A 57,115-nucleotide genomic window follows, 5' to 3' on the forward strand; every position below is an offset into this window, starting at 1 on the left:
CCCAGCGCCGATGGTACTGCAGGGGAGACCCTGTGGGAGAGTAGGACACCGCCGGACACCCATTACACGGAATGGCCACCCAACGCAGGGTGGCCATTCCGCGTTAACACACCGATTGCCCGTCGGTAGACTCGGGGAATGCCCTCGCTGGATCTCACCGTCCCCGCTGTCGAATTGACTCGCACCATCTGCGACATCCCCAGCGTCTCGGATGATGAGACCGTTCTTGCGGATTCCATCCACGAGGCGATCGCCCCCCTCGAGCATCTCGAGGTCTATCGTGACGGTGACACCCTCGTCGCGCGCACCGACCTCGGCCGACCGCAACGCGTCGTCATCGCGGGGCACATCGATACCGTGCCGATCAACGGCAACGTGCCCACGCGCGACATCTTGGTCGACGGCCAGCCGTTCCTCTGGGGACGCGGCACGGTAGACATGAAGGCCGGCGTCGCCGTTCAGCTCAAGCTCGCGGCCGAGCTCGTCGCCCCCCGCGTCGACATCACGTGGATGTGGTACGACCATGAGGAGGTCGACGCCGACCTGAACGGGCTCACCCGTCTGGCCCGCACCCGCCCCGATCTGTTCGCCGCCGACTTCGCCATCCTCGGTGAGCCTTCCAACGGAGAGGTCGAAGGCGGCTGCAACGGCAATCTGCGCGCGATCGCCCGCACCGCGGGCGTGCGCGCCCACAGCGCACGTGCATGGGTGGGGGAGAACGCCATCCACAAGGCCGCGCCGATTCTGCAGCGCCTCGCCGAGTACCGACCGCGCGAGGTCGCCGTCGAGGGACTGGTGTACCGCGAAGGTCTCAACGCCGTGCGCATCCGCGGCGGCATCGCCGGCAACGTCATCCCGGATCTGTGTGAGGTCGAGGTCAACTACCGGTTCGCTCCGAGCCGGAGCCTCGACGAGGCCGAGGCCCACGTTCGCGACGTGCTCGCGGGCTTCGACGTGGAAGTCGTCGACGGCGCGGCAGGCGCGCGTCCGGGCCTGGACGCACCGTTGGCTCAGGAGTTCCTCGCCGCGGTCCGCGCAGAGCCACGTCCGAAGTACGGATGGACCGACGTCGCGCGGTTCAGCGCGCTCGGTGTGCCGGCGGTCAACTACGGTCCCGGTGACCCGCACCTGGCGCACCACGACGAAGAGCGCGTCTTGGTGGCGCAGATCGAGGCCGTCGAGCGGGGCCTGCGCGCGTGGCTGACGGGCAGTTGACCGCAGCAGGTCCGCCGACCACATCGGCGGCGCGCGTCGCCCTGCGGATCGGCCTGATCTATCTGGCGGCACGAGCCCTCACCACGACGCTGCTGCTGATCGCGGCACAGCTGTCGGGCGCCGGCTCGCGCATGGGCGAGGGCGCCGATCTCGGCGACGTCGTCGTCGCGTGGGACGGCCAGTGGTACTGGTATCTCGCTGAGACCGGCTATCCCACGGAGCTGCCCCGCACCGAATCCGGCCAGGTGGGCGAGAACGCCTGGGCCTTCATGCCGCTCTTCGCGTACCTGGCCAAGTTCGTCGGCATGCCCTTCGGCCACTGGGCGGTCGGGGCGTTTCTGGTGTCATTCCTCGCCGGGTACGCGGCATCCGTCGTTCTCTATCACCTGCTGCGCCTGAGGCTCGACGACACCGCCGCGACCTGGGCGGTCGTATTCTTCGCGTCCGCCCCGCTCGCGGCCCTCTTCCAGGTGGGCTACGCCGAGTCGCTCAATCTGCTGTGGCTCTTCCTCGCACTCTGGTGCGTCATGCGCCGACGCTATGCGTGGCTGTACGCGCTCGTCCCGTTGATGGCCTTCACCCGGCCCGGTGTACTCGCGTTCTCGCTGTTCCTCGCGTTGTTCGGACTCTGGCGCTGGTTCCGGCGCGATCACGAGCCTCTGCCTGCACGCGAGATCGTCCACATCGTGGCGCTCGGATTGCTGGCCGCTGTTGCGGGATTCGCATGGCAGGTGCTGGCGGGCTGGGTCACCGGCGAGCAGGGAGCCTACCTGGCCACGGAGCTGGCCTGGCGGCGCAACTGGCTGCCCGGCGATGCGGCGTTCTTCCCGTTCGAGGGCTTCGTCTCGGCCGCCGCTTTCTGGTTCGGCACGATGTGGCACCTGCCACCTGTGCTCGGCTACGTCGTGCTCGCTGCGGCCGTGCTCGCGGTGGCGGCCGCCCTGCTCTTCGTCCCGCAGGTGAAGCGCCTCGGCGTCGAGGTGCGGCTATGGAGCGCGAGCTACCTGGTCTATCTGCTGCTGGTGTTCTTCCCGCAGTCGAGCATCTTCCGCCTGCTGGTGCCCCTCTCGCCACTGTGGGGCGCGGTTGCCGCGCCGCGCTCCCTCGCGTGGCGGATCGGCGTCCTGATGGCATGCGTCGCAGGGCAATGGTGGTGGATCTACAACATGTACGCGATGGGCGACACCGCATGGCGCGTGCCCTGACGATGCCGTCGGATGCCGCTTTCCCCAGGCGTGACCCCGCTGAGAGCGCCCTCACGATAAACTCGATACGCAGACCATCGATGAAAAGGAGCCGCAATGGCAGCCATGAAGCCGAGAACCGGAGACGGGCCGATGGAGGCCGTGAAGGAGGGTCGCCTCATCATCGTGCGCGTGCCGCTCGAAGGTGGGGGCCGCCTTGTCGTCTCCGTGAACGACGCTGAGGCCAAGGAGCTCTACGACGTTCTGGGTGGCGTCGTCAACGCCGCTTAAGTTCTGACGTTCGTGGAACGGCCGGTCTTCGGACCGGCCGTTTCGCTTTCAGTCGGTGGCGACCGTCGTCAGCTGCAGCAGGCCCTCGCCGGTGATCGACAGGGCGCCGAGGACGGCGGAAGAAGCCTGGGTCTCCTGAATCAGCGAGCGATACGAGGTGGTCACGGCATCGCGTCGCACCGGATCGGCGACGGCGCCCCCGGCGAGAACCCGCGGTACGAGAACCATCCCGCCCGGGCGGACGAGGCGCAGGCCGTGCTCGACATACTCGATGACGCCCTCGGGGTCGGCGTCCACCAGCACGATGTCGTACGAGGCCTCGTTCATCCGCGGCAGCACCTCCGACGCGCGCCCGGTGATGAAGCGGGCGCGTGCGGCGGGGATCCGGGCATCGGCGAAAGCCTGGCGGGCCGCGCCGAGGTGCTCGGGCTCCTTGTCGATGGTCGTCAGCGTGGCGCGTGGTGATCCCCGCAGCAGCCAGAGCCCCGAAACGCCCGCACCGGTGCCGATCTCGACGATGTTGAGCGACTTCGACACGGCTGCGAGGACGGCGCATTGCGCTCCGATCGCCGGGCTGACCGGCGCGGCGCCGAGCTCGAGGGCGTGGGCGCGAGCACGGGCGATGTGGTCGGGCTCCACCGTCGCCTCGTCGACGAACCTCTGGTTCGCACCCTGTTCACCCATCGGCATCCTCCGCACGCCAGCCTACGCGGCACGAGGGTGCCCCTCGCACAGGCGCGGCGGGTAATCTGATGTCATGATCTTCGGGCTCACGATCGAGAAGCTGCTGCTGATCGGTGTGATCGCTGCGCTCATCATCGGCCCGGAGCGACTGCCCAGGGCGGCCGAGTCCCTGGCGGGCCTCACTCGCCGCGCCAAGGAATGGGTCACCACCGCGAAGACGCGCGTACGCGACGAGATGGGCGACGACTTCGACGACGTCGACTGGCGCACGCTGGACCCTCGTCAGTACGATCCGAGACGCATCATCCGCGAGGCACTCCTCGACGACGCTCCCGTGCCGACCGTTCGGGCAGCTCAAGCCGCCGGCGCGGTGACCGCGGCCGGCGCGACTGCGTCACCGTCGGCGAACTCCCCGTTCCGAGGCCCGTCGGATCAGCCGACGCCGTTCGACACCGAAGCGACCTGAGTCGCCGGCATCACCGCGGCCGGAACGGCAGCGCGCGGCCCGAAAGGCCTCGTGGCTCGCCGGCCAGCATCGTCGCGACGGCCTCGATGGCGCGCGCGGCGGGGTCGTCGGGGTGCGCGAGCACGGCGGGCAGACCGGCATCTGCATCCTGCCGCAGGATCGGACTCAGCGGCACAGAGGCCAGCAGCCGCACGAGCGATTCCGGCTCGCTGAGCGCCTCGGCCACCGCGTGGCCGCCCCCGCTGCCGAACAGCTCGAGAGTCGAGCCGTCGGGAAGGGTCATCGCCGACATGTTCTCGATGACCCCGATGACCCGCTGCCCGGTCTGACGTGCGACCAGCCCGCTGCGCACGGCGACATCGGACGCGGCCGTCTGCGGCGTCGTCACGACGAGCACGTCGGCGTTGGGCAGGAGCTGCCCGACCGAGATCGCGACGTCGCCGGTACCCGGGGGCATGTCCAGCAGCAGCACGTCGAGGTCGCCGAAGTACACGTCGGTCAGGAACTGCTGCACGGTGCGGTGCAGCATCGGGCCGCGCCATGCCACAGCCCCGAGCGGCTCCTGGCCGGCGCTGCGTCGCAGGAACATGCCGATCGAGATGACCTTCACACCGTGCGCGACCGGGGGGAGCATGAGGTCGTCGATGCGCGTCGGCTGCGGAACGGACCCGTCGGCGTCGACGAGTCCGAGTTGGCCCGGAATCGAGAAGCCGTGCACGTCGGCGTCGATCAGCCCGACCGCCAGCCCGCGAGCGGCCAGGGCGACCGCGAGGTTCGCGGTGACGGTGGACTTTCCCACTCCGCCCTTGCCGCTGGTGACCGCGATCACGCGGGTGAGGGAGCCCGGGCCGAACGGCATCTCGCGCGACCTGCCTCCGCGCAGCCGCTCGGTGAGCGCCTGCCGCTCGTGGGGCGACATCACCCCGACCTCGAGGACCACGTCGGTGACACCGGGAACGGATGCCGCGGCCGAGCGCACGTCCGACGAGATCCGGTCCGCGGCTGGGCAGCCGACGATCGTCAGCGCGATGGCGACACGGGCGACCCCGTCAGAGACCGAGATCTCGCGCACCATGTCGAGCTCGCCGATGGGGCGCCGCAACTCCGGGTCGGAGACAGCGCCGACCGCGCGACGGACCTCGTCCGCGTCGGGGAGCGTCATCGAGACGCGCCGCCCTCGTCCGCATCGCGCTCGTCGAGCTTGTCGAGCAGAGCGCGCAACTCGGTGCGCAGAACATCGCGGGTGACGACCTCCGACGTGAAGTCGGTCACCGCCATGCGCAGCGCCACGACCTCCCGTGCGAGGTACTCGGTGTCGGCCAGGTTGCGCTCGGCCCGCTGCCGGTCTTGCTCGATCTGCACCCGGTCGCGGTCGTCCTGGCGGTTCTGCGCGAGCAGGATCAGCGGTGCGGCATACGACGCCTGCAGCGACAGGATGAGCGTCAGCAGCGTGTAGTTGAACTCGCGCGGATCGAACTGCCATTCGCGCGGCGCGAACGTGTTCCACGCCAGCCACACGACGACGAAGATCGTCATGCCGATGAGGAACCCGGACGTGCCCATCGCGCGCGCGAAGGCCTCGGAGAACCGTCCGAAGCGGTCGCTCGACGGTTGCGACGAGCGCTGCAGCATTCCCGACCGTCCCCGGGGCGCGTCGAGCGCCGGCCGGCGGTCCGGCCTGGCCATCAGCGCTTCCTCCGGGTGCTTCGGGCGCTGACTCTGGGCAGCGCCGCTGTCGTCGGCGAGATCGCCGGGGACACCGGATGCTCGGCGTCGTGCGATCTCCAGTCCTCGGGAAGCAGGTAGTCCAGCACGTCGTCGACGCTCACGGCCCCCACGAGCCGGTGAGCCGGGTCGACGACAGGCAGCGAAACGAGGTTGTAGGACGCGAGCAGGCGCGCGACCTCGGCGGCCGACGCCGTCGCGGGGATCGGGTCGAGAGTGTCGTCGATGAGCGCGCCCAGACGCTCGTGCGGCGGGTAGCGCAGCATCCGCTGGAAATGGACGGTGCCCAGGAGTCTGCCGGTGGGCGTCTCGTATGGCGGCAGCGTCACGAAGACGGCGGCCGCGAGAGCCGGGTGCAGTTCATGCCGCCGGATCAGGGCGAGGGCCTCGGCGATCGTGGCGTCGGCGGAGAGCACGATGGGCTCGCTGGTCATGAGGCCGCCCGCAGTGTCGGGGCCGTACTTCAGCAGCGCGCGCACGTCCTCGGCTTCTTCGGGCTCCATCAGCTCGAGAAGCTCCTCGCGCTGATCCTCTGGCAGCTGCCCCAGGACGTCGGCCGCGTCGTCGGGCTCCATCGCGTCCAGGATGTCGGCGGCGCGCTCGTCGTCGAGGGCTTCGAGAATGTGCACCTGATCGTCCTCGGGCATCTCCTCGAGTGCGTCGGCGAGGCGGTCGTCGGGAAGCTCCTCGACGACTTCGAGCAGGCGCTCCTCCGGCAGATCGAGCAGCGTGTTGGCGAGGTCGGCGGGGCGCAGCTCGGAGTAGGTCGCGACGAGCTGCTCGGCGGACTGGGCCTCACCCGGCACCTGGCTCTCACGGACGTCCTCCCACGCGGCGAAGGTCGTGGGCCCCTTCGCGAACGGCGAGGCGCTCGTCTTCGGCTTGCGCAGGAACAGCTGCCCGACATCCCACTCGCCGAGGCGGTTGCGTTCGATCGCGACGTCCTCGATGACGGCGGTGCCGGACCCGTCGGCGAAGAACACCTTGCGCCCGAGCAGTTCTGCCATCACACGCACCTCGCCGCCGCGCTGCTGGAACCGGCGGACGTTGATGAGACCGGTCGTGATGACCTGACCGGTCGCGATCGAAGTGACGCGGCCGATCGAGACGAAGACGTGCCGGCGCCCGGGGATCTCGACCACGAGACCGATGACGCGAGGGGGATCGTCTTTGCGATAGATCACGACGACATCCCGGACCTTGCCCAGGCGGTCACCCGCAGGGTCGAAGACGGAACACCCCGACAGGCGCGCGACGAAAACCCTCTGCGTGCTCACGTTCCCAGCGTAGTCGGCGGGCCGTGGGAGGATGGGGAGATGACCATGATGGGCGGACGGTTCCCGCGGGGTACCGACGAGGTCGGCCAGACCGTCGCGAGCTTCCCGACGTACGAGGCCGCACAGAAGTCCGTGTCGTCGCTGATCGCGGCGGATGTGCCCGCCCGCGACATCGCCATCGTCGGCCAGGGACTGCGCTCGATCGAGCGCGTCACCGGCCGGCTCGGGTACGCCGCGGCCGCCCGCTCCGGCGCGGTCAACGGGCTGCTGCTGGGACTGCTGTTCTCTGCGATCCTCGTGATCGGCTCACCCTCGGTGCCGATCCAGGCGTTCGTCGGCGTCCTGTTCGTCGGTATCGCGATCGGCATGCTGCTGAGCATCGTCACGTACTCGTTCGTCCGCCGTCGCCGCGATTACGCGTCGGTGATGCAGGTCGTCGCAGACCACTACGAGGTGACCGTCGCGTCGGCCAGCCTGCAGCGGGCGCGTCAGGTGCTCGGCCCGCAGTCGGCAGCGGTGCCGACGACTGAACCGGCGCAGCCTGCGCCGGCGCAGGCCGCGGCCGACCCGGCCGACGAGCCGCCCAAGTACGGTGAGCGGGTCAACCCGAAACAGACCGAGGTCGACGACGGCGTCGATGCGGTGGCGGAGCCGGCGGCAGACGCCGAGCCGCCCGCCGCGGACGGCGACGGCGATCGCGCGTGACGGACGGCGCTCGGGGACACGCCGCGATCGAGGTCGCCGCGCTGCGCCGCGAGTACCGTCTGCGCCGCGCGAAGGCGCCGGTGGTCGCGTTGGACGGGCTGTCGCTCACTGTGCAGGCCGGCACGGTGCACGGCCTCCTCGGGCCGAACGGGGCCGGCAAGACCACGCTCTGCAAGATCCTCGCGACGGTGCTCGTCCCCACCTCGGGTACCGCGCGCGTCGGCGGGTGGGACGTCGTCCGCGACGCCGGTGAGGTGCGCCGCCGCATCGGGCTCGTACTCGGCGGCGATCGCGGCCTGTACTCCAAGCTCACCGTGCGCGAGAACCTGGAGTTCTGGGCGGCGATGTACGGGATGCCTCGAGCCGAGGCATCCCTCCGCATCCCATCGGTGATCGCTCGCGTGGGACTTGCCGACGTGGATCTTCACGTCGAGCGGTTCAGCCGCGGCATGAAGCAGCGCCTGCATCTCGCGCGCGGGCTGCTGCCCCAGCCCGAGGTGCTGATCCTCGACGAGCCGACCACGGGCATGGACCCGGTGTCGGCGCGCGCCTTCAGGGACCTCGTGCGCGAGGTCGTGGCCGACGGCGCGACCGTCCTGCTCACCACGCACGACATGGCCGAGGCCGAGGAACTGTGCGACGAGGTCTCGATGATCGACGGCGGGCGACTGCTGGCGACGAGCTCGCCGCGTGCGCTCGGGGAGCTCATGACGACGTTCGAGCGGATCGACGTGCGGACGGGCGATCCATCGGCCGCCGCGCGGCTGGGGGACGAACTGGCACGCCGGGGCGACGTCGTGTCGGCGGTGGTGCGGGACGAGTCCGTGGTCCGTGTCGAGACGCTGGGTCGCGACGCGGTCGCCGACGTGCTGGGCGCCGTCATCGCCGCGGGCTTCACACAGGTGTCGGTGACCGCCCCGAGCCTGGACGAGGTGTACGTGCACGTGATCGGCGACCGCGGGATGGATGTGAAGTGAGGCGGGTCGGCGCCGTCGCCGTCGTTGCGGCTGCGGCGCGGCTGGAATGGCGGATGCTCCGGCGCGAGCCGTCGACGATGTTCGCCGTGTGGCTCGTTCCGGTGCAGACGCTCGGCTATCTCGCCATCTTCCGGTTCGGCGGCCGCGCCGATCTGGACCTGTACGCGGTGATCGCCCCCGCGGTCATCGCGCTGTGGGCGCTCGCCCTCATGCTGTCGGGGGAGGTGATCGCGAACGAACGCGACAATCAGTCGCTCGAGGCCATCGCCGCAGCCCCTGCGCGGCTGGAGCTGGTGATGGTGGGCCGTGTCGTCGTGATCACCCTCGCATCGTGGCTCGCGCTGCCCTTGTCGATGCTGACGGGATGGGTGTTCTTCGGTGTGCCGCCGCTGCTGGCCGAGCCGGGGGTGTTCGTCCTCACGTACGTCGCGATGTCGGCCGCGACGATCGCGACGGCGCTGCTTTTCGCGGTCTTCTTCGTCAACTCCCGCTCGCCGCGCATCTTCCAGAATAGCCTGAGCTATCCCTTCTACGTGCTGGGCGGCGTGCTGGTGCCCGTGGCGCTGTACCCGGAATGGGTGCAGGTGCTCGCCCGCGGCGTCTACCTGTCGTGGTCGGCGGACCTGCTGCGCGCGTCTGCGACGGGGAACGGGCTGGCCGGCTGGCCATGGCGTATCGGCGTGATCCTCGCTCTGGGCCTGATGACGTACCTCGTCGCGCGCGGGCTGCTGGCGCTCACGCTGCGCAACGCCCGGAAGGAGGGCAAGCTTGGTCTCACGTGATGCACTGCGGCGGGAGCGCCCTTCGAGCCTGCGCATCTTCGCGTTCGCCGCTCGCACCGGACTCGGCGACCTCCGCACCAATTACACGTGGTGGTCCTGGGCGTCGGGATGGCTGCTGCGGTGTCTCATGGAGGTGGCGTTCTTCGGGCTCATCGGCCTGCTGCTGCAGAGCCGCGAGGCGATCTTCTTCCTGCTGATCGGCAGGGGGCTGTTCGTCGGCGTCGCCGAGGTGATGTGGGTCATCCAGTCGACCGCGTGGGAGCGCGCGTCGGGCACGCTGCCGCTGCTGGTCACGGCACCCGGGCGGGTGTGGCCGGTATTCGCCGGGCGCAGCACGCAGTGGCTGCCCAGTGCGACGGCGACGTCGCTCGTCTGCCTGCTGGTCGTGCCGGCGGCGTTCGGCTTCGCCCTCACTCCGGTGGAGCTGGCGGCCTTCGTCCTGGTGGTACCGGTCACGATCGTCGCGAGCTACGGCTTCGCGCTGCCGATCGCGGCGCTCGTGCTGCGACGCCCGTCCTGGCGCAACGCCGCGTCGAACGTGACCCACAACGTCATGGGCCTGGTGAGCGGGGTGCTCGTGCCGGTGGCGTTCTGGCCGCTCCCGGTGCAGTGGTTCGCCCAGATCTTCCCTGTGACCCATTCGCTGGGCGGACTGCGGACGGTGCTCGAGGGCGGCGATGCCTCGTGGCCGCTCTTCGTGCTGTCGCTGGCGGTGACGCTCGCGCTCGGGACGTTGTGGTTCGTCGTGGGGTCGTGGCTGCTCGAGCGCTTCGCGGAGGCCGCGCGTGACGGCTCCATCGACATCGACACGTGAGACCGCGCTGGGCAGGATGGAGCAGTGACCGAACCTCTCGCACCGCTCCGCATCCCCGTCGACCTTCCGGCGGGAAGGGTGGAGGTGTCAGGCGACCTCGCGCTTCCGGGCGACGCCTGGGCGTTCGCGGCGATCGCGCACGGCGCAGGCGCCGGGTACCGGCATCCGTTCCTCACCGGATTCGCGCGGTCCCTCGCACAGCACGGTGTGGGGACGCTCCGGTTCAACTTCCCCTATGTCGAAGCGGGACGACGGATGCCGGGGCCCGCTGCCCACGCCGTGGCCACATGGGCCGCCGTCATGGCCTTCGCCTCCGCGCAGACGGGGGCGCCCACCTTCGCAGTGGGGAAGTCCTACGGCGGCCGCATGGCCTCGATGGCGGCAGCCGAGGGGGCGATCGCCCCCTCGGGACTGGTCTACCTCGGCTATCCGCTGCACCCGCCGGGCGCTCCCGACAAGCCGCGGGTCGCGCACCTGCCGGCGGTGGGGCCGCCGCAGTTGTTCGTCGAGGGGAGGACGGATCCCTTCGTCGACCCGCACTCGCAGCTCGAGGAGGCCGTCGCCACGTGCCGCGACGCGGAGATCGCCTGGCTCGACGGCGGCCATTCGTTCGAGGTGAAGGGCCGCAAGCGTGCCGCCGACGAGATCGGCGCCGGGCTGGCGCCGCTCGTCGCGGAGTGGATGCGCGACAGGATGTGAGGCCGGCGCGGTTCACCGACCGGCGGCGGAGCCTTGCCTATCGACCGGCGGCGGAGCCTTGCCTATCGACCGGCGGCGGAGCCTTGCCTAGCGGCCGGCGGCGGAGCCTGGCCTATCGACCGGCGGCGTAGCCCTGCATTCCGCGTGGATTCGCCGCCGCCCAGAACGTGCCGTCGGCGTGGTTGCGCCCGACCGCCGACACCCTCCCGAGCGCCCAGTCACCCGCCCGCGTGACGGCGTGGCCGCGCCGCACGAGTCCGTCGATGACGGCGTCCCCGAGCCGGTCCTCCACCACGGCGCCCGCGGGCGTCCAGGTGCGCGGCCAGAACGACTCCGGCATCGACGTCGTATGGAGCGCCGGGGCGTCGATGGCCTGCTGCGGCGTGTAGCCGCCCACGATCATGCGCAGCAGTGCGAGCAGCTGCCACTGATCCTGCTGGTCACCGCCGGGGGAGCCGATCGCGAACTCGGGTACGCCGTCCCGCAGCACCAGGGTCGGCGTGAGGGTGGTGCGCGGGCGGCGGCCCGGCACGAGGGACGACGGATGCCCGGGCTCGAGCCACGTCATTTGCAGCCGTGTGCCGAGGCAGAAGCCGAGCGCGGGGATCGTCGGCGAGGACTGCAGCCAGCCGCCCGACGGTGTCGCCGACACCATGTTGCCCCAGCGGTCGACGACGTCGAGATGGCACGTGTCGCCGCGCGTCTCGCCGTTCCGACTGACGCGAGCCTCGCCGTGGGCGACCGTCGGCTCGCCCGTGGCGGCCGAAGACGCACCGTACGAGGTGCGCAGGGGCGGGCGGAAGGGCGTGCGCCCGTCGAGGAGGCCGGGGCGGAACTCGCCCGACGCGGTCGGGCCGATGAGCGCGCGGCGCTCGGCGAGATAATCCTCCGCCAGGAGCGCGTCGAGATCCACCTCGGCGTCGCCGAACCACGCGTCGCGGTCGGCGAGAGCGAGCTTCTGCGCCTCGAGGATCGTGTGGGCGCCGGACTCCTGCGATGGGTCGAGCAGGTCGTCGGCGAGCGGCTCGAGGAGGCCGAGGGTCTGCAGCAGCGCGGGACCCTGCGTCCACGCGCCCGCCTTGGCGACGACGCGGCCGCGGAAACCGTGCGTGAGGGCCGGCTCGTACCGGGCCTCGAACGCCGCGAAGTCGTCCGGCGTGATGACTCCGGCATGCGCTGTGCCGTCGGAGTGCCGATGCGCCTGCGCCAGGAACGCGGATGCCTCGTGCGCGACGACCCCGGTCTTCCACTCACGGCGAGCCGCGTCGATGCGGGCGGCGCGTCCGACCGGGCCGTCGTCGCGCACCGCGCAGGAGGCGTGCACGAGTCCGTCCAGCACGGCCGCGTACGCGGGGTTGCGGACGATGTCCCCGGCCTGGGGCACTGTGCCGTCGGGCAGCCAGAGGGCGGCGGAGGTGGTCCAGTCGTCTCGGAACAGCTGCGCCACGCGCGCGATCGTCGCGGCTGCGCCGGCGACGAGTGGGTGGCCGTCGCGCGCGTAGCCGATCGCGTACGACAGCACGTCGTTCAGTTCCCACGTGCCGTGATCGCGCAGGAGCAGCAGCCAAGCATCGACGGCGCCGGGCACCGCGGCGGCCAGGCCACCCGCTCCGGGGACCAGCTCCAGCCCTTCGCCGCGGTAGTGCTCGATCGTCGCCCCGGCCGGCGCCGGCCCCTGCCCCATCAGCACGGTCGGGGCGGTGGCGTTCGGGGAGGTCTCGTCGACCGCCTCGTGGAAGATCGCCACGAGGTCGCCGCCGGGCCCGTTGAGGTGGGGCTCGACGACGTGCAGCACGAAGGCGGCCGCGACGGCGGCGTCGAACGCGTTTCCGCCCCGCTCCAGCACGGATTGCGCCGTCGCGGTGGCGAGCCAGTGGGTCGACGCGCTCATGCCGAAGGTGCCCGACAGGGTCGGCCGGGTCGTGAACGACGGGGGAGCGGTGTAGGTCACGGTGCGGGGCGTCCGGTCGGGGATTCGGTCGCTCAGCGCGCGGGAGAGAGGCGGGCGATCCAGGCCTCGACCTCGTCGGCGGTGCGAGGAATCGCCGCCGACAGGTTCACCGGGCCGTCTTCGGTCATGAGGATGTCGTCCTCGATGCGCACGCCGATGCCGCGATACTCCTCCGGCACCGTGATGTCGTCGATCTGGAAGTACAGCCCGGGCTCGATCGTGAAGACCATGCCGGCTTCGAGGAGCCTGTCGTAGTACATGTCGCGGCGGGCCTGCGCGCAGTCGTGCACATCGATGCCGAGGTGATGGCTCGTGCCGTGGACCATGTAGCGGCGGTGGTGTCCACCTCGGTCGGCGTCGAGAGCCTCCTGGGCGCTGACCGGCAGCAGTCCCCACTCCGCGACCCGCGTCGCGATGACCTGCATCGCCGCCTCGTGCACCGTGCGGAACTTCACTCCCGGCTTCGCCGCGGCGAAGGCGGCGTCGGCGGCCTCGCGCACGGTCTCGTAGATCTTGCGCTGGATGTCGGTGAACCGGCCGCTCACCGGCAGCGTGCGGGTGATGTCGGCCGTGTAGAGGCTGTCGACCTCGACTCCGGCGTCGATGAGGATGAGGTCGCCCGGCATGACCGCGCCGTCGTTGCGCGTCCAGTGCAGGTAGCACGCATGGGGACCGGATGCCGCGATCGTGTCGTAGCCGACCGCGTTGCCGTCGCTGCGCGCGCGCTGGTGGAACACGCCCTCGACGACCCTCTCGCCCCGCGCGTGCTGGACGACGGCGGGGAGTCCCGCCACGATGTCGTCGAATCCCCGCGCCGTGACCTCGACGGCGAGCTTCATCTGCTCGACCTCGTACGCATCCTTGACCAGCCGCAGTTCGGAGACGAAGCGGGTGAGGTCTTCGTCCTCGTCCAGCACGAGGTCCCCGTCGCGCGGCTCGAACTCGTCGACGTGCGCGGTGGCCAGACCGAGATCGGCGGCCACGCCCTGGAGCGCGGGGCGAGGGCCGATCCAGAACTCGCCGATCGAGGCATCCGAATAGAACTCGCTGGTGGTGCGATCGGCGCGCTCGCGGAAGTACAGCGTGGCGACATGCCCGTCGTCGGCCGGCTCGAACACCAGCACGGCGCCCGGTTCGGCGTCGGCGGCCCACCCGGTCAGGTGCGAGAACGCGGAGTGCGCACGGAAGGGATAGTCGGTGTCATTGCTGCGCTGCTTCATCTCGCCGGCCGGGAAGACCAGGCGCCTGCCCCGGAACGCAGCCGACACGGCGCTCCGCCGTGCGGCGGCGAAGGATGCCTGGGGGCGCGCCGTGGGCAGGGACTCGGGCCGTTCCGCCCAGCCGGTCGAGATCGTGTCGAGGAACCCCTGCCCGAAGGGCTGGCGACGATTCGTCGTCGTGGAGACGGTCTGGGTCTGCTCGGCGGTCGGTTCGGCGATCGTGTCGCCCGTGGTGCCCGCCGCGGGCTCGGCTGCGCTGCTCATGCGTCAAGTCTGGCACGCTCGCGGCGGGCGTGCGGCAGTCGGACGGGGCCCCGGAGGGAGGTCAGCCGGAGGGCTCGTACTGCACGATGAGCGGCCGGTGATCGGATCCCGACCCGTCGAGGGAGCGCAGGACGAGCGAGCCCGACGCCTGCCAGTGGCGCGAGGCCATGATGTGGTCGATCGGCGCTCCCAGCAGAGCGGGGGCCTCGGTCGACCATGTGCCGACGGCACCGTTGCCGGTGTCCACCGCGGCATCGCGGCAGTGGCCGAGCGTGGCATCCCCCTGCCCGAGTCCCGCCATGTGGTCGACTGTGGCGTTGAAATCGCCCGCCATGATGACGTCGGCGTCGCCGCACTGGTCTGACAGCCACTGCAGGTCGTCGCGCCAGCTCTGCATGTAGCTCGGACGCGGCGCGACGGCATGGACGGCCACGACGATCGGGCCGTCGCCGCTCGTCGGCATCGCGACCGCACTGGGCACGGTCGAGGTGTTGCTCGTGCCGTTGAGCGAGGACTCGATCACGGCGTAGTCGCCGAGCGCGGGGGAGATCAGCAGAGTCGTCGATCCCGCGTCCCACTCGGTGGACGGGTCCTCGGCGTGATGCGCCCACATGCGGTGACCGAGATCGCGCATCGCGATGGCGACCTTCTCCCCGGTCTCGATGGTCGTCTCGGGGAGGGCGACGATGTCGGCCGCCATCGCCACGGCGATCTTGGCGATCGTCTCGGGCGGCGTCGCAGAACCCGCTGTGTTCCACGTCATGACCCGGACGCTGTCCTCGGCCTTGACGGGCAGCGCGTCGGTGCCGGTGCCACCGCGCACCATGATCACCGCGGCGTTGGCGACGACGGCGAGGACGGCGACGACCGCGAGCGCGAGCGCCAGACCCCGGATCGGCCGGATGAGCGCCAGCAGCAGCGTGAGCACGAGCGCCGCCACGAAGACGACGACGAGGACGCCGCGGAACGAGACGATCTGGGCGATCGGAAAGGTGCGCTCCAGGCGGAAGAAACCCGGCCACGTCACCACGGCCGCCGCGATCGCGCACAGCACGGTCACGAGGATCCCGAGGAGGCGAAGCACGACGGCGACTCTATGCGAGCAGGCTGAGAGATCGGTCAGCACGGGCCCGCACGTCGCCGCGCTACGCTCGAAGGATGCCGGCAACCTCCCCGCGTGATCTTCACGGGTCGCCGGGGCGACGCGCGGAGCCCCGGCCCGCGGGTGGCCGGCGGTTCGAGGGGCCGAGCGATCTGCACCTGCATTCGGCGTACTCCGATGGCACGCAGGCCCCCGCCGACGTGATGGCCGCCGCCCACGCGCACGGAGTGCGCACTGCGGCGCTCACCGACCACGACACCACCTCGGGGTGGGCCGAGGCGGCGGAGGCCGCGGCATCCCTCGGCATGACGTTCCTGCCCGGGATGGAGCTGTCCGCCCGGCACGAATGGCGCAGCGTCCACGTGCTCGCGTACCTGCCCGATCCCGATGATGCCGCGCTGAGGGCGATGACCGAGCGGATCCGCTCCTCGCGGCTGGATCGCGCGCGGTTGATGGCCGACCGGATCGGGCGGGACTACGACCTCGTGTGGGACGACATCGTCGCCCAGACCGGCGACGGCGCCACCGTCGGCCGTCCTCACATCGCCGACGCGCTCGTCGCGCGCGGATTCGTCCGTGATCGAGCCGAGGCCTTCTCGGGCATCCTCAGCCCGGGCGGCGACTACTACGTCGCGCTGTACGCTCCCGACCCGGTCACCGCCGTCGAACTGGTCGTCGGTGCCGGGGGCGTCGCCGTCATCGCCCATCCCGCGGGCCGCGCGGGCCTGCTTCCGATGCCGCTCCTGGAGCGGATGCTGACGGCGGGGCTCGCGGGCTTCGAACTGGGACATCGCGAGAACGTCGAGCCGGCGCTGCGCACGCTGCGCCGGCTCTGCCACGACCGCGACCTGATCGTCACGGGCTCGAGCGACTACCACGGCCTGGGCAAGCCGAACCAGCCCGGAGAGCACACCACCAGCGACGAGATGGTCGCACGCATCCTCGCGCGGGCGACGGGGAACGCCCCCGTCTACCCGTGAGGGCGGACGAGGGCGTTTCGCGACGGATGCCGCAGCCGGGCCTCAGCCGAGAGCCTTGGCCTTCAGCGCGTCGTACTCGGCCTGCGTGATGGTGCCGGCGTCGAGCAGCGACTTCGCCTTGGCGATCTCTTCTGCGGGGCTTGCGCCCGAGCCGCCCGCGACGGACTTGATGTAGGCCTCCTGCGCCTTCTGCACCTGCGACGCCTCGGCGGCACCGCGTTCGGCCATGCCCCGGCCACGTGCGATCAGGTAGATCAGCAGCGTCAGGAAGGGCACGAAGATCAGGAAGATGATCCACACCGCCTTCAGCCACCCGTTGAGCTTGTGATCGCGGAACAGGTCACCGATGACGGCGAACAGTGCGAACAGGTACGCGATGAAGAAGAACGCCCACAGGAACCACCAGATGATGTCCCAGAACGAGCCCCAGAAACCCTGGTACTCGTAGCTGATGGGCATGACGTCGATGAAACGCACGATCTGCCTTTCGTGAATGCGAGGTGAGGCGCCAGACGCGCCGCATGCCGCTCACGATAGCGGCGAACGCCCGTCTTGTGGGAGCAGGATCTCGCCGCGTGGCGAGATCAGGCGCCGGTGGGCGCCGTGCTCGACGCGCCGGAGCCTCCGCGACGGCGACGGCGGCGGCGCGGGGCCAGCCGTCCGTCGTGGTGTTCCTTACCGCCGCCGTCGTGCGTGCCGGCGCCCTCGGCCGCACGCTCGGCCGGTGCCTGGTCCGGCGATCCGGCGGACGCGCCATCGGTGCCGCTCGCGGCATCGGCGCCCTCCACGAAGGTCGACCCGACGCGCTCCGACGAGTCGCCGCGACGACGGCGACGACGGCGCGGAGCCGACGACCCGGTCGCCTCGACCTCGGCCGCGGCATCCGCGGCGCTCTGCGGCTGCACCCGCACGGTCTGAGTCTTGGGAGCCGTCGCGATGCGGCCCTTCGTACCGGTGGGGATGTCGAGGTCGGTGTAGAGGTGAGGGCTTGACGAGTACGTCTCGACCGGTTCGGGCTGCCCGAACTCCAGGGCCCGGTTGATGAGCGCCCACTTGTGCAGGTCGTCCCAGTCGACGAAGGTCACCGCGATGCCCGTCTTGCCGGCGCGACCGGTGCGGCCGGCGCGATGCAGATAGGTCTTCTCGTCATCGGGGATGGTGTGGTTGATGACGTGCGTGACATCGTCGACGTCGATGCCGCGGGCGGCGACATCCGTCGCGATGAGCACATCGCGCTTGCCGGCCTTGAACGCCGCCATCGAGCGCTCTCGCGCCTCCTGGCTCATATCGCCGTGGACGGAGGCGGCGTTGAACCCGCGGTCGCTGAGTTCGTCCGAGAGCTTCTGGGCGGCGCGCTTGGTGCGCGTGAAGATCACCGTCTTGCCACGGCCATCGGCCTGCAGGATGCGGGCGATGACTTCGTCCTTGTCGAGCGAGTGGGCGCGGTAGACGAGGTGCTTGATGTTCGCCTGCGTCAGGCCCTCGTCGGGGTCGGTGGCGCGGATGTGGATGGGGTTCGACATGAATCGGCGCGCGAGGGCGACGATCGGCCCCGGCATCGTCGCCGAGAAGAGCTGCGTGTGACGGATCGGCGAGACCTTCTGGAAGATCTTCTCGATGTCGGCGAGGAAGCCGAGGTCGAGCATCTTGTCGGCCTCGTCCAGCACGACCTCGACCGCCTTCGACAGGTCCAGCAGCCGCTGGTTGTTGAGGTCGATCAGGCGTCCGGGCGTGCCGACGACGATCTGCGCGCCCGCTTTGAGCTGCTCGATCTGGCCCTCATACGCCTTGCCGCCGTAGATGGCGACGACGCTGGTCGCGCGGCCCGCGGTCAGCATGTCGATGTCTTCGTACACCTGCACGCACAGCTCGCGGGTCGGCACGACGATGAGTGCCTTCACGCCGGGCTCGGGGTCGGGTCCCAGACGCTGGACGACGGGGATGCCGAAGCCGAACGTCTTGCCCGTTCCCGTCTTGGCCTGACCGATGATGTCCTGACCGGGCAGTCCGAGGGGGATGGTCTGCTCCTGAATCGGGAAGGCATCGACGATGCCCTTGGCCGCGAGGACATCGACGATGTCCTGATCGACGCCGAGATCGGCGAAGGTGGTCACGATGAATTGCCTGTCCGGCAGTGAGATGCTGCCTGAGTCCGTGCCCTGGCGCGGCGCCGTCGGCGGCGCGCGGGCGGGAGATGGAATCCACGCCCTACTCTCAGCCACAGGCGCGGGCGCCCCGATCCGACGCCGGGGCCGGGTCCAGGATACCGGAGGTCCTAGGCTGTCAGCGTGGTGAAGTGGTTCTGGCAGCGGCGCGACACCGGGCGCAAGCTGCAGCTCAGGTCGCGCGACGAGCTCGGCGGCGCGAACCGCGTCGACTTCGAGGAGCTCGCTCCCGACATCCAGACCTACCTCGGCCAGGCCGCGTATCTGCAGCTCGGGTTCTTCGAGACGCTGAGCGAGCTGATCCAGACGACGCCCGAACTCGGCGAGAAGGAGGCGCTGTCGCGGGCGGCCGGTGCGGCGCTCACCAAGCATGAGGCGCTGGTCGCGCTCATCCGCGAACGGGGCGCCGAGCCCACGGAGTTGATGCGGCCGTTCCGCGAGCCGCTCGACGCCTTCCGGCATGCGACGCACGGCGTGCGGCCCGAGGAGACGATGCTCTCGGTGCACATCACGGCGGGCATGCTCGACGACTTCTATCTCGCGCTGTCGGCGAGCTACGGCGAGACGGGCGACCGGGTCGCACGCATTCTGCACGCCGACGACGACCGCCAGGCGATCGTGGATCTCATCGGCGAGACCATCGCGAGCGACCCCGAGTGGAAGTCGCTGCTCGCGCTGTGGGGCCGCCGTCTCGTCGGCGACACTCTGCTCATCGCCCGCGGGGCGCTCAGGCCGCTGACCCTGGGCGCCGCGGGCCAGGACAAGGTCGAGCCCGTCTTCACCGAACTGATGGCGGCGCACTCACGGCGGATGGATGCGATGGGTCTCGCGGCCTGAGGGTTCCCGAGCGATCGGAGACCTGGAGCGCAGCGGCTCAGACGATACCGAGGCGCTCCTTCTCGCGGGCGTCGGCCGCCAGGCGCATGCGAGTGAGCACGATCACGAGCGGATAGACGACCACGATCGGCACCACGAGGGCGGCCAGCCACGGCCACGGCGTGTCGATGCCGATTCCGACCCACGTCAGGATCGTCCACGCCAGGCCTGCCGAGATCGCTCCAGCCATCGGCGCGACCACCACGCCGCGCGTCAGTCGCTGGTGCAGCAGGAAATGGATGCCGGTGCCCACGGCGGCGCCGACGATGAAGGCGAGCAGGATCTGCATGACGGGTGCGCTCAGGCGACGAAGCCGACGCGGCGGGACTCTTCGGTGCCGAGCTCGATGTAGGCGAGCGCCGCGGTGGGGACGATGTAGGAGTTCCCCTTCGCGTCGGAGAAGGTGACGTGCGTCGCGTTGGCGTCCAGCGCCGTCGCGATGGACTTCTTGACGTCGGCAGCGGGCTCGTTGGTCTCGAAGTTGAGCTCGCGGCCGGTGTTCGCGATGCCGATGCGGATCTCCACGTGACTGACCTCCTGCGCGGGGCGACGGTGTGCTTGCCGAAAGGCTGAGGGTCCCCGGACGCATGGCAACTCTACGACAACCCGCGAAGGCTCCCGGCCGCCGGGCGAACGCTCTGGGCGAACGGCCGATGTCGGTCTGCCGCGCTACCGTCGAGGTCATGGTGTTACGGCAGGACGAGCGGAGCACGGCGTCTGTCGCGGCTGCCGGCGATCGCGCGCCCGCTGCTCTGATGGCCCCGGGATTCGCGGCGGATCCGTCGCAGCAGACGGTGCTGGGGCTTGCGGCCGACGCGTCCGGCGTCGTCGTCGGCGCTCCCGGATCCGGCAAGACCGCCACTCTGGTCGCACGCGTGGCGGCCCTCGTCGAAGCGGGGGTCGACCCCGACGCGATCCTCGTGCTGACCCCGTCTCGGCAGACGGCGACGGCGCTCCGCGATCGGCTGGGGCTGGCCGTTCGGCGCGCGACCTCCGGCCCCCTGGCGCGCTCGGTGGCTTCCTACGCCTTCCAGCTGGTGCGCGCGCACACCGTCGCCGCCGAGGCCGAGCCGCCCCAGCTGCTCACCGGGGGAGACGAGGACCAGATCATCCGCGACCTCCTCGAGGGCGACGCTGAGGACGAGGCCGCCGGAGCCGGTCGCTGGCCGGAGTCGCTCGGGTCCGCGATCCGGGGCACCGCCGGGTTCCGGACCGAAGTGCGCACCTTCCTTGCGGAGTGCACGACCCTCGGGATCACGCCGCAACGGCTTCGGACCCTGGGGGAGCGCCACGACAATGCCGCGTGGCGGTCGCTGGCTTCGTTCTTCGCCGAGTACCTGCAGGTGCGCGCCGACATGCGCGGGGCGCATCGCGACGCCGCAGGGCTGGTGCGAGAAGCCGTCGGCCTCCTGCGGACCGCGGCCCGCGGCATCCCCGCCATCGATCGGGTCCGGGTCGTGATCGTGGACGACGCGCAAGAGCTCACCCTCGGCGGCGTGGAGCTTCTCGAGGCGGTGCAGGAGCGCGGCGCGGCCGTCCTGGCCTTCGGCGACCCGGACGTCGGTTCCGGGTCGTTCCGTGGTGCGACGCCCGAGAACTTCGCGCGCCTCGCGACCTCGCTCGGAGCCATCCATGTGCTCGATCGGTCGCATCGCGGCACCGCGTGGCAGCGTGACCTCGTGCGCCGCATCACCCAGCGCATCGGCGCTGTCGGGGTCGTCGCCCACCGTGGCGCGTCGGGCGACGCGGACCCGGACGACTCGGTCCGCGCACTCACGCTGCGCTCGGCGGCAGAGGAGTACGACGCGATCGCCCGCCTGCTGCGAGAGCGTCACGTCCATGACGGCGTGCCCTGGAACGCGTGCGCGGTGATCGCGCACGACACGAGACAGGTCACCGCACTCGAGGCCGAACTGGCCGCGCGTGAGGTTCCGGCGCGCGCGAGCGGACCGGGCCGGGCACTGGGCGCGCAGCGTCCGGTGAGCGACCTGCTGCGGCTGATCGACCTCGCCGGGCGCGAGGAGTGGACCTTCTCGGACGTCGAGGGCGCGCTGCTGGGCACGTACGGGCGCCTTGACCCGATCGAGCTGCGGCGCCTGCGATCGACGCTGCGTCACGCCGAGCTGCGACGCCTGCAGGAGCCCGAAACGGATGCCGTCGCCGAGCGCTCCGGCCGCGAGTTGGTGCTGTCGGCGATGCGCCAGCCGCTGGAGTTCGACCTGCTCGACACGCGGGAGGCCCGCCGTGCCGCGGCACTGTCCCGCACGCTCGCGTCGCTGCGCGAGGAGCTCGAGCGGGGCGCGACGGCGCACGAGCTGCTGTGGACGGCATGGGACCGCACCGGACTCGAACGCGCCTGGGCCGAGTTGGCCCGCGGACGCGGGCCGCTCGCGGAGCAGGCGGGCCGCGACCTCGACGCGCTCGTCGCGCTCTTCCAGGCGGCCAAGCGCTTCGTCGAGCGCTCGCTCGACGCCGACCCGCGCGTGTTCGTCCGCGGGATCCTCGACAGTGGCGTCGCCGAGGATCGGCTCGACGCGCCGGTTCGCGACGACGCGGTGCGCATCCTCACCCCGGCGGGGGCCCTCGGGCTCGAGTTCGACACCGTCATCGTCGCGGGAGTGCAGGACGGCGTCTGGCCGAACACCCGGCTGCGCGGCAGCCTCCTCGATACCTGGCGGCTGGCGGATGCTGCCACACGGGCCGATTCCGAGGTCGCCGGCGTTCTCGACCGGCGCCGTGCCGCGATGCACGACGAGTTGCGGCTGCTCGCGCGGGCGCTGTCGCGGGCGACCGCGCGGGTCGTGGTGACGGCCGTGGACGACGACGACACCGGGCCGAGCGTGTTCTTCGAGCTGCTTCCCGACCCCGAGCGCTACGCGCTGGATCACCCGCTCACGCTGCGCGGACTCGTGTCGCGCCACCGGCGTACCCTGACCGAAGCCGGCACCCGCGTCGCGCGCGACCGCGCTGCGGGTCAGCTCGCGCTCCTCGCGGACGCGGGCGTCGCGGGAGCAGCACCCCACGAGTGGTACGGCGTGACGGCGCCGACATCGACCGGTCCGCTTCGCGACCTGTCCCGTGAGGACGTGCGGGTCTCGCCGTCGCGGCTCCACGCGCTCGAGGAGTGCGAGCTGAACTGGGTGATCGGCGACCTCGGCGGCGATCCCGGCAGCACGACAGCGGGCCTCGGCACCATCATCCACGCCGCACTGGAGCACGCCGAGGGCACGGACGAGGCGAGTCTGTGGGCACAGGTCGAATCCCGCTGGGGCGAGCTGTCCTTCGAGGCGGCGTGGCGCGATCGCGCCGAGCAGGCCAGGGCTCGCGATCTTGTGCGGCGCCTGCACCTGTATCTGCACCGCTTCGAGCAGTCCGGAGGCGTGCTCATCGGCGCCGAGCCCCATTTCGAGGTGCCGATCGCCATCGAGGACGCCGAGCCGGGCGAGCACGGCGTCGTGCTGTCGGGGTACATCGACCGGGTCGAGCTCACCCCCGACGGCACCGTCGTGATCATGGATCTCAAGACCGGCAAGCGCGAGCCCCAGACTGATGCGAAGGTGATCGACAATCCGCAGCTCGGCGCCTATCAGCTGGCGTTCGAGGCGGGAGCCATTCCCGCAGCTGTCGGACATCCGGCCGGCGGGGCCAAGCTCCTGGTGCTGCGGCCGACCGCGACCAGGGCGGACTACGCGACGCCGTGGCAGCCGCCGTTCGACGACGAGCGCCGTGACGCGTTCCTCACGCGCATCCGCACCGCCGTCCACGTCATGCGCGGGACGACGTTCACCGCACCCTACGAGGAGCACTGCCGGGACGAGCATGCGTACGGTCTCTGCCGCATCCACACGATCGGCGCGGTGAGCGCCTCATGAGCGATGCCCTCCCACCCGTGCTCCCTGCGCGGGTCATCGCCGCCGCGCTCGGACAGTTCCCGCCGACCGATGAGCAGACGGCGGTCATCGAAGCGCCTCTCGAACCGGCGCTCGTCGTCGCCGGCGCCGGGAGCGGCAAGACCGAGACGATGGCCTCGCGCGTCGTGTGGCTTGTCGCGAACGGATTGGTTCGGCGCGATGAGGTACTCGGGCTGACGTTCACACGCAAGGCCGCCGGTGAGCTCGCGGAGCGGATCCAGAAGCGATTGACGCGTCTCGCCGAGTTCGAGCGTCGCGGCCTGCTGCCATTCCTGCCCGAGCTGGCAGACGCGGGCCGGCTGGCCGTGTTCGGCGAGCTCGAACGAGCGGGCGGCGACGGAGCGCGTGCCACGTCGGCTCGTCTCGAGGCGATGGACGCCCTGGTGCGCTCCGTGGCGGCGGTGGCGCAGGACGTCGACGACGACGCACTCCTGCACCGGCCGACCGTCGCGACCTACAACAGCTTCGCCGACCAGATCGTGCGCGAGCACGCGGTGCGGATCGGCAGGGATGCCGAAGCCGCCGTCCTGTCGGAATCCGCCGCGTGGCTGCTGATGCGTCGCGTCGTCTTCGCCTCGGACGATCCACGGCTGGAGGAGCGGGGCGAGGCCGTGCGCAGCATCGTGGACGCGGCATTGCGCATCGCGCGGGACGGCGTCGACAACCTGGTCGACTTCGACGCGCTGGCCGCGTTCCCGGAGCAGTTCCGCACAGTGCTCGACCTGCCGTCCACGCGCAAAGGCACGACGGTCTATGCCGATGTCGCGGAGGCCGCCGAAAAGGTCGGTGCCCTCGCACTCCTCTCCGACCTCGCTCGCGAATACTCCGCCGAGAAGCGGCGCCTGGGCGTGATCGACTTCTCCGACCAGGTCGCCGGCGCGCTCGAGGTCGTCGCCGGGCATCTGTCGGTCGCAGAAGAACTGCGCGCGCGGTACCGCGTGATCCTGCTCGACGAGTATCAGGACACCTCGGTGGTGCAGACCGATCTGCTGGCACGGCTGTTCGCCGACATGGGCGTGATGGCCGTGGGCGACCCCCACCAGGCGATCTACGGCTGGCGCGGAGCCAGCGCGGGCAACCTGGGCGGATTCGCCGCCGCGTTCTCGTCCGGTCGGGCGTGCGCCCGGTACGCACTGCTGACGAGCTGGCGCAACAGCGCGGCCGTCCTCACCGCGGCCAATGCCGTGCTGGCGCCGCTCGCGCCCTCGGCCAGCGTGCCGGTGCAGGAGCTGCGGGCACGACCCGGCGCCCCGGCGGGTGCGGTCCAGCTCGCCTTCGATGCCGACCTCGACGCCGAGGCCGAGCGGGTCGCCGCATGGTTCGAGGGTGTGCGCACACACCGCGCGAACGGCGGCCTGGCCACGACGGGAGCGATCCTGTTCCGCAGCAAGAAGCACATGGTGCGGTTCGGCGACGCGCTGGGGCGGCGCGGCATCCCTCATCGCATCCTCGGTCTCGGTGGCCTGCTGTCCACGCCCGAAGTGGTCGATGTCGTATGCGCGCTGCGCGTCATCAGCGACCCGTCAGCCGGGTCCTCGCTGATCCGACTCCTGTCGGGACCGCGCTGGGCGATCGGGCTGCCCGACCTTCGAGAGCTCGCCGCGCTGGCACGCCGCATCGCGCGGCACGACGCCTCGCTTCAACCGCTGTCGCCAGAGGTCGTCGAGCGCATCCGCGGGAGCGCCGGCGATGATGACGGCTCCCTCGTGGACGCGCTGGATTTCGTCCTGCGCCACCCGCCCGAGCACGGCTGGCTCAGCGGGTTCACCGCGGAGGCGCGCGAGCGTTTGCGTGAGGCGGCGTCGGTGTTCGCAGGACTGCGTCAGGCGGTCGGGATGCCGATTCCCGAACTGGTGCGGCTGGTCGAGCTGGAGCTGCGGCTCGACGTCGAGCTGGCGGCGAACGAAGCACGCGGCCCGGCGCGCGTCGCGTCCGCCCAGCTGCGGGCCTTCGTCGACGAGGTCCACGCGTTCCTGGCAGCCGACGAGACTGGCTCGCTCTCGAGCCTGCTGGCGTGGCTGGACCACGCCGAACAGCTCGACGAGTTCGCTCCCCGCACCGAGCCCCCCGAGGACGATGTGGTGCAGCTGCTCACCATCCACGGGTCGAAAGGGCTCGAGTGGGATGCCGTGGCGGTCGTCCGGCTCGTGAAGGACGAGCTGCCGAGCGCCCCGCGCGACACGAAGGCCTGGCTCGGCTTCGGCGTGCTGCCGTTCACGTTCCGCGGGGACGCGCCGTGGCTCCCCGCGCTGGCGTGGCGATCCGCACAGACGCAGCAGGACCTCAAGGCGGCGCTGGACGCGTTCGTCGAGGCGAACCGCGCACGTCAGCTCGAAGAGGACCGTCGCCTGGCCTATGTCGCCGTCACGCGTGCCCGCGATCATCTGCTGCTGACGGGGTCCAGCTGGTCGGGCACCAAGCGTCCGCGTGCCCGCAGCACGTTCTTCGTCGAGATCGCCGACGCACTGGGCGTACCGCTGTCGCCCGACGAACCGGGGGACGACCCGTACCAGGGCGAGCGCCGCACACTGCAATGGCCGATCGATCCTCTCGGGGCGCGCAGGGAAGCGGTGCAGGCCGCCGCGGCCGCAGTCGAGGCGGCGATGGCCGCACCACGCCCCGAGCTGGATCCGCACGCGGCGCTGCTGCTCGCCGAGAGGGAGGCCCGCCGCGCGGACCCGGTGCGGCGCGCACCCACGCGCATCGCCGCATCCCGCTACAAGGAGTACGCCGGTGATCTCGAGGGGACGCTCGCCCGGCTGTCTCGCCCGCTGCCAGAGCGCCCCTTCCGCCAGACCCGGCTCGGAACGCTGTTCCACGCGTGGGTCGAACAGCGCTCCGGCCGCTCGGGCCTGGGGGGATCACTCGATGACGCCCTGTGGGAGACCGACGAGGATGCCCGGGGTACGGAGGCGTCGGCCGAGGACGCAGCGGCACTCGCCGTGCTCCGCGAGCGTTTCCTCGCGTCGGAGTGGGCGGCGCTGCGGCCCATCGAGGTCGAGACCGAGATCGACTTCACGGCGGTGGGTCCCGATGGGCTGCCGCACATCGTCATCTGCAAGCTCGACGCGGTGTACCACCGGGAGGACCGTGGCGGACGGATCGAGATCGTCGACTGGAAGACGGGTGCTGCTCCGCGTACGCCGGCGGAGAAGGACGAACGGATGCTGCAGCTCGAGCTGTACCGTCAGGCCTACCACGCCAAGCACGGCGTCCCGCTCGACGAGATCGACGTCGCGCTCTTCTACGTCGGTGAGGACCTCATCCTGCGCGCGTGAGCTCGACGGCTCAGTCGGCCATCCAGCGCCGCAACGCCGCCTCGGACGCGCGCTCGGCGTCGGCGACGGCATCGCCGTCATCCGGCGGGGTCGCTGCTGTGGGAGGAACCGGCAGGACGATCGGTGCCGTCGACACCTCGTCGTCGGCGCCCGAGGTCGCCGCGTCCCGCGGTGCGTCGTCGGACGTCGCGTCGCCCGTGACCTCCGCATGAGGGCCGTCGTCCTGGCTCGGTGCGTCGGAGTCGTCCTCGTGCTCATCCGCCAGCCACTGGGCGAGTTCCTCCGGGTCGTACGCATCGGTGTGCATCGAGGTGTCCACCGATGACGGGGTCGCATCCGGGGTGCGATCCAGCAGGGCGATGGCGTCGTCCACATCGAGCGCGGCATCCGTCGCGAACTGTTCGCCGGCGACGCCCGCAGCCAACGCCTCCAGCAGCTCGATGGCGTCGGCGATGATGTCGTCGCGGCCCGAGTCGTGACCGTGCACGAGCCATTTCGCGAACTCGAGCTCGGCATAGAGCCGGGCACGCTCGCGAGCCCGCGAGTCGGGTGCGCGCCCGCTGTGCGAGACGTACGCGGCGTAGACGTCGTCGGCCGCCGCTGGTGCGGATGCGAGCCACTGAAGATCCGTCGCCGGGTCGCCGATGGACAGACCATGCCACTCCAGGAGTCCGGTCACGGTCGGGACGCCCTCGAGATCTTCGAACAGGAATGACGCCGCGCCGGCACCGCCGAGCACGACCGTCGACTCGAAGCGCCACATCTCGTCGGCGTCGACGGCACGCCGCCACCGGGATTCGAGTCCGGTGGGAAGGCGGTGGGTCGCGACCGCCCGGTCGATCGATCGCTTTACGTCGGCGCGCACCTGCGCCGTCGTACGGGCGGGGAGCCCTTCGGCGCGGACGACCGAGGCAGGCAGCGCGTGAAGAGCTGCCAGCGCACCGCCCAGCGAGGTGGCGGCGCCGCGCCCGGGCGGCAGGTGTGCCGCGTCCACCCGGTAGCCGGGCAGGAAGTCCACCACGACGACGCGCGAGTCGCCGAGCCCCGCCTCGCCCAGCAGCTCCGGCGCGCGGAACGGAAGCAGCCCGCGGACTCCGGGCGTCAGGGCGCGCAGTGCGCGGACCTCGGCGGCAAGCTCCGCCCCGGCTGCCGCCTCTGCGGGTGCGCGGACGACCACTCGGCGTCCGTCGTCCAATTCGGCCACGGCGGAGTCGTAGCGGCCGGTCGCGCCTTCGGTCAGCGCGCCGACTCCGACGACGCCGACCCTGGGCAGTGCCGACGTGATGGACGCGGCTAGAGTGAGGGGTGAGCGTGCCATGTGCCCAGGGTAGGTCGGGCATGCTCGTCCGCCCCCGCGCCACGCCCTGGAGGACACTCGATGACGGCGCCCCACAGCGCGAGCTTGCCTCCTCTCGCCCGTGCCGAGCTGGATCGTGCCGCCGAGGAGCGGATGAGCCCCGGCCTGGTCGAGGCTGCCCGCTCGGATCCCTCGACGCGGGTGCTGGTGATCGAGGGCGACCGAGCCCCGCTCGCAGACCCCGACACCCTGCTTCTGGTGGGCCCCGACGCGGTTCCGGATGCCGCGCAGTGGGCATTCCTCGGCCGCGAACCCGGAGGGGCCGCGGTGCTGGCCGCCGTGTTCCCGGCCGCCGACGAGCGGCTTTTCGCCGCGCCGGGCGGCTGGGCAGGCCTGCGTACGGTCGGCGGCGCGCTCAACGCGCGGGACGCCGGCATCTTCGTCGAGGCGCTGAGCCTCGGTCGCTGGCTGCTGGATGCCCCGCATTGTCCGGCGTGCGGTGCCCTGACGGACCTGATCGACGGGGGGTGGTCCCGCCGCTGCCCGTCGTGCGGTCGGCAGCACTTCCCGCGCACGGATCCCGCGGTCATCGTCGCGATCACCAGCGCGCACGACCCGGATCTGCTCCTGCTCGGTTCGAACGCGCTGTGGGGTGCGAACCGGTATTCGTGCTTCGCAGGGTTCGTCGAGGCGGGGGAGTCTCTCGAGGCGGCGGTGCAGCGGGAAGTCGCCGAGGAATCGGGCATCGAGGTCGACGTCGTCACTTATCGCGGTTCGCAGGCATGGCCGTACCCGCGTTCGCTCATGGTCGGCTTCCTCGCCTCGGCCGTCGACGACGGCGCAGCCCGCCCGGACGGCGAGGAGATCGTCGCCGTCCGCTGGTTCACGCGAGACGAGATCGGTGCGGCGCTCGCCGGCGAGACCGATGTGGCTCTGCCCGGATCTTCGTCGATCGCGCATCGCCTGATCAGCGACTGGCACGCGGGGCCGCGATGAGCGCGCGCGTGCTCGGTGGACTCGACGAGCACCAGCGAGAGGCCGTGACCGCGTTGCGCGGTCCCGTGGCGGTGCTCGCCGGCGCGGGAACGGGCAAGACCCGCGTCATCACGCATCGCATCGCCCACGGTGTCGACACCGGCGCCTATTCGCCGGGCCGGGTGATGGCAGTCACGTTCACCGCCAAGGCGGCAGGCGAGATGCGCGGTCGGCTGCGCGCACTCGGCGTCGAAGGGGTGGCCGCCCGCACGTTCCACGCCGCCGCGCTCGCGCAGCTGAACTTCTTCTGGCCGACGCTCGCCGGCGACACGGCTCCCAGCATCGTCGACAACAAGGTGCGTCTTCTCGCCCACGCCGCCGACGGCGTCGGGATCAGCCCGGATGTCGCGACGCTGCGCGACGTCGCGAGCGAGATCGAATGGCGCAAGGTGTCGATGCTGAGCATCGAGGACTACGCCCTCGCGCGTCCGGACGGGATCGGCCGGCTCAACGCCGACCGTGTCGTGGCACTGCAGCGCGCGTACGAGAAGCTCAAGGACGAGCGCCGTCAGCTCGATTTCGAGGACGTCCTCCTCGCGTGTGCCGGCATGCTCGAGGCCGAGCCGAAGGTGTCGAAGGCTGTGCGCGAGCAATACCGGCACTTCACGGTGGACGAGTTCCAGGATGTGTCGCCCCTGCAGAACCGGCTGCTCGAACTGTGGCTCGGCGACCGTCGCGACCTGTGTGTGGTGGGCGATGCCAGCCAGACCATCTATTCGTTCGCGGGCGCCGACGCACGATTCCTGCTCGAGTTCGACAAGCGGTACGAGGACGCTCGGGTGGTGCGCCTCGAGACCAACTACCGATCGGATGCGGCCATCCTCGACGTCGCCAACGAACTGATGCGCGGGCGGCCCGGGGCGCTGCGCCTGACAGCGGCGGACTCGGTCGGGGCCTCCGCTCCGCCGCCGGACACGGAGACACCGGCGACTCCGCTCCCGACGGTCACGGCGTACGACGATGACCGGGCCGAGGCCCGCGCGGTGGCCGCGCGGATCGCGGCCCAGATCAACGAGGGCATCGATCCGCGCCATATCGCGGTGCTGTACCGGGCCCACTCGCAGTCCGCCGAGCTGATCGCCGCGCTCTCAGATGTCGGAATCGCGGCCAGCGTGCTCGGGGGGCGGCGGTTCTTCGACCTCCCTGAGGTGCGTCAGGGGATCATGGCGCTGCGGGGCGCTTCGGTGGCGCCTCTCGAGGGTGGATTCATCGAGACCGTGCGCGACGTGCTCCGCTCTGTCGGGCTCACCGATGATCCGCCGCAGGCGGGCGGGGCGCTGCGCGATGCGTGGGAGGCCAGAGCGGCTCTGCTGAGACTTGCGCAGGAGGCGCCCGCGGGCACCACACTGCGGGCATTCACCGACGAGCTCGCCGCGCGCGCGAAGACCCACGATGAACCGGCACTGCGGACGGTGACCTTGGCCACGCTGCACGCGGCCAAGGGTCTGGAGTGGGATCACGTGCATCTTGTGGGGATCGCCGAAGGGCTGCTGCCCATCTCGTACGCGACGACCTTCGAACAGGTCGACGAGGAACGCCGCCTGGCGTATGTCGGCATCACGCGGGCCGGGCGAACGCTGTCGCTGACCTGGTCTCGAGGAGGACGGGAGCGTCAGCCGTCACGGTTCCTGCGAGAGATCGGCAGCGGCAGTCTGCGTGCGGTCGATGGATCCGCACGCTCCGGTGGAGGGAACCGGCGCGCAGGCTCACCGAGCGGCTCCGGGGTGTCTCGCGGCGCCGCGCCCCGTCGCTGAGCAGCCTGCCCGCGACGACCCCGGCCTCCCACGTGACGGCGACGTCAGGATCGACTGCCCGGCCGATCAGCTGCGCGGCCACAGCGGGCCAGTGGGGGTCGCGCTCGCGGCGGTGGGCAGCGACGCACGAGAGACAGGCTGACACCCCCGGGAGCACGAACGGGCCCACCTCGGCTCCCGATCCGGTGAGCACCACCGGCAGGTGAGGAACGTCGTCAGCCATGAGCGCCGCTGCCGACCGCGGCGTGGCGACGCGGTGCACGACGAAGACGACGGCGTCCGTCGCCGGGTGCGCGGCACTCAGCGGCGCGAACGGCTCGGCGTCGCTGACCTCGAGACCGACGGCCGCGAGGCCGGCATGGATCGCCGCGCGCTGCGCCTCGGACACCTCGTCGGCAGCATGCAGGGTGACGGTCCTGTTCTCGGTGGGCGGCGCGACCAGCGCAGAGCGGATGCGCGAGAGGAATCGTGTGGCGGCCGTTCCGTCCGGGGCGCCCAGCGCCTGGGCGAACGTCACGAACGCACCGTCGGGCACGCCGTTCTCGAGCTCGCGCACCACGCGCAGCTGCCACGGCTGCGGATCCTCGAGCAGCGCGACCGGGTCGGCGCCGAACTGCAGGACGCTCGCCGTGCGCCAGACCGGGGGATGGGCAGGATCGATGCGCAGCATCCCCCGATCCTGCCCCGCCCGATCCGTCGAGAACCGGTATCCACAGGGCAGGAGCAGGAGAAGCCTGCAGCCTCCTGCCTGTGGAGGAAGGGATGCTACACCGGCCGGTGGTCCTCCGGCGGCCCGTCGTCCGTGCCCGTGTCGTCGCCGGCCTCGTCGGTGCCCGCCTCGTGTGTGGTTGCGTCGTCCGCGGGGTCGCCCCGGGAGCCATCGGCGGAGTTGTCCGCCGCCGCGTCGGCGTCCTCGCCGGCCAGAAGCTTGGCCAGCGCGTCGTCCATCTCGTCCGGCGCCGGCTCCTCGCCCCGTGCTCGCGCCTCGAGCCGCGCGACCAGCGCCGCAGGATCGTCGATGTCGGACGCTCCGGGCATCAGATCGGGGTAGTCCCACAGCGCGTCGCGCGCTGCCGGGCCCACGGCATCCGTCACCGCACGCCACATCGCAGCAGCCTCGCGCATGCGCCGCGGGCGCAGTTCGAGACCCACCAGCGTGCCGAGGGCTCGCTCGGCCGGCCCGCCGACCGCGCGCCGCCGCCGCACAGCCTCGGCGATGCGCTGCGCCGAGGGCAGCCGCGACGTGGCGTCCTCGGTGACGACCTCGACCCATCCCTCGATCGTCGCAAGGAGGTTCTCGAGCCGCGCGAGTGCAGCCTTCTGCGCCTCGGACCGCTCGGGAAGCAGTGCACCGCTCTCGAGCGCGCGCCGAAGCTCCTCGGGCTCGGACGGGTCGAACCGGGACGCGAGTTCTTCGAGGGCGCCGGTGTCGACGTGCACGCCGCGGGCGAAGTCGGTCACCTGCGAGATCACGTGCAGCCGCAGCCACCGCGCGTGGCGGAACAGTCGGGCGTGGGCGAGCTCCCTCGTCGCCGCGTAGAGCGCGAGCTGGTCCTCGGGCACCTCGAGATCGCGGCCGAAGTCGGCGAAGTTCTGCGGGAGGATCGCCGCCTCGCCGTCCGGCATCAAGGGGATGCCGACGTCACCACCGCTGACGACCTCTTTCGAGAGGCTGCCGACCACCTGACCGAGCTGCGACGCGAACAGCGAGCCGCCGACGGTGCGCATGAGCCGCCCGGCCCCCTGCACGAGGCCCTGCATGTCATCGGGCGCCTGCTCGCTGAGAGCCGTCGTGAGGGCATCGGCGATGCTCGTCGCGACCGGCTCGGCCAGCTCCTGCCACACCGGCAGGGTCGCTTCGACCCACGCGCCGCGCGTGATCGACTGAGGAGGCGTGGCGAGCTCCGAGATCGTGGTGGCCTCGCTCAACCAGAGCGCTGCGAGGGCGAAGGCCTGGTCGAGATCCGTGCGCTGGCCGGTCGTCACGCCCAGACCGTCCTGGTTGGCGATGTGCAGGGCCTGGCGCTTGGCCATGTCCCACGCGATCCCGCCCTCGCCCGCTCCCGAGAACGCCCCCTGGAGCTGCTGCATGACGGCCTGCATCATGGCGGGGTCGATGTTCATGCCCGACAGCCGCGAGAGCTGTTCGGGATCGATGTCTCCGCCACCGCCGCCGAACAGCTGCCGGATGAGATCCTGGAACTCTTCTTCCGGGCTCTGCTCGTCACCGGAGTTGGGGTCGTCGCCTGCCACTTCAGCCGCCTTTCAGCCGGTCGGGTTCCTCGCGCTCTACGCTAGTCGCAGCATCCGTCGCACCACCCGGCAGGGACCGCTCACGCCTTACGCCGGTCGCGAACGACCAGGCACTCGACCCCGAGTAGGCACAGAGAGAGGTCCCGCGTGGCCCTGTTCGACGAGAACACAACGATCGCGCCCGCGCCGCGGCCGCGGATGTCGCGCCGCGCACTCGCCGGCATCTGGGCGCTCGCCGTCGCGATGATCGTGCTGCTGATCATCACGTTCCTGCCGACCTCGTATGTGATCCAGCAACCCGGCCCGGTGTACAACACCCTGGGTTCGGCCGAATCGGCCGATGGCGAGGAGGTGCCGCTGATCTCCGTCGAGGGAGCCGAGACGTTCCCGACCGCCGGGGCGCTCGACCTTCTCACCGTGCAGGTGCAGGGCAATCGTGAGCGCACGCCGTCGTGGTTCGAGCTCGCGATGGCGTGGTTCGACCCGAGCAAGGCGGTGCTGCCCATCGACGCCGTGTTCCCCGAGGGTCAGACCACGGAGCAGCGCAACGAACAGAGCGCCGCCATGATGATCGACTCACAGGCGGAGGCGACGGCAGCGGCGCTCGTCGAGCTCGGGTACGACGTCGACGGTCGTCTGTCGGTGCATTCGCTGACGGAGGCCTCACCCGCCGAAGGAATCCTCGAGGAGGGGGATATCATCCTGGGCGCAGACGGCGAGAGCATCGCGGACGTCGACGAGCTGCGCGAGATCATCGACGCCGGCGATGGGGCGCCGGTCGAGCTGCTCATCGAACGCGACGGTGAAGAGGAGACCGTGGAGGTCGCACCCGAGGAGTCGACGATCGAAGGCGAGACCGCGTGGCGGATCGGTGTGTCGCTCACCACCGACTACGACTTCCCGATCGACGTCACGATCCAGCTGAACAATGTGGGCGGGCCGAGCGCGGGCATGATGTTCGCGCTCGGGATCATGGACACCCTGACCCCCGGCGAGCTCAACGGCGGCGCGCAGATCGCCGGCACGGGAACGATCACCGCGAGCGGCGAGGTGGGCCCGATCGGCGGCATCCGTCAGAAGCTCTGGGGAGCACTGGATGCCGGGGCGCAGGTGTTCCTCGCTCCCGAGGCGAACTGCGACGAGGTCGTCGGCCACATCCCCGGAGACCTCGAGGTGTTCGCCGTGGAGGACCTCGATGACGCCATCGCCGTGCTCGACGCCGTCCGTGAGGACGAGGATCTTGCGGGGCTGCCTCGGTGCACCGCGCGGTGAGTCGCCAGGGACTCATTGACTTCTCGCGGATTTCGCCCAGCGCGGACTCGGCGGCCGCCCAGAACCAGCCGCCTAGGATGGGACGGTGACCACGACCTCCGCGCCGACCTCGGCCACACCCTCCCGCTCTCGCCGCGTCATCGCCATCACGCTCGCCATCATCGCCGCGCTCGTGGTGGCGTTCTTCGTCTTCGCCAGCCTGTACGCCGACTGGCTGTGGTACGACCAACTCGGCTTCGACTCCGTGCTCCTGACCCAGTGGGGCGCGCGCGTCCTGATGTTCGTCATCGGGTTCCTCGGCATGGCGCTGCCGGTGTGGCTGGCGATCCAGCTCGCCTACCGGCTTCGCCCCGTCTATGCCCGACTGAGCTCGCAGCTCGACCGCTATCAGGAGGTCGTCGAGCCGCTCCGCCGGCTGGCGATGTGGGGGATCCCGGTCTTCTTCGGCTTCTTCGCCGGATTCGCCGCCTCTGCGCAGTGGGAGACCACGTGGCTGTGGTTCAACGGCGTGGCCACCGAGACGACCGACCCGCAGTTCCACCTCGACACCGGGTTCTACATGTTCGCCCTGCCGTTCTGGGGCGCGCTCGTCGGCTTCGCCTCGGCCGTCCTCCTGGTGTGCCTGCTGGTCACGGCGCTGGTGTCGTACCTGTACGGCTCGGTGCGCGTGGGGCAGCGCGAACTGCGCATCTCGAAGTCGGCGCGCATCCAGCTCGCGGTGATCGCGGGCCTCTATCTGCTGGTGCAGGGCGTGAGCCTGTGGCTCGACCGCTACCGCACCCTCGTCGAGCCGGGTGCCGCCGGGCGCATCACCGGCCCGGGCTATACCGAGGCCAACGCCGTCATCCAGGGGCAGACGATCCTCGCGTTCACCGCCGTGATCGTCGCGGTGCTCTTCTTCGTCACCGCGGTCATCGGCCGCTGGCGCTACCCGCTGATCGCGACGGCGCTGCTCGTGGTCTCGGCGATCGTGCTGGGCGTCGGCTACCCGTGGGTCGTCCGCACGTTCCAGGTGCAGCCCAACCAGCTGCGACTGGAGAGCGACTATTACCAGCGCAACATCGAGATGACGAAAGAGGCCTACGGCATCGACGGCCTCGACAAGAGCGACTTCGAGGCGGTCACCGACGTCGAGCCGGGCCAGCTGCGCGAAGATGCCGAGACGACCGCGTCGATCCGCATCATGGACCCCGCGATCATCAGCCCCACGGTGCGCCAGCAGGAGCAGTACCGCGCGTACTACCAGTTCCCCGAAACGCTCGATGTGGACCGCTACGAGATCGACGGCCAGTCGCAGGACACGATCGTCTCCGTCCGCGAGCTCGACGTCGAGCGCCTCGGCGCCGCTTCGAACTGGCAGAACACCACCGTCGTCTATACGCACGGCTACGGCCTCGTCGCGGCCAAGGGCAACGCCCGCACCGATGACGGCTTCCCCGAGTTCATCGAGCGCGGCCTGCCCACGACCGGCGTGCTCTCGGCCCAGGAGGACTTCGAGCCGCGTGTGTACTTCGGCGAGAACTCGCCGCCGTACTCGATCGTCGGAGCACCGGAGGGGTCCGAGCCGGTCGAGCTCGACTATCCGTCGGGCAGTGACGGCACATCCGAGAACGAGACCCGCACGACGTTCGAGGGCGATGGCGGTCCTTCGGTCGGCAATGTCTTCAACCGTCTGATCTACGCGCTCAAGTTCCAGTCGGAGCAGATCCTCTTCTCGGACTACGTCAACGAGGAGTCGCAGATCCTCTACGACCGCGACCCGCTCTCGCGCGTGCAGAAGGCGGCGCCGTACCTCACGCTCGACAGCGACCCGTACCCGAGCGTCGTGGACGGCCGCATCGTCTGGATCGTCGACGGGTACACGCTCAGTGCGAACTACCCGTACTCCTCGACGGTGAGCTTGCAGCAGGCGATCTCGGACTCGAGCAACCCCGCTCCGCGGTTCGCGCTGGACGACATCAACTACGTGCGCAACTCCGTCAAGGCGACCGTCGACGCGTATGACGGCTCGGTGAAGCTGTACGCGTGGGAGCCCGAGGACCCGATCCTGCAGACGTGGCAGAAGGTGTACCCCAACACCATCGAGCCGATCACCGAGATGTCGGGCGACCTCATGAGCCACGTCCGGTACCCGACCGACCTCTTCAAGATCCAGCGGGCGCTGCTCGGCGTCTACCACGTCGACGACGCTCGCGCCTTCTTCCAGCGCGACAACGCGTGGGCGACGCCGGAGGACCCGCAGGATGCAGGCACCTACCAGCCGCCGTACTACCTCACGATGCAGATGCCGGGGCAGGAACAGCCCACCTACTCGATGTTCACGACCTTCATCCCATCGTCGGAGGGAGGGGCGAGCCGCAACGTCATGATGGGCTACCTCGCGGTGGACTCCAACGCCGGAGGCGAGGCGGGGAAGAAGAGCGACGACTACGGCAAGCTGCGCATGCTCGAGATCGCCGCCGACACTCCGGTGCCGGGTCCCGGCCAGGTGCAGAACACCTTCAACGCCGATCCTGCGGTCTCCGCCGAGATCAACATCCTGTCGCAGGGCCAGTCGGACGTGCTGAACGGCAACCTCTTGACCCTGCCGGTCGGAGGCGGCCTGCTGTATGTGCAGCCGGTCTTCGTGCAATCCTCCGGCAGCACGCAGCTGCCGACGCTGCAGCGGGTGCTCGTGGCCTTCGGCGACCGGATCGCGTTCGAGAACACGCTCGACGAGGCACTGGATGTGCTCTTCGGCGGCGACTCGGGAGCGGACGCCGGCGACGGCGAGATCACTCCGACGCCGGGACCGACTCCGACCCCCGGTCCCACCGACCCTGCGCAGCCCACGGAGCCGACCGAACCCGCCGAGCCGACCGACGAGTACCAGGCGGCGCTTCAGGACGCGCAGCAGGCGATGCTCGACCGGGACGCCGCACTGCGGGAGGGCGACCTCACGGCCTTCGCCGAGGCGGATGACCGTCTGACGGCCGCCGTGGAGCGACTGATCGAGCTGGGCGCGCAGCAGTAGCGCTTCGCGAACGACAGTGAGGGCCGGCCCGAATGGGCCGGCCCTCACTGTCGCGTCGGGACCGCGCTGAGGCGATGTGTCACAGGAGTCAGCCGGTGAGGACGGCGTACCAGATGAGGAGCAGCGTGACGAAGAAGCCCGCGATCTGGTTGAGCCACAGGAAGCGGCGCCAGCCCCGCGTCGCCGCCGCGGCGTTCTCGTCCGCGATCGATCGGTACGGCCACACGGTCGCGAGATAGGGGAGGCTCACGAGCGCGGCGAGCGGGCCGGGCCACTCGGTGCCGAGCATGATGACGCCTGCCGGCGCGTAGCAGGCCAGAGCGAATCTCGCCGTCCAGGCGGCTCCTCGGGAGGTCGCTATGGACGAGATGCCTGCCGCGCGATCGGCCACGACGTCCTGCACCGCACCGAAGGCGTGCGATGCGATGCCCCACAAGGCGAACGCGAGGATGATCGCGACCAGCTGCCAGGTCCACATCGCACCGGCCAGGACGAGTCCGTAGACGGCGGGAGAGAAGAAATGGATGCTGCTGGTCACCGAATCCGCGAACGGGCGCTCCTTCAGCCGCAGCGGGGGAGCGCTGTAGAAGACCACGAAGAAGAGGCTCGCCGCAAGCACCAGCCAGGACGCCGGCGACCCGACGGCGATGAGGTAGACCACGAACGGCACGCACGACAGGCCGGCCGCCCACAGCGTCGGCCGGTGCAGGCGGCGCTCGAGGACCGCGCCGTGGACGCCGCCCTTGCGAGGGTTGCGCACGTCGGATTCGTAGTCGAACACGTCGTTGACGCCGTACATGGCGAGGTTGTACGGAACGAGGAAGAACAGCGTCCCGAGCACAAGCGTCGCGTCGACCTCGCGCGCAGTGAGGAGGTATGCGGCCGCGAAGGGATACGCGGTGTTCACCCAGCTCACCGGGCGTGAAGACACCAGCAGCCGGCGGGCGAGGGCTCCGAAGCCGATGGAGGATGCGGCGTTCACGAGCGTTCCTCGGCCGGCGAGACACGCGGACCCGGCAGCAGTGTGAAGACGGCGGGTACGAGGAAGGCGGCGCACACCGCGTAGGCGAAGTCCTCGATGGGTGCGAGCCCGATGCGCGCGCCCGAGATCAGCTCGGGCGGGTAGGAGAACAGGTCGGCAGCGATCATCAGGTTGTCGAACACCGCAGTGAGCACCACGAGGACGGCCGCGGCGACGCCCGATGCCGCCATGCGGCGCCCGAAGTGCGGGCGCCGCAGTGTGAGCAGAACCGCGACGACGGTCACGGCCGCGAACGGCAGCACGATGAGGCCGTACGTCATTCGCGGTCCGATCCTGCCGGTGCCGAGGCATCCGTCGTCCGTCTCTCGACCCCGCGCAGCGCCGCCGCCCACGACACCAGTGCGAGGTAGCACAGGAACGCCAGGAATAACGGCTCCTCGAGCGGCAGGTGGGGAGCCAGGTCGATGCCGATCAGCAGCGGGCTCTCGCCCTTGACGAAGACGCTGGCCGCGATTCCCGCCGCGTCCCACGCGAGGAAGAACCCGGTGCCGATGGCCACGGCGACGCCGGTGCGCACGGGCGACCGCCATCCTGCGAGCGACCAACGGCGGTCGAGAAGCGCGACTCCCGCGGCCGAGAGGAGGATCGCGCCGAGGTAGAGACCGGGCACGCTCACACTCTCGCAGGTTCGGCGATCGGACCGGGGGAGCGATCGCCCCGCAGTCGCTTGACCACCAGCTCGGCCGAGATGAGGCACATCGGCAGTCCGATGCCCGGAAGCGTGGACGAGCCGGCGTAGGCCAGCCCAGGGACTTTGCGAGAGGCGTTGCGGGGCCGGAAGACCGCGCTCTGGCCCAGGGTGTGGGCCAGACCCAGGGCGTTCCCGCGCCACGCGCCGAACTCCGCCGCGAAGTCGGCCGGGCCGATCGTGCGGCGCACGACGGCACGCTTCTTCAAGCCCGGGATGGCGCACCAGTCCTCGATCTGACGGATGGCGCGATCGGCCGCCCCCTCGATGCGCGGGTCGCCGCCGCCCTGCTCGCCGCCTCGGCCCAGCGACGTGTCGGCGGGCACCGGAACGAGGACGAAGAGGTTCTCGTGCCCCGCCGGGGCGACGGTCGAGTCGGTGGCGCTCGGTCGGCAGACGTACAGCGAGGCAGGATCCGGCACGCGCGGGCGCGATCCGAAGATGTCGTCGAAACCCGAGCGCCACCCGTTCGCGAAGAGCAGCGTGTGGTGCGCCAGCTGCGGCACGTCTCCTTCGACCCCGAGGAGCACCAGCAGCGCCCCTGGGCTGGGCGTGCGCCGGCGCCACCACCGTTCGGGGTAGCTCTGCTGGTCGTGGGGGAGCAGCTCGGTCTCGGTGTGGTGCAGGTCCGCACCTGACACCACCAGGTCCGCCGGCAGCCGGCGTCCGTCCGCCAGGACGACGCCGGAGGCCCTGCCTCCCGTGGTCGCGATCCCGGTGACCCGCGCGCCGGTCTCGATGACGGCGCCGGATGCCTCGGCCAGCCGCGCGACGGCGCGCACGACCTCGACGAAGCCGCCGCGGGGATAGAGCACGCCGTCGTCCAGGTCGAGGTGACTCATGAGGTGGTAGAGGCTGGGCACACCGTACGGCGACCCGCCGAGGAAGACCGCAGGGTACTGCAGGATCTGTCGCAGGCGGGGGTCGGCGAAGCGCCGCTCGACGTGGGAAGCGAGGGTGCGGGTCAGCAGCGGTGCCAGCTGCGGCATCCGCTTCACCAGAGCCGGATCCCGCAACCCCGCGGTGGTCTCGTAGGTGTCATAGAGGAACCGTGTCGTCGCGAGCTCGTAGGCATCGGCGGCCGAATCGAGGTAGCGCGAGAGCCGGGCTCCGGCACCCGGCTCGACGCTCTCGAACAAGGCGGTGGCCGCAGCGCGACCTGAATGCACATCGAGCGGCTCGGCGCCGGTCGCGGGGTCGGAGTACACGCGATACGCGGGGTCCAGCGGGACGAGGTCGAGCTCGCGGGCAGCAGTGGTGCCGAGCAGCCGGAAGAAGTGCTCGAAGACCTCAGGCATGAGATACCAGCTCGGACCGGTGTCGAACCGGAAGCCGTCGCGTTCCCAGCTGCCCGCACGTCCGCCGAGCTCGTCCCTCGCCTCGAGCACCCGGACATGCCAGCCGTCGGCTCCGAGCAGCGCGGCGGTCGCCAGACCCGCGACGCCACCGCCGATCACGATCGCCCCTCGGCCCGCTCCGGTGCGCACCGCCGTCATGTTCTTCCCGCGCGCGGCGCGAACCCCAGCCATGCGCGCGCGGCGAGCCGGGCCTTCACCGTGCCGGGGACCCGCACGCGTCGTACGCCCCCGTCGTCGGCGCGCAGTCTGGTGGACAGCTCGGCGAACAGATCGTGCGCCGCCGTGACCGCGCGGCGGCAGTCGGAAGGCAGGAGCGGAATCGTCGCGGCCGCGGCTGCCAGGTCGGCGTCGATGCGGTCGAAGACTTCGGCGCGTGATCGCCTCGGGTCGAGGCCAAGGTAGTCCCGCCCCAACGCGGTCGCGTCGTGGTCGAAGTCCCGCAGGAAGTTCACGTCCTGGAAGGCGGCGCCCAGTCGGCGGGCGCCCTCGGCGAGCGTCGCCGAGGGCTCCACGGGCCGCGGAGCGCCGGCGCTCACGAACACGCGCAGGCACATCAGCCCCACCACCTCGGCCGAGCCGTACACGTAGGCGTCGTGCGAGGCGCGATCGTGCCGGCGCGTCGACAGATCCGTGCGCATCGAGGTGAAGAACGGTCCCACGAGCCGTTCGTCGATCCCGCATTCGCGGGCGGTCGCAGCGAAGGCGTGCACGACGAGGTTCGCGCTGTAGCCACGGCCGATCGCCGCGAGCGTCTCGTGCTCCAGCTCGTCGAGCACGGCACGAATGGCGCCGTCGTCGAGTCCTGCCGTGCGGGCGGGTCCGTCCACGATCTCGTCGGCGATGCGCACGAGCGCGTAGACCGACCGCACATGAGGCCGTGGGCGAGGCCCCAGCAGGCGGCACGCGAGTGAGAACGAGGTCGAGTAGCGCGCGATCACGGTGGCCGCAGCATCCCTCGCTGTCTCGTCATAGAGCGCGAGCCCCGTCGGGCCATCTCGTCGCATGCGCGCGAGACTCACGGGATTCGTCCTTCGATCCCGTCGGCGAGTGTGCGCAGCAAGTGGCCCGTGGCGGTCGGCAGCACGGGGTCCAGGGACGTGTCGCGCACGTCGGCGAGGGTCTGATCGATCACCGCACGCAGCTGCTCGCGAGCTCCGCTGGCGTCCAGTGCCCGTCGTGCATCCTGCACCGCGACCGGGCCGGTGCGCGCGAGGACGAGTGTCGCATCCACGTCCGACCACAGTGCGGACTCGCGCGCGAGCGCGACGAGCGGCGTGCGTTTTCCCTCGCGGAGGTCGCCCCCGCTTTCGCGTCCCGCCTGCTCCGGTGTGCCGAACGCGCCGATCAGGTCGTCGACGAGCTGAAAAGCCAGACCGAGGCGCCCGCCGGCATGGCCGAGGACCCGCACCGCGTCGGCGCTCGCCCCGGCGAGCACGGCACCAGCCTGCAACGGTGCCTGGAAGGAGTACACCGCGGTCTTGTTGAACGCGGCATCGAAGATCTGCTCGGCAGGTGCGCAGTCCGGGACGACGCTGTGCTCGACGTCGGCGAGCTCACCGGCCGCTGAGACGAACATCGCGTCGTCGACGAGCGCGAGCAGACGCTCGCGTACCGGCGGCTCGACGTCGGCCCTCGCCACGAGGCGGATCGCTTCATGCAGCAGCAGGTCGCCGGCGAGGATCGCGGCGGCATCGCCCAGCTGTGCGGCGCCCTGCTCGTCAGCCCCGCTGCGGCGCCCTCGCAATCGGAACTCGCCCGCGACGTTCGGGACGCCACGGCGGACGACGTCATGGTCGATGACATCGTCGTGCACCACGAACGCGGTGTGGAGCAGCTCGAAGGCCGTTGCGACGCTGAGGACGGCGGGCGTGTCGCGCTCGCCTGCGGGAAAGGAGCGGAAGGATGCCGCGACCAGCGCGGGCCGGAACCTCTTGCCGCCCCGCGCCGCACGGGCGATCGCATCGCCGAGCGCCTCGAAACCGCGGCCGACCCCGGCCGCGCGATCGCGAATGCGCATCAGGGCGCCGTCGATCGCGATGTCGAGTTCGGCAGCCTCGGCGACCTCGATCACGAGGCTCTCCGCCGCGACGATGTGCCGAACAGGTTCAGCTGCTGCGCCTGGAGCACGAGCCACGGGCTGAACGCCCAGGGCGTCGCCTCGATCGCCACGGCCAGCGCGGTGGGATCCACCCACTGAGCGTCGACGACCTCGAGAGGGTTGAGCACAGGCTCGTCATCGGTGAAGGCGGTGTAGACCGGGCAGACCTCGTGCTCGACGATGCCGCTCGCATCCGTCGCACGGTAGCGGAACAGGGGAAGGGCCAGTTCGAGGTCGGTCAGCATGATGCCCAACTCGAAGTCGGCCCGTCGGCGGACCGCCGCCACGACCGGCTCGGCGGGGCGCGGATGACCGCAGAAGGAGTTGCTCCACACGCCCGGCCAGGCGCGCTTGCTCAGCGCTCGGCGCGTGACCAGGACGTGACCGTCGCTGTTGACGACATGGCACGAGAACGCCAGGTGCAGAGCGGTCTCGGTGCCGTGCACGCTGCTCTTCGGCGCGGTGCCGATGGCCTGCCCGTCGTCGTCCAGCAGGATCACGTGGTCGGTGTCCACCATCGCTCGCTCCTCGCCAATTCGCTAGCCTATCTAGCGACTTCTCTTGTGCGATGCTACAACGTATGGGGAGGCAACGTCCATGACGTCCGAGCGGTGGATGCCGCAGACCGACCACGATCACGCAGTGATGGGCGTGCTCACGTCGGTCCGTGCGTTGAGCGATGCGATGGATCGCATGCACAGCGGCATGAAGGGCGACATGGACATGAACTCCACAGATCTCGCCGCCCTCCGGCTTCTCATCATGCGCGAACAGGCGGGTGCGGCGGTCAGTCCGCGCGAGATCGCGGCCCACCTCCGGATCACCACTGCCTCCACCACGAAGCTGCTGGACCGCCTCGAACTGTCCGGGCACATCGAGCGGCGCGCGCATCCCCGTGACCGGCGCGCGCGTGTGGTCGTCTTGACGGATGCCGCGAGGCAGGCGTTCTTCCGGACGTTCGGTGCACACCTCAAGGCAATGCGCGGCGTCGCCACCCACTACGACGAGGGTGAGCTGGCAGTGATCCGCCGCTTCATGGACGAGGTTTCGATCGCCATCGATCCGCCGCACTGAAGCAGGTTCGCGGCGCCGGACATCGGAACAGAAACGAAGAAGGACGCCCCCGAGAGGGGACGTCCTTCTTCATTTCTGTTGCGGGGACAGGATTTGAACCTGCGACCTCTGGGTTATGAGCCCAGCGAGCTACCGAACTGCTCCACCCCGCGGCACAAGAAGTAAGCCTAGCACGGATATCAGGAGGGCTCGACACGGGGCCGGCGTGGTTGCCGCCACGGTGTCGACGAGGGGAGGATGATCGCATGCCTCACGAGCGGGACACGCCCCAGACCATCGCGCGGGACGACCGGGCCGACGGCCGTGACGAGACGCCTGCCGAGCGTGCCGACCGCAACTGGAACGAGGTCCTGCAAGAGCTGCGCGTGCTCCAGACCGGCACTCAGATCCTCACCGGGTTCCTGCTCGCCCTGGCGTTCCAGCCGGCGTTCGCCGATCTGTCGGACGGCCAGCGCATCGCGTACCTGGCCTTGGTCGTGCTCTCGGCGCTCAGCTCGATCATCGCTCTGGCACCCGTCGCCCTTCATCGGGTGCTGTTCCAGCAAGGCGCGAAACAGGCGGTCGTGCGGTACGGTCACGCGGCACTCATCACCGCCCTGCTGACCGTGTCGGTGCTCGTCGTCGGCGTCGTGGCGTTCGTCTTCGACGTGGTCGTCGGCGGCGCGACGGTCTGGTGGGTGTTGCTGGCGCTCGCCGTCGTCATCGTGATCCTGTGGCTGGTCGCCCCGGCCGTCATCCGCGTCCGGGTGCGCGCGAACGGGGGCGCCCGATGACCGACTCACTCGCGGTCGGGGTGGCGCAGTTCGCGCCGACGGCCGACACAGAGGCCAATCTCCAGGCCATCGAAGAGCTCGTGGCGACCGCATCCGGTCGTGGTGCCCGCGTGATCGTCTTCCCTGAGTACTCGAGCTACTTCGTCGACCCGTTCGATGAGTCGCTGGCCGCGAATGCGCAGGAGCTCGACGGGCCGTTCGTACAGGCGCTCGCCCGCATCGCCGCCGCACACGAAGTGGTCGTCGTCGCCGGCCTGCTGGAACGCGCCGAGGACGGACGGCGCGTGCGCAACACGGTCGTCGCGGTGGGGCCTGAGGGCCTGCGAGCGCACTATCGCAAGCTGCATCTCTACGACGCGTTCGGGCAGCGGGAGTCGGACTGGATCGAGGCGGGCGACCTCGGCGAGCCCCGGACGTTCGAGTTCGGGGGCCTGCGGTTCGGGCTGATGACCTGCTACGACCTGCGCTTCCCGGAGGTGGGGCGGCTTCTCGTGGACGCGGGGGCGGATGTCTTCCTCGTGCCGGCGGAGTGGGTGCGCGGGCCTCTCAAGGAGCATCACTGGCGCACGCTCCTGCATGCGCGAGCCATCGAGAACACCGTCTTCGTCGCCGCAGCGGACCACCCGCCGCCGCTCGGTATCGGAAGCTCGCTGATCGTGGACCCGCAGGGCGTGGAGCTGGCCGCAGTGGGCACCGCAACGGACGTCGCCGTGGCGCACCTCGACGTCGGTGCGGTCGCCCGTGTCCGACGCGTCAATCCGGCCCTGCAGTTGCGGCGTCTCGGAGTCGTGCCGCGCAGCTGATCGGTCTAGCCGGCGAGAGAGGCGAGACGGGATGCCGCCTCCTCGAGCACCTCGACGCGCTTGCAGGCGGCGAACCGGACCAGAGTGGCGTAATCCGCGCGCCGAGCCGCCGTCGCGAATGCGGTGAGAGGGATGGCGACCACCCCGGCGCGCTCGGGGAGGGCGCGGCAGAACGCCGCGGCATCCCTCGCCCCCAGTGGGGCCGCGTCGGCCACCGTGAAGTAGGAGCCCGCCGGCGCGGACACGTCGAAGCCGGCGGCGCGAAGGCCCTGTCCCAGTCGATCACGTTTGCCACGTAACGCGTCGGCGATGCCTCGGAAGAACGCGTCGCCCAGCCGTAGGCCGGTCGCGATGGCCGGCTGGAACGGGCTGCCGTTGACGTAGGTGAGGAACTGCTTCACGGCCAGCACCGCATCGACGAGGTCCGCAGGCCCGGTGATCCACCCGATCTTCCAGCCCGTGGTCGAGAACGTCTTGCCTCCGGAAGAGATCGAGAGGGTGCGGCCCCAGGCCCCGGGGAGCGTCGCGATGGGCACGTGGCTCTCCTGAAAGACGAGATGCTCGTAGACCTCGTCGGTGACGATCACCGCGTCGTGGCGTTCTGCCAGCCGCACGATCTCGTCACGCACCTCGGCGCTGAACACCGCGCCGGTCGGATTGTGGGGATCGTTCACGAGGATCACGCGGGTGCGGTCCGTCACGGCGGCTCGGAGCTGCTCCAGGTCGGGCTGGAACGACGGCCACGGCAACGGCACCGTGACCAGTCGCGCACCGGCGAGAGCGGCCAGCGCGGCGTACGAGTCGTAGTACGGCTCGAAGACGACGACCTCGTCGTCGAGTCCGTCCACGAGCGCCAGCAACGCGGCGGCGAGAGCTTCGGTGGCTCCCGCCGTCACCAGCACGTTGCGCTCGGGATCCAGACGCAGACCGTAGAACCGCTGCTGGTGTTCGGCGATCGCCGCGAGGAGGTCGGGAATGCCGCGTCCCGGCGGGTATTGGTTCACGCCGTGGGCGATCGCGGATCGCGCCGCCTCCAGGACTTCAGCCGGACCGTCCTCGTCGGGGAACCCCTGCCCGAGATTGATCGCGCCGGTTCTGGCCGCGAGAGCCGACATCTCGGCGAAGATGGTGGGGTGGATCGACCCGTCGGGACCGACGAGTCCCGCGCCTGCCGCGGTGCGGCGCCATGCTCCAGGGATCTCTCGCATCGCTTCACGGTACCGGGCAGACGGCCCGGGATGCTGGGCCGGCTCAGGTGGATCACATAGACGGGTCCCATTCGCGACATAAGAAACGCACAGCATCGGTGGGCAGTGTGGTCAGTGCTTGGCAGAAGGAGCAATCATGAGCGACATCCAGGGCGATCGCCCGGAAGACCAGACCCCCGCGACCGACCACGAGGTCTCCGCCGAGTCGCCGTCCACGGCGCCGTCGCAGACGCCCGCCGACGCGCCGACCGTCCCGCCCGGACCGCCGGTGCCGCCGATCACGCAGCCCGCGGCATCCGTGCAGCCGGCGACGGCGCCGCCGGTCCCGCCCGCGGGATTCCCCGCCGGCGCCCACGCCTACGCCCGCCCGCAGGGCTATGCCGGTCAGCCGGCGCCGCACCCTCACTCGTACGCGGGTCAGCAGACGTCCTCCGCGCCGGGTGCCGCGTTCGGTGCGCGCCCCGCCGACACCCAGCCCACCGTCCCCCTGACCGGGGCCGGCGTGGGGCACACTCCGGGCGAGACCGCCGGGCGGGCAGGCGCCGGGCCTAAGAAGCCGTCGGGCGCGGGCAAGGTCGTCGGGCTCATCGTCGCCGCGGCCATCGTCGGCGGCGCGGCAGGCCTGGGCGGTGCCTACGCCGGTGTGAACTGGTTCTCGCCGACGGGCACAGCTCCGATCGCCGGCCCGAGCACGGTGACGGTCAACGACACCGAATCGGTGAACCAGACCACCGCGATCGCGGCGAAGGTCGTGCCGAGCGTCGTCACGATTTCGGCGACCAGCTCCGCCGGCAGCGGGACAGGCTCGGGCGTCGTTCTCACGGAGGACGGCTACGTCGTCACCAACACGCACGTCGTGACACTCGACGGTGCCAGCGGCGACGCGTCGATCCGCGTCACGACAGCCGATGGCCGGGTGTACGACGCCGAGGTCGTCGGCACCGATCCCACCTACGACCTCGCGGTCATCAAGCTGGTGGATGCCGGGGGCCTGACTCCCGTCGAGTTCGCCGACTCCAGCGAGCTCAATGTGGGCGACTCCACGATCGCCGTCGGCGCGCCCCTGGGGCTGGCCAACACGGTGACCACGGGTATCGTCAGTGCGCTCAACCGCTCCATCTCCATCGCCTCCTCCGCCGCGCCCGACTCGGGCGACCAGCCGCAGGAGCAGCCGGACGAGGGTGAGGGCGAAGAAGGACCGTTCCGGTTCGACTTCGGTCAGGGCCAGCAGCAGCAGGCGCCGACGCAGACCATCTCGATCGCCGTCATCCAGACCGACGCCGCCATCAACCCGGGCAACTCCGGCGGCGCGCTGGTCGATTCCGAGGGCAAGCTCATCGGCATCAACGTCGCGATCGCGACGGCCGGTGGCTCGGCGACCGAGGGTTCCGGCTCGATCGGGGTCGGCTTCTCGATCCCGTCCGACATCGTCGAGCGCATCACCGACGAGATCATCGAGAACGGTGAGGCGACGCACGGCCTCCTCGGCGCCAGTGTCCAGCCGGCAGCGGCGGTCGAGGATTCCGACATCACCGGCGCGTACATCGCGGAGGTCGTCGACGGGGGAGCCGCGGCCGCGGCCGGTCTCGAAGTGGGCGACGTCGTCACCGGGTTCAACGGGGTGCCGATCACCGATGCGACCGATCTGACGGCTCAGGTGCGTGCGGCTGCCGCCGGAAGCGACGCCGAGGTCACGTACGTCCGCGATGGCGAGACCCGCACGATCGAAGTCACGCTCGGCACGCTCGAGCAGTAATCCTGCCGCATGAGGGACGCCGCCCCTCGAGTCACGCCCGCACACGGGCGATAGGCTCGAGGGGTGGCGTCCTTCTCGTTCGGGGCGGGAAATGCGATCAAGCTCGCGACGATCCCGCTGTATGCCGCGGGGCGCATGCTGACCCTCCTCGTCCCGCGCTCACGCGACGAGTGGGTCTTCGGGTGCGCGGTGGGCATCGCGGACGGTGCCCTCGCGCTGTGGGATGTCGCGGCGGCCGACGGGCGCCCGGCGGTCTGGATGGTCGCGAACAGGCGCGAGGCGACGGATGCCGCGACGCGCGGCATCCCCGCCGTCTCGAAGAACTCGCTGCGAGGCCTGTGGCGCACGGCGCGGGCGCGGGTCGTGGTCGTGACGCACGGCTTCGGCGATGTGAACCGGTACGCGGTCTCGGGTGCACTGGTCGTCCAGTTGTGGCACGGGATCCCGCTCAAGCGCATCGGGCTGGACTCGCCCGAGACGCTCAGAGTGCCGCGGATGTTCTCCCGGACGCCGCTGGCAGCGGCCCTTCGCCGCCTCCTGCGCACGATGTACCGCGTCGCCCAGCGCAGGATCCGTGTGCTGCCCGCCGCCTCGCACGTCGCACGTGGACGACTCGAGTCGGCGTTCGGGCTCTCTGACGCGCGGGTCCCCGTGACGGGCGAGCCGCGCGTGGACGTCCTCTCGCGCGGCACGCCCGAACAGCGTCGCCGCGAAGCCCGGGCCGCCATCGCCCAGGCATGCCCGCGCGCGGACCCCGCGATGCGCTTCATCCTGTACGCGCCCACGTGGCGCGACGGCGCAGCGGATCCCGCGGTCCCGACGTCGCGTGAGTGGGAGAGCATCGTCCAGGTGCTGACACGTCATGATGCGGCGCTGCTCGTGCGATCGCACCCGTTGGGCGCGGGGGAGTACGCGCCTCCGTTCGCGACAGACCGCATCCACGCACTCGGCTCGGATCTGGTCGCGGATGTGACGCCGTTGCTCCCCGGCATGGACGCTCTGATCACCGACTATTCCTCGCTGGTGTTCGACGCCGCACTCGTACCCCTTCCGGTCGTGTTCCTTGCGCCGGATCTGGACGAGTACGCACGGAGGCGGGGCTTCTACGGGCAGTACGGCGATGTCGCGGGCGACGACTGGGCGTCGGATTGGGCGGGAGCAGTCGCGCAGCTCGACGACGTACTGGGCGACCCGGCAACGTGTGCGGACCGCGTCGGTCGTTCGCGTGCGCTGAGCGCGCGTATGCACAGCCACCGCGACGGCGGCAACGCCGAAAGGGTGTACCGTGCGATTCTGGCCGGACTGGACGAACCCGAAGGAGCATTCGTGCCCATGGAAGGACCCCGATGACCCACGCGCTCTTCACGACCGACGGAGGACCGGCGCTGGTCGTCTCGGGCGAGGGCGAACGGCCGGCCGCGGTCGAGCTCGTCGGGCCGAGGGCCCGGGTGGTGGCCACGCTGACCGGGCGCGGCAAGACGTGGCGGGCGGTGCTGCCCCTGCGGGCCGCACGCTGGGGCGGGCCGGAGCTGCCGCTGCCCAGCGGCGTGTACGACCTGCGCGTCGCGGATGCCCAGAGCCGCGGCATCCCGTCTCCCGATGCCGTGCCTCTCACGCAGCTGGGGACGCTGCGCGCAGAACTCGATGCCTGGACGCTCCGGGTGGGTCCGCCGATCGATCCGGCGTACGACTCCGGTGAGGGACAGGACGCGCTCGAACGACGGTACGCCACGAGGCCGTCGGGATTCGAGAACGCCGTCTTCTTCGAGAGCTTCTACGGTCGCAACGCCAGCTGCAACCCGCTGGCGATCGATCGAGAACTGGTGCGCCGTGCGCCCGGTGTCACGCGCTACTGGAGCGTCGTCGATCTGTCGGTCGCCGTGCCCGAGGGCGCCGTTGCGGTCGTGGAGGGTAGCCCGGAGTGGTGGCGTGCGCGCGGCGCCGCACGTCTGCTGGTGGTCAACGACTGGCTGCGGCGGCGATTCGTGCGCCGCAAGGGACAGGTCGTCCTGCAGACCTGGCACGGCACCCCGCTCAAGCGTCTCGCGCTGCATCGTCCCGGGTTCGACCCGCGGCGGATGGTGGCCGTCATCCGCGAGTCCCGGCGCTGGAACGTCCTGCTGGCGCAGAACCCGTACGCCGCCACGATCCTCGGCAAGGCCTACGCGTTCCTCTCCCGCCCGATCTGGGTCGAGGGCTACCCCCGCAACGACCTGCTCGCCCGCGGTGCGGACGCATCCGCGACGCGTGCGGCCCTCGGCATCCGTCCCGGCGAGAGGGTGCTGCTGTACGCCCCCACATGGCGAGACGACAGGGATGAGATCGTCGACTTCGTCGATCCGGCGACGTTGGCCGCTGCCGCGGATGCCGTCGTGCTGGTCCGCGGGCACTCTCGCACGCTGCTGCCCGGGCGGGACGCCGAGGGCCCGCGCGTCGTGGACGTCACGGGTTTTCCTGACACCTCGCAACTGCTGCTGAGCGCCGACGCGCTGATCACCGACTACTCGTCGGTGATGTTCGACTTCTCGGTCACGGGGAAGCCGATGTACTTCCTCGTCCCCGACATGGAGCACTTCCGCGGTGAGCTGCGCGGCTTCTACTTCGACCTCGCGGCGCATGCACCAGGTCCGGTCGTGCGCAGTCAGCGCGAACTGGTGGCCGCACTGGCGCGAGATGACACCGAGGCCTACGCGCAGAAGTACGCGACCTGGCGTGCGAAGTTCAACTCCCGCGATGACGGGAACGCCGCCGAGCGCGTGGTCTCGCGGATCCTCGACCAGGGTTTCATCGATCCCGCCGCGCCGCTCGCCTGACGGCGAGTTCTTCGCGCTCAGGGCAGCGGTGTGTTCCTGCTGCCCAGTCGCGAGGTGTCGACGGTGTCGTGGGCTCCGCGCACGAGGCCGACGACGAACCCCCAGCCCCAGGAGAGGTGCATCGTGGGCAGCACGGCGGCGCTCCACAGCTTGTCTCGCCAGCCGCGTCCGCCGCCGGGGCCGATCGCGACCGCCGCGATCAGAGCCGCGTACGCGACGATCGGGAGATAGACGATGGATGCCGCGACCGACGCCCACCCGTGGATCACACCGGTGAGCTGCAGGACGCCGAGGATCAGGGCGAACACGATCGTGAGCACGAGGGCGGGCGGTGCAAAGAACCGGAGCGAGTTGCCGCGGCCGAAGCGGCGGACCAGCTCGCCCCGCCACCGCCCGGTGGCCGAGAACTGCCGAACCAGGCGCGTCCAGCTCTCGCGCGGCCAGTAGGTCACCGACAGTGAGGGGTCGAACCAGACACGGTAGCCCGCGCGGCGGATGCGCAGGTTCAGCTCCCAATCCTCGCCGCGCCGGATCGTCTCGTCGAAGAGACCGACCTCGTCCAGCACGGCACGGCGCATGACGCCGAGGTAGGCCGACTCCGCCTCGCCTTCCTGGGTGCCGCCGTGGTAGGCGCCCCCACCCAGCCCGATCGGCGAGTTGTAGGCCCGTGCGACCGCGCGCTGGAACGGAGTGCGCCCGTCGGCTCTCATGACGCCGCCGACGTTGGCCGCGCGCGCACGATCGAGTGCCGCGAGCGCCCGCGTGGTGTAGTCGGGCTCGAGTTCGGAATGCGCGTCGACCCGCACGATCGTCGGGTAGCGCCCGGCCCGGATGGCGAGATTCAGCCCCATCGGGATGTCGGCGGCGGGGTTGTCGACCAGCACGACCCGCGCGTCCTGATCGGCAAGCTCGCGTGCCAGGTCGGACGTGCCGTCCGTCGACGGTCCGAGCGCGAGGATCAGCTCGGTCGGGCCCTCGACATCCTGCGCGAGGACGGTCTCCACCGCGCGCCGCAGGTACCCGCGTTCGTTGAGCACGGGCATGACGAACGTCACGCCGGCCGTGGGAGGGACGACCGGAGCGTCCCGGCGCCCACGATGCTCGACATGCACGCGTCGATCATGTCATGGGCGCCGCCGTGAACCCGCTGACCGCCCCATGGGGTCATGCGCGCCGCGGTTAGGCTAGAGGCGTGGGTGTTGTCTCGGATGGGAAGAAGGCGGTCGGCCTCGTCCGCAAGGCGGTGAGGAACCGCTCTGCGGCGCACGACGTCCGCCGGACGCTCGCCTCTCGACCGCAGCATCCGCCGTTCCACTATCGCGTCGCGGTGTATTTCGCCGACGGTGCGGTCAACATGTACCAGATGCGGCAGTGGTACAAGCCGCTGGCCGAACTCGCGAAGACGTGGCCCGTCGTCGTCCTCAGCCGTGCAGCGACGGGAGCACGTGTGATGCTCTCGGAGGATGCCCCGCCGGTCGCCTTCGTGCCCACGGTGCGGGATCTGGAGCGCTTTCTCGCGCAGCAGGACATCCGCGTCGTGCTGTACGTGAACCAGAACACACGGAACTTCCAGATGTTCCGCTATGGCAGGCGCTGGCACGTGTTCATCAACCACGGCGAGTCCGACAAGATGTACATGACCACGAACCAGTACAAGGCGTATGACTACGCGCTGGTCGCCGGCGATGCCGCCCGCGAGCGGCTGTCACGCGTGCTGTGGGATTACGACGTCGAACGTCGTGCCATCGAGATCGGCCGGCCGCAGGCCGACCACTACTCCGGGACGCTGCCGTACCGGCCGGACGACCGCACCGTCGTGCTGTACGCCCCCACATGGGAGGGGGATCGGCCGTCGGCCCACTACGGTTCGGTGCTCTCGCACGGCGAGGCCCTCGTCGGCGCCCTGCTGTCCACCGGGCGGCACCGCGTGATCTACCGGCCGCACCCGCGGTCGGGTGTCGTCAACGCGGAGTACGGCGCGGCGAATCGCCGGATCATCGCGGCGCTCGCCGCGGCGAACGCCGCTGATCCCTCCGGCCAGCACGTGTACGACGACGGCCCGGAGCTGGGATGGCAGCTCTCGGCGGCCGACGTCGCCATCGTCGACATCTCGGCGATGGTGTACGACCGGCTCGCCGCCGACAAGCCGCTGATGATCACTCGGCCCGCCGACCCGGCCGCGGCGATCGACACGCACGGCTACCTCTCGGCCTGCGAATGGCTGGACGCGTCCGCCGCGCCCGCGATCGTCGCCGAAACCGAGCGGGTGCTCGCAGACCCCGAAGCCGTTGCACGGCTGGAGCGATGGGTGCGTCGCTACTTCGGCGACACGACACCCGGTGCAGCGACCGCACGATTCCACGGGGCGATCCGTCATCTCATGGAGGAGTGGGATCGCTGGTACGCGCAGTCTGTCGAGGAGACGGACGACGAGGACCGCGAGCAGGACGAGGCCGAGCTCGACGACGCCCTCGAGGGCTGACCGCGGTCAGGAGACGGCGGCGGGGCGCTCGACCAGCCGTGCGATCGCTCTCAGCGGGATCGCGACCCACGTGGGCCGGTTGCGCGATTCGTAGATGGCCTCGTACACGGCTTTGTCCAGCTCGAAGGCTGCCAGCAGCGGATGGCGCGGATCCAGGTCTGCACCCGTGGTGGCGGCATACGCCTCGACGAAGGCCCGCCGCGCACCGCGCGCCCACTCGCGCACGGATTCCGCCGAGCGGTCCGGGTCGTCCTGACGGAGTGATCCGGCCACGTAATCGAAGGAGCGGAGCATCCCGGCGACATCTCGCAGTGCGAAGTCGTGCTGCGTGCGCTCGGCCATCGGTCGCAGCGGCTCGCCTTCGAAGTCCAGCAGCACCCAGCCCCGGCGGGGCACGTGCAGCACCTGCCCGAGGTGATAGTCGCCGTGGATCCGCTGCAGCGGAGGCCACTCGACTTCGAGGGCACGCCGGTACAGTGCTTCGGCCGCCTCTCTCCGCTCGGCCACCTCGGGCACCTCGGCGATCGCGATCGCCAGTCGCCGCGCCCACGTCGAGGCGACGGCGCCGCGGTCGGCGGCGGTCGCGAGGCGGGTGGGGAAGAGGTCGGCCAGCGAGAGGTGAACGTTCGCAGTTGCCGTGCCGAGGTCCGCCGCGGGCGCCCGGAAGTCCTCGTCGCGCGCCGCGGCCAGGAGGGCGACCCGCCACGCATCCTCGACGTCCGGCAGGAATTCCTGCGCGAACGCCAGCGAACCGGTGACCGTCCCATGGGCGGTGGTCAGGTCGGGCCAGGTTCCCTCGATCCAGCCGATGGACGCGGGCACACGCGTGGAGCCGGCATTCGAGAGCGCACTCTGCAGTTCGATGTCGGGGTTGAGTCCGGGATGCAGCTGTCGGTAGATCTTGCAGATGATCGGCGACCCGCCGCCTTCGTAGATCACGGAGGTGTTGGACTGCTCGCTGCTGACCACTCGGGCGACCCGCGCCGCGATGGCGCTCATCGCCGACACCGAATGCCCGACCGCGGTCGTCTGCGGCCCTCGCGCGGTGCCACCGGAGAGCACGAGTGTGAGCAGCGCATCGGTGTACGCGGGGTCGAAGGGCCCGTCGATGAACGTCGTCCCGGGCTCCGGGCTGCCGATGACGTGCTCGGGGTCGCAGACCACCGTCTCGGTCGCCCGCGCGACGACGGGAAGTTGATAGAGCACGGCGGGCAAGGCGCCCTCATCTGCCACGAGGAACGTGCGCACGTGAATCTCCCCGCCGGTCGCAGACGAGGGCAGGTCCCACCACGACACCAGACGAAGGCTCGGCGGGCGCCCCTTCGCGGCATACCACCGCTGCCGCGGCATCCAGGCCGCCAGGCACGCCAACGTGCTGTCCATACCTGTGAGGGTATGCCCCGCGCACGTCGGCTGTCGAGATCCGGATGAAAGCGCTTGCATCGGTCAGCATCGGAGGGCGGCGATGGACGCCTTCGGCCAAGGCGGTCGTTGGGGACTTTAGAACGTGCATGTGAATCTATCGCTTGATCGATCGGGGTGCGACTCTGCCTGCAGCCGCACGATCTTGCAGGTCCTTGCGCCATCGAGACAGATGAGTGAGCACTTCGCGCGCCCGTTCGGCTACTTCACCGGCCTCAGCCAGTGTCGTAGGTGCGTACTATTCTTGATGCATGGCGGACGTTCCCGGATTCGATCCTTCCGACCCTTGGGGTGAGGGGATTCCGGATGCGGTGGAGTGGATGCCGGTGCCGGATGGGTGGATCTGGTGACGGAGTCGGCGACGATGATGTCGGTGTTCGCCGCGGAACGCCTGATCCGGATTGAGGCGATGCGGCGGGAGTTGCTGGCGGAGGCGGTGGGTCGTGGTGCCGGGGTGTTGGACATCGTGGAGGTCGATCCGGTTGGAGTTGGCGGCGGCGATGCGGGTCACCGAGTACACCGCCGGCCGGCTGCTGACCCAGGCGGAGGCGTTGACGGGCCGGTACCCGGTGGTGTTGGCGTCGTTGGGGTCGGGGCGGATCACCGAGAAGCATGCCGAGGTGTTCGTGGACCTGGTCGACGAGGTCCCGGCAGGACTGCGGGGGCAGGTCGTTGATCGGGCGGTCCGGTTGGCGGAGGCCGAACCGGTGGGCACGTTCCGGCGGGGCCTGCGCACGTTGATCCAGACGGTGCAGGCGACCACGTTGCAGGAGCGACACCAACAGGGGCTGCGGGAGCGGCGGGTCTGGGTCGACCCGGGACAAGACGGCATGGGCACCCTGTGCGTGTACGGGCCGCTGGTGGAGTTGCATGCCATCCACGGGCGGGTCACCGCGATCGCCAAAACCATCACCGGCCACCACCACCACCAGCACCAGGGCGACCAGCACCAGGGCGACCAGCACCAGGGCGACCAGCACCAGGGCGACCAGCACCAGGGCGACCAGCACCAGGGCGACCAGCACCAGGGCGACCAGAACCAGGGCGACCAGAACCAGGGCGACCAGAACCAGGGCGACCAGCACCAGGGTGACCAGACCCGGGGCGACGATGGCGGCGGCGGGGTCGATACCCGGACGTTGGATCAGGTGCGTGCGGATGTGGTGTGCGACCTGCTCATCGACGGCACCACCACCGCGACGCCGGCCGCAGCATCCGGGATCCGCGCCACCGTGGTGGTCACCGTGCCCGCCCTGACCCTCCTCGACGACGACGCGGCGAACAGGTGTGATCCGGCGGTGGTGGAAGGCATCGGCCCCATCCCCCTCACTCGGGCGCGGGAGTTGTGTGGGGGTGAGGGGAAGTGGATGCGGGTGCTCACCCACCCCGAGACCGGCATGGTCCTCTCCGTGGGCCGCGACCGCTACGACCCACCCACCCCCCTCCGCAAACTCGTGAAATGGCGGGCCGACCGGTGCATGGGACCGGGCTGCACCATGCCCGCCTCCCGCTGTCAGATCGACCACCAGATCCGGTGGACCGACGGCGGCCACACCAGCCTGGACAACCACGCCCCGCTCTGCCAGAACCACCACCTCGTCAAAGACAACACCGACTGGACCGTCACCCAGATCCACGGCAGCGGCGGCGCCATCCAATGGCTCTCACCCACCGGACGCCGGTACATCGTGCAACCCGAACGCAAAGTTCCCGTCTTCACCACACCCCGCGACCACACCACCCACCACGCACCCTTCTAAAACCACCACCACGGCGCGGTCGCACGTGATCGCGGTCATGCTGAAACCGTCAGCACGCCTCGCGGCAGGCCGCCGCGAGCGGTTCGCAGCGGCGGCTATTCGTCCTCGCCGGACTCGAGCGGCTGAACGATCTCGATGACGGGTGCGACGGGGATCACGATCGACTCGACCGCACCGCCTCCACCCAGGCCGAAGAGATCGAGCGATCCCGCATCGACGGGCGCAGCATCCGCTAGCCGTTCTGCGGCCGTCTCCGCCCGAAGCGGCTCACCGGGAAGCCCGGGAAGTTCGTCGTTGTGCTCCGGTCGCTGCATGAACAGACCCATACCGACATTGTCGCCCTGCGCGGGTGTCGCGGCTCACATCACGAACCGCCACAAGTACTCCTCGCCGTCGTCGGGTCGGAACCAGGCCAGCGTCACGATGGTCTCATCGGGCTCGGCGTCGCACAGACAGAGTTCCGCAGTGTCGCCCGGCGGCATCTGTCCCCAGTGCTCCGTGACCGCGCGGCGACCGAGGTCGAGGAAGATGCGGACGAAATCCACGGCGGCGGGACCGACGTTCGTGACGAGCGGATGCCGATCGTAGATCCGGTCGATCCGCCACGGCACGCGGTAGGCGAGTGGTGGGCGGGGTCCGTCGGGCTCG

The 57,115-nt window shown here is 70.6% G+C and carries 50 protein-coding genes and 1 tRNA gene (1 of these 51 cut by a window edge); 25 read left to right on the forward strand and 26 right to left on the reverse strand.

Translation table 11 applies throughout. From position 1 onward, the window contains the following. Nucleotides 1-138: 138 nt before the first annotated feature. The 3 genes from dapE to ACLKM7_RS09170 all read left to right on the forward strand — a co-directional run bounded on the left by dapE (nt 139) and on the right by ACLKM7_RS09170 (nt 2,690). Nucleotides 139-1,215, forward strand: a complete 1,077-nt coding sequence (gene dapE / locus ACLKM7_RS09160) for a succinyl-diaminopimelate desuccinylase (protein WP_436446898.1) — start codon at nt 139-141, stop codon at nt 1,213-1,215. Beyond that, complete coding sequence (locus ACLKM7_RS09165) at nt 1,197-2,420, forward strand: hypothetical protein (protein ID WP_436446899.1); 1,224 nt, start codon at nt 1,197-1,199, stop codon at nt 2,418-2,420. The genes dapE and ACLKM7_RS09165 overlap by 19 nt, the downstream gene beginning before the upstream one ends. Nucleotides 2,421-2,516: 96 nt before the next feature. Next, complete coding sequence (locus ACLKM7_RS09170; protein ID WP_019179788.1) at nt 2,517-2,690, forward strand: DUF3117 domain-containing protein; 174 nt, start codon at nt 2,517-2,519, stop codon at nt 2,688-2,690. A 48-nt stretch (nt 2,691-2,738) separates the two neighbouring features. On the opposite strand, the gene ACLKM7_RS09175 is transcribed toward ACLKM7_RS09170, so the two are convergent. Beyond that, entirely contained in the window at nt 2,739-3,374 is a 636-nt protein-coding gene (locus ACLKM7_RS09175; protein WP_436446900.1) for an O-methyltransferase, read from the reverse strand. Nucleotides 3,375-3,447: 73 nt separating this feature from the next. Between ACLKM7_RS09175 and ACLKM7_RS09180 the strand changes: the two genes are divergently transcribed. Beyond that, a complete protein-coding gene (locus tag ACLKM7_RS09180) occupies nt 3,448-3,840 on the forward strand; it encodes a Sec-independent protein translocase TatB (protein WP_436446901.1) in 393 nt (130 codons plus the stop codon). A gap of 10 nt (nt 3,841-3,850) precedes the next feature. On the opposite strand, the gene ACLKM7_RS09185 is transcribed toward ACLKM7_RS09180, so the two are convergent. From ACLKM7_RS09185 to ACLKM7_RS09195, 3 genes are read right to left on the reverse strand one after another with little or no spacing between them, the layout of a single operon-like run. Further along, entirely contained in the window at nt 3,851-5,002 is a 1,152-nt protein-coding gene (locus ACLKM7_RS09185) for an Mrp/NBP35 family ATP-binding protein (RefSeq protein WP_436446902.1), read from the reverse strand. Further along, entirely contained in the window at nt 4,999-5,526 is a 528-nt protein-coding gene (locus ACLKM7_RS09190) for a DUF1003 domain-containing protein (protein ID WP_436446903.1), read from the reverse strand. Before ACLKM7_RS09190 ends, ACLKM7_RS09185 begins: the two co-directional genes overlap by 4 nt. Further along, nucleotides 5,526-6,842: a magnesium transporter MgtE N-terminal domain-containing protein gene (locus ACLKM7_RS09195; RefSeq protein ID WP_436446904.1), complete on the reverse strand. Its 1,317-nt coding sequence runs from the start codon at nt 6,840-6,842 to the stop codon at nt 5,526-5,528. Before ACLKM7_RS09195 ends, ACLKM7_RS09190 begins: the two co-directional genes overlap by 1 nt. A 39-nt stretch (nt 6,843-6,881) precedes the next feature. On the opposite strand from ACLKM7_RS09195, the gene ACLKM7_RS09200 reads away from it, so the two are divergent. From ACLKM7_RS09200 to ACLKM7_RS09220, 5 genes are read left to right on the forward strand one after another with little or no spacing between them, the layout of a single operon-like run. After that, on the forward strand, nt 6,882-7,547 hold the full coding sequence (locus tag ACLKM7_RS09200) for a general stress protein (protein WP_436446905.1): 666 nt from the start codon (nt 6,882-6,884) through the stop codon (nt 7,545-7,547). Beyond that, on the forward strand, nt 7,544-8,524 hold the full coding sequence (locus ACLKM7_RS09205) for an ABC transporter ATP-binding protein (RefSeq protein ID WP_436446906.1): 981 nt from the start codon (nt 7,544-7,546) through the stop codon (nt 8,522-8,524). The genes ACLKM7_RS09200 and ACLKM7_RS09205 overlap by 4 nt, the downstream gene beginning before the upstream one ends. Continuing rightward, nucleotides 8,521-9,306 (forward strand): ABC transporter permease, encoded by a 786-nt coding sequence (locus ACLKM7_RS09210; protein WP_436446907.1) that lies wholly within the window; start codon nt 8,521-8,523, stop codon nt 9,304-9,306. The genes ACLKM7_RS09205 and ACLKM7_RS09210 overlap by 4 nt, the downstream gene beginning before the upstream one ends. Beyond that, entirely contained in the window at nt 9,293-10,120 is an 828-nt protein-coding gene (locus ACLKM7_RS09215; RefSeq protein WP_436446908.1) for an ABC transporter permease, read from the forward strand. The genes ACLKM7_RS09210 and ACLKM7_RS09215 overlap by 14 nt, the downstream gene beginning before the upstream one ends. A 24-nt stretch (nt 10,121-10,144) precedes the next feature. Then, nucleotides 10,145-10,819: an alpha/beta hydrolase family protein gene (locus ACLKM7_RS09220; protein ID WP_436446909.1), complete on the forward strand. Its 675-nt coding sequence runs from the start codon at nt 10,145-10,147 to the stop codon at nt 10,817-10,819. Nucleotides 10,820-10,931: 112 nt separating this feature from the next. Here ACLKM7_RS09220 and ACLKM7_RS09225 read toward each other — a convergent pair whose 3' ends face one another. The 3 genes from ACLKM7_RS09225 to ACLKM7_RS09235 all read right to left on the reverse strand — a co-directional run bounded on the left by ACLKM7_RS09225 (nt 10,932) and on the right by ACLKM7_RS09235 (nt 15,338). After that, on the reverse strand, nt 10,932-12,770 hold the full coding sequence (locus ACLKM7_RS09225; protein WP_436446910.1) for a gamma-glutamyltransferase family protein: 1,839 nt from the start codon (nt 12,768-12,770) through the stop codon (nt 10,932-10,934). Nucleotides 12,771-12,802: 32 nt separating this feature from the next. Beyond that, the gene (locus ACLKM7_RS09230) at nt 12,803-14,254 is read right to left on the reverse strand and encodes an aminopeptidase P family protein (protein ID WP_436446911.1); all 1,452 of its coding nucleotides are present in this window, start codon (nt 14,252-14,254) and stop codon (nt 12,803-12,805) included. Between the two features lie 61 nt (nt 14,255-14,315). Further along, nucleotides 14,316-15,338 carry an endonuclease/exonuclease/phosphatase family protein gene (locus ACLKM7_RS09235; RefSeq protein ID WP_436446912.1) on the reverse strand — a complete coding sequence of 341 codons (1,023 nt, stop codon included), beginning with the start codon at nt 15,336-15,338 and terminating at the stop codon, nt 14,316-14,318. A gap of 74 nt (nt 15,339-15,412) precedes the next feature. On the opposite strand from ACLKM7_RS09235, the gene ACLKM7_RS09240 reads away from it, so the two are divergent. Next, nucleotides 15,413-16,336, forward strand: coding sequence for a PHP domain-containing protein (locus tag ACLKM7_RS09240; protein WP_436446913.1), 924 nt, complete (start codon nt 15,413-15,415; stop codon nt 16,334-16,336). A 42-nt stretch (nt 16,337-16,378) separates the two neighbouring features. On the opposite strand, the gene ACLKM7_RS09245 is transcribed toward ACLKM7_RS09240, so the two are convergent. Further along, nucleotides 16,379-16,813 (reverse strand): SHOCT domain-containing protein, encoded by a 435-nt coding sequence (locus ACLKM7_RS09245; protein WP_343234347.1) that lies wholly within the window; start codon nt 16,811-16,813, stop codon nt 16,379-16,381. A 107-nt stretch (nt 16,814-16,920) separates the two neighbouring features. Next, entirely contained in the window at nt 16,921-18,450 is a 1,530-nt protein-coding gene (locus ACLKM7_RS09250) for a DEAD/DEAH box helicase (RefSeq protein ID WP_436446914.1), read from the reverse strand. A gap of 174 nt (nt 18,451-18,624) precedes the next feature. On the opposite strand from ACLKM7_RS09250, the gene ACLKM7_RS09255 reads away from it, so the two are divergent. Beyond that, the gene (locus tag ACLKM7_RS09255; protein WP_436446915.1) at nt 18,625-19,338 is read left to right on the forward strand and encodes a ferritin-like fold-containing protein; all 714 of its coding nucleotides are present in this window, start codon (nt 18,625-18,627) and stop codon (nt 19,336-19,338) included. A 37-nt stretch (nt 19,339-19,375) separates the two neighbouring features. Here the strand turns inward: ACLKM7_RS09255 and ACLKM7_RS09260 are convergent, their stop codons facing one another. Both ACLKM7_RS09260 and ACLKM7_RS09265 read right to left on the reverse strand, forming a co-directional pair. After that, nucleotides 19,376-19,666, reverse strand: coding sequence for a hypothetical protein (locus ACLKM7_RS09260; protein ID WP_436446916.1), 291 nt, complete (start codon nt 19,664-19,666; stop codon nt 19,376-19,378). Nucleotides 19,667-19,677: 11 nt separating this feature from the next. Further along, nucleotides 19,678-19,902, reverse strand: coding sequence for a DUF3107 family protein (locus ACLKM7_RS09265; RefSeq protein ID WP_168914291.1), 225 nt, complete (start codon nt 19,900-19,902; stop codon nt 19,678-19,680). 158 nt (nt 19,903-20,060) lie between these two features. Here ACLKM7_RS09265 and ACLKM7_RS09270 point away from each other — a divergent pair, with 158 nt between their 5' ends. Together ACLKM7_RS09270 and ACLKM7_RS09275 are read left to right on the forward strand one after the other, a co-directional pair. Beyond that, on the forward strand, nt 20,061-23,249 hold the full coding sequence (locus ACLKM7_RS09270) for an ATP-dependent helicase (RefSeq protein ID WP_436446917.1): 3,189 nt from the start codon (nt 20,061-20,063) through the stop codon (nt 23,247-23,249). Next, a complete protein-coding gene (locus tag ACLKM7_RS09275) occupies nt 23,246-26,566 on the forward strand; it encodes an ATP-dependent DNA helicase (RefSeq protein ID WP_436446918.1) in 3,321 nt (1,106 codons plus the stop codon). Before ACLKM7_RS09270 ends, ACLKM7_RS09275 begins: the two co-directional genes overlap by 4 nt. Nucleotides 26,567-26,576: 10 nt before the next feature. Here ACLKM7_RS09275 and ACLKM7_RS09280 read toward each other — a convergent pair whose 3' ends face one another. Then, on the reverse strand, nt 26,577-27,884 hold the full coding sequence (locus tag ACLKM7_RS09280) for an aminoglycoside phosphotransferase (RefSeq protein WP_436446919.1): 1,308 nt from the start codon (nt 27,882-27,884) through the stop codon (nt 26,577-26,579). Nucleotides 27,885-27,944: 60 nt separating this feature from the next. Here ACLKM7_RS09280 and nudC point away from each other — a divergent pair, with 60 nt between their 5' ends. Together nudC and ACLKM7_RS09290 are read left to right on the forward strand one after the other, a co-directional pair. Beyond that, nucleotides 27,945-28,859 (forward strand): NAD(+) diphosphatase, encoded by a 915-nt coding sequence (nudC, locus tag ACLKM7_RS09285; protein WP_436446920.1) that lies wholly within the window; start codon nt 27,945-27,947, stop codon nt 28,857-28,859. After that, nucleotides 28,856-30,652 carry an ATP-dependent helicase gene (locus tag ACLKM7_RS09290; RefSeq protein WP_436446921.1) on the forward strand — a complete coding sequence of 599 codons (1,797 nt, stop codon included), beginning with the start codon at nt 28,856-28,858 and terminating at the stop codon, nt 30,650-30,652. Before nudC ends, ACLKM7_RS09290 begins: the two co-directional genes overlap by 4 nt. Before the next feature lie 765 nt (nt 30,653-31,417). Here ACLKM7_RS09290 and ACLKM7_RS09295 read toward each other — a convergent pair. Continuing rightward, a complete protein-coding gene (locus ACLKM7_RS09295; protein WP_436446922.1) occupies nt 31,418-32,905 on the reverse strand; it encodes a zinc-dependent metalloprotease in 1,488 nt (495 codons plus the stop codon). A gap of 147 nt (nt 32,906-33,052) precedes the next feature. On the opposite strand from ACLKM7_RS09295, the gene ACLKM7_RS09300 reads away from it, so the two are divergent. Further along, nucleotides 33,053-34,177: a YlbL family protein gene (locus ACLKM7_RS09300; RefSeq protein WP_436446923.1), complete on the forward strand. Its 1,125-nt coding sequence runs from the start codon at nt 33,053-33,055 to the stop codon at nt 34,175-34,177. An 85-nt stretch (nt 34,178-34,262) separates the two neighbouring features. Then, on the forward strand, nt 34,263-37,190 hold the full coding sequence (locus ACLKM7_RS09305; protein ID WP_436446924.1) for a UPF0182 family membrane protein: 2,928 nt from the start codon (nt 34,263-34,265) through the stop codon (nt 37,188-37,190). 88 nt (nt 37,191-37,278) lie between these two features. Here ACLKM7_RS09305 and ACLKM7_RS09310 read toward each other — a convergent pair whose 3' ends face one another. Genes ACLKM7_RS09310 through idi form a run of 7 tightly spaced genes read right to left on the reverse strand, consistent with a single transcriptional unit; the run spans nt 37,279 to nt 42,894 of the window. Continuing rightward, entirely contained in the window at nt 37,279-38,172 is an 894-nt protein-coding gene (locus tag ACLKM7_RS09310; protein WP_436446925.1) for a prenyltransferase, read from the reverse strand. Beyond that, nucleotides 38,169-38,492, reverse strand: coding sequence for a lycopene cyclase domain-containing protein (locus ACLKM7_RS09315; protein ID WP_436446926.1), 324 nt, complete (start codon nt 38,490-38,492; stop codon nt 38,169-38,171). Before ACLKM7_RS09315 ends, ACLKM7_RS09310 begins: the two co-directional genes overlap by 4 nt. Then, on the reverse strand, nt 38,489-38,842 hold the full coding sequence (locus ACLKM7_RS09320) for a lycopene cyclase domain-containing protein (protein ID WP_436446927.1): 354 nt from the start codon (nt 38,840-38,842) through the stop codon (nt 38,489-38,491). Before ACLKM7_RS09320 ends, ACLKM7_RS09315 begins: the two co-directional genes overlap by 4 nt. Before the next feature lie 2 nt (nt 38,843-38,844). Beyond that, nucleotides 38,845-40,416, reverse strand: a complete 1,572-nt coding sequence (gene crtI, locus ACLKM7_RS09325) for a phytoene desaturase family protein (RefSeq protein WP_436447219.1) — start codon at nt 40,414-40,416, stop codon at nt 38,845-38,847. Further along, on the reverse strand, nt 40,413-41,282 hold the full coding sequence (locus ACLKM7_RS09330) for a phytoene/squalene synthase family protein (protein WP_436446928.1): 870 nt from the start codon (nt 41,280-41,282) through the stop codon (nt 40,413-40,415). The genes crtI and ACLKM7_RS09330 overlap by 4 nt, the downstream gene beginning before the upstream one ends. An 11-nt stretch (nt 41,283-41,293) precedes the next feature. Then, on the reverse strand, nt 41,294-42,349 hold the full coding sequence (locus tag ACLKM7_RS09335) for a polyprenyl synthetase family protein (protein WP_436446929.1): 1,056 nt from the start codon (nt 42,347-42,349) through the stop codon (nt 41,294-41,296). Beyond that, nucleotides 42,346-42,894, reverse strand: a complete 549-nt coding sequence (gene idi / locus ACLKM7_RS09340) for an isopentenyl-diphosphate Delta-isomerase (RefSeq protein WP_436446930.1) — start codon at nt 42,892-42,894, stop codon at nt 42,346-42,348. Before idi ends, ACLKM7_RS09335 begins: the two co-directional genes overlap by 4 nt. Before the next feature lie 79 nt (nt 42,895-42,973). On the opposite strand from idi, the gene ACLKM7_RS09345 reads away from it, so the two are divergent. Further along, nucleotides 42,974-43,450 carry a MarR family winged helix-turn-helix transcriptional regulator gene (locus ACLKM7_RS09345; protein WP_436446931.1) on the forward strand — a complete coding sequence of 159 codons (477 nt, stop codon included), beginning with the start codon at nt 42,974-42,976 and terminating at the stop codon, nt 43,448-43,450. 78 nt (nt 43,451-43,528) lie between these two features. Here ACLKM7_RS09345 and ACLKM7_RS09350 read toward each other — a convergent pair. Next, a tRNA-Met gene (locus ACLKM7_RS09350) sits at nt 43,529-43,602 on the reverse strand. Nucleotides 43,603-43,695: 93 nt separating this feature from the next. Here ACLKM7_RS09350 and ACLKM7_RS09355 point away from each other — a divergent pair. Further along, nucleotides 43,696-44,223 carry a DUF6328 family protein gene (locus tag ACLKM7_RS09355; RefSeq protein WP_436446932.1) on the forward strand — a complete coding sequence of 176 codons (528 nt, stop codon included), beginning with the start codon at nt 43,696-43,698 and terminating at the stop codon, nt 44,221-44,223. Further along, complete coding sequence (locus ACLKM7_RS09360) at nt 44,220-45,026, forward strand: carbon-nitrogen hydrolase family protein (RefSeq protein WP_436446933.1); 807 nt, start codon at nt 44,220-44,222, stop codon at nt 45,024-45,026. The genes ACLKM7_RS09355 and ACLKM7_RS09360 overlap by 4 nt, the downstream gene beginning before the upstream one ends. A gap of 5 nt (nt 45,027-45,031) precedes the next feature. On the opposite strand, the gene ACLKM7_RS09365 is transcribed toward ACLKM7_RS09360, so the two are convergent. Beyond that, nucleotides 45,032-46,234: an aminotransferase class I/II-fold pyridoxal phosphate-dependent enzyme gene (locus ACLKM7_RS09365; RefSeq protein ID WP_436446934.1), complete on the reverse strand. Its 1,203-nt coding sequence runs from the start codon at nt 46,232-46,234 to the stop codon at nt 45,032-45,034. Between the two features lie 136 nt (nt 46,235-46,370). Here ACLKM7_RS09365 and ACLKM7_RS09370 point away from each other — a divergent pair, with 136 nt between their 5' ends. From ACLKM7_RS09370 to ACLKM7_RS09380, 3 genes are all read left to right on the forward strand, one after another. Then, nucleotides 46,371-47,990, forward strand: coding sequence for a S1C family serine protease (locus ACLKM7_RS09370; RefSeq protein ID WP_436446935.1), 1,620 nt, complete (start codon nt 46,371-46,373; stop codon nt 47,988-47,990). Between the two features lie 63 nt (nt 47,991-48,053). Beyond that, nucleotides 48,054-49,340 carry a CDP-glycerol glycerophosphotransferase family protein gene (locus ACLKM7_RS09375; RefSeq protein WP_436446936.1) on the forward strand — a complete coding sequence of 429 codons (1,287 nt, stop codon included), beginning with the start codon at nt 48,054-48,056 and terminating at the stop codon, nt 49,338-49,340. Beyond that, entirely contained in the window at nt 49,337-50,803 is a 1,467-nt protein-coding gene (locus ACLKM7_RS09380) for a CDP-glycerol glycerophosphotransferase family protein (protein ID WP_436446937.1), read from the forward strand. The genes ACLKM7_RS09375 and ACLKM7_RS09380 overlap by 4 nt, the downstream gene beginning before the upstream one ends. Before the next feature lie 17 nt (nt 50,804-50,820). On the opposite strand, the gene ACLKM7_RS09385 is transcribed toward ACLKM7_RS09380, so the two are convergent. Beyond that, entirely contained in the window at nt 50,821-51,846 is a 1,026-nt protein-coding gene (locus ACLKM7_RS09385) for a glycosyltransferase (RefSeq protein ID WP_436447220.1), read from the reverse strand. 149 nt (nt 51,847-51,995) lie between these two features. Here ACLKM7_RS09385 and ACLKM7_RS09390 point away from each other — a divergent pair, with 149 nt between their 5' ends. Beyond that, nucleotides 51,996-53,285, forward strand: a complete 1,290-nt coding sequence (locus ACLKM7_RS09390; protein WP_436446938.1) for a CDP-glycerol glycerophosphotransferase family protein — start codon at nt 51,996-51,998, stop codon at nt 53,283-53,285. A gap of 6 nt (nt 53,286-53,291) precedes the next feature. On the opposite strand, the gene ACLKM7_RS09395 is transcribed toward ACLKM7_RS09390, so the two are convergent. Beyond that, complete coding sequence (locus tag ACLKM7_RS09395) at nt 53,292-54,668, reverse strand: maltokinase N-terminal cap-like domain-containing protein (protein WP_436446939.1); 1,377 nt, start codon at nt 54,666-54,668, stop codon at nt 53,292-53,294. A 485-nt stretch (nt 54,669-55,153) separates the two neighbouring features. Between ACLKM7_RS09395 and ACLKM7_RS09400 the strand changes: the two genes are divergently transcribed. Further along, nucleotides 55,154-56,467 (forward strand): DUF222 domain-containing protein, encoded by a 1,314-nt coding sequence (locus ACLKM7_RS09400; protein WP_436447221.1) that lies wholly within the window; start codon nt 55,154-55,156, stop codon nt 56,465-56,467. 95 nt (nt 56,468-56,562) lie between these two features. Here ACLKM7_RS09400 and ACLKM7_RS09405 read toward each other — a convergent pair whose 3' ends face one another. Together ACLKM7_RS09405 and ACLKM7_RS09410 are read right to left on the reverse strand one after the other, a co-directional pair. After that, nucleotides 56,563-56,793: a hypothetical protein gene (locus tag ACLKM7_RS09405; RefSeq protein ID WP_436446940.1), complete on the reverse strand. Its 231-nt coding sequence runs from the start codon at nt 56,791-56,793 to the stop codon at nt 56,563-56,565. 33 nt (nt 56,794-56,826) lie between these two features. Then, nucleotides 56,827-57,115, reverse strand: partial view of a hypothetical protein gene (locus ACLKM7_RS09410; RefSeq protein WP_436446941.1) — the 3' portion only. The gene runs 14 nt beyond the window's last position; 289 of the gene's 303 nt are visible here — the last part of the coding sequence; its start codon lies beyond the right edge, outside the window; it ends in the stop codon at nt 56,827-56,829.

The sequence above is a fragment of the Microbacterium sp. I2 genome (genome assembly GCF_051364985.1).
In the GTDB taxonomy this organism is placed as follows: Bacteria; Actinomycetota; Actinomycetes; order Actinomycetales; family Microbacteriaceae; genus Microbacterium.

Bases quoted from the DNA above. Each gene is read 5' to 3' on its own strand.
- dapE (WP_436446898.1), top strand. From the start codon at position 139: ATGCCCTCGCTGGATCTCACCGTCCCCGCTGTCGAATTGACTCGCACC.
- ACLKM7_RS09170 (WP_019179788.1), top strand. From the start codon at position 2,517: ATGGCAGCCATGAAGCCGAGAACCGGAGACGGGCCGATGGAGGCCGTG.
- ACLKM7_RS09175 (WP_436446900.1), bottom strand. From the start codon at position 3,374: ATGGGTGAACAGGGTGCGAACCAGAGGTTCGTCGACGAGGCGACGGTG.
- ACLKM7_RS09180 (WP_436446901.1), top strand. From the start codon at position 3,448: ATGATCTTCGGGCTCACGATCGAGAAGCTGCTGCTGATCGGTGTGATC.
- ACLKM7_RS09185 (WP_436446902.1), bottom strand. From the start codon at position 5,002: ATGACGCTCCCCGACGCGGACGAGGTCCGTCGCGCGGTCGGCGCTGTC.
- ACLKM7_RS09190 (WP_436446903.1), bottom strand. From the start codon at position 5,526: ATGGCCAGGCCGGACCGCCGGCCGGCGCTCGACGCGCCCCGGGGACGG.
- ACLKM7_RS09200 (WP_436446905.1), top strand. From the start codon at position 6,882: ATGACCATGATGGGCGGACGGTTCCCGCGGGGTACCGACGAGGTCGGC.
- ACLKM7_RS09230 (WP_436446911.1), bottom strand. From the start codon at position 14,254: ATGAGCAGCGCAGCCGAGCCCGCGGCGGGCACCACGGGCGACACGATC.
- ACLKM7_RS09240 (WP_436446913.1), top strand. From the start codon at position 15,413: ATGCCGGCAACCTCCCCGCGTGATCTTCACGGGTCGCCGGGGCGACGC.
- ACLKM7_RS09260 (WP_436446916.1), bottom strand. From the start codon at position 19,666: ATGCAGATCCTGCTCGCCTTCATCGTCGGCGCCGCCGTGGGCACCGGC.
- ACLKM7_RS09270 (WP_436446917.1), top strand. From the start codon at position 20,061: ATGGTGTTACGGCAGGACGAGCGGAGCACGGCGTCTGTCGCGGCTGCC.
- ACLKM7_RS09275 (WP_436446918.1), top strand. From the start codon at position 23,246: ATGAGCGATGCCCTCCCACCCGTGCTCCCTGCGCGGGTCATCGCCGCC.
- ACLKM7_RS09280 (WP_436446919.1), bottom strand. From the start codon at position 27,884: ATGGCACGCTCACCCCTCACTCTAGCCGCGTCCATCACGTCGGCACTG.
- nudC (WP_436446920.1), top strand. From the start codon at position 27,945: ATGACGGCGCCCCACAGCGCGAGCTTGCCTCCTCTCGCCCGTGCCGAG.
- ACLKM7_RS09290 (WP_436446921.1), top strand. From the start codon at position 28,856: ATGAGCGCGCGCGTGCTCGGTGGACTCGACGAGCACCAGCGAGAGGCC.
- ACLKM7_RS09315 (WP_436446926.1), bottom strand. From the start codon at position 38,492: ATGACGTACGGCCTCATCGTGCTGCCGTTCGCGGCCGTGACCGTCGTC.
- crtI (WP_436447219.1), bottom strand. From the start codon at position 40,416: ATGACGGCGGTGCGCACCGGAGCGGGCCGAGGGGCGATCGTGATCGGC.
- ACLKM7_RS09330 (WP_436446928.1), bottom strand. From the start codon at position 41,282: ATGCGACGAGATGGCCCGACGGGGCTCGCGCTCTATGACGAGACAGCG.
- idi (WP_436446930.1), bottom strand. From the start codon at position 42,894: ATGGTGGACACCGACCACGTGATCCTGCTGGACGACGACGGGCAGGCC.
- ACLKM7_RS09345 (WP_436446931.1), top strand. From the start codon at position 42,974: ATGACGTCCGAGCGGTGGATGCCGCAGACCGACCACGATCACGCAGTG.
- ACLKM7_RS09355 (WP_436446932.1), top strand. From the start codon at position 43,696: ATGCCTCACGAGCGGGACACGCCCCAGACCATCGCGCGGGACGACCGG.
- ACLKM7_RS09360 (WP_436446933.1), top strand. From the start codon at position 44,220: ATGACCGACTCACTCGCGGTCGGGGTGGCGCAGTTCGCGCCGACGGCC.
- ACLKM7_RS09365 (WP_436446934.1), bottom strand. From the start codon at position 46,234: ATGCGAGAGATCCCTGGAGCATGGCGCCGCACCGCGGCAGGCGCGGGA.
- ACLKM7_RS09370 (WP_436446935.1), top strand. From the start codon at position 46,371: ATGAGCGACATCCAGGGCGATCGCCCGGAAGACCAGACCCCCGCGACC.
- ACLKM7_RS09380 (WP_436446937.1), top strand. From the start codon at position 49,337: ATGACCCACGCGCTCTTCACGACCGACGGAGGACCGGCGCTGGTCGTC.
- ACLKM7_RS09385 (WP_436447220.1), bottom strand. From the start codon at position 51,846: ATGCCCGTGCTCAACGAACGCGGGTACCTGCGGCGCGCGGTGGAGACC.
- ACLKM7_RS09395 (WP_436446939.1), bottom strand. From the start codon at position 54,668: ATGGACAGCACGTTGGCGTGCCTGGCGGCCTGGATGCCGCGGCAGCGG.
- ACLKM7_RS09405 (WP_436446940.1), bottom strand. From the start codon at position 56,793: ATGGGTCTGTTCATGCAGCGACCGGAGCACAACGACGAACTTCCCGGG.